General features: G+C 75.1%; 51 protein-coding genes and 1 tRNA gene (1 of these 52 running past the window's edge). 27 read left to right on the forward strand and 25 right to left on the reverse strand.

The window, feature by feature from the left end; genetic code table 11:
- Nucleotides 1-342, forward strand: partial view of a DUF3558 family protein gene (locus ABD160_RS14940; RefSeq protein ID WP_344022702.1) — the 3' portion only. It extends 219 nt beyond the left edge of the window; the window shows 342 of its 561 coding nt (coding positions 220-561); its start codon lies beyond the left edge, outside the window; the stop codon is at nucleotides 340-342.
- Between the two features lie 13 nt (nucleotides 343-355).
- Here ABD160_RS14940 and ABD160_RS14945 read toward each other — a convergent pair whose 3' ends face one another.
- Nucleotides 356-799, reverse strand: a complete 444-nt coding sequence (locus tag ABD160_RS14945; protein WP_344022704.1) for a GNAT family N-acetyltransferase — start codon at nucleotides 797-799, stop codon at nucleotides 356-358.
- A 117-nt stretch (nucleotides 800-916) separates the two neighbouring features.
- Nucleotides 917-2,524 (reverse strand): benzoate-CoA ligase family protein, encoded by a 1,608-nt coding sequence (locus tag ABD160_RS14950; RefSeq protein WP_344022706.1) that lies wholly within the window; start codon nucleotides 2,522-2,524, stop codon nucleotides 917-919.
- 114 nt (nucleotides 2,525-2,638) lie between these two features.
- On the opposite strand from ABD160_RS14950, the gene ABD160_RS14955 reads away from it, so the two are divergent.
- A complete protein-coding gene (locus ABD160_RS14955; protein ID WP_344022707.1) occupies nucleotides 2,639-4,579 on the forward strand; it encodes an AAA family ATPase in 1,941 nt (646 codons plus the stop codon).
- A gap of 26 nt (nucleotides 4,580-4,605) precedes the next feature.
- Entirely contained in the window at nucleotides 4,606-5,418 is an 813-nt protein-coding gene (locus ABD160_RS14960; RefSeq protein WP_344022709.1) for a PIG-L family deacetylase, read from the forward strand.
- On the opposite strand, the gene ABD160_RS14965 is transcribed toward ABD160_RS14960, so the two are convergent.
- Nucleotides 5,404-6,534, reverse strand: a complete 1,131-nt coding sequence (locus tag ABD160_RS14965) for an acyltransferase family protein (protein WP_344022712.1) — start codon at nucleotides 6,532-6,534, stop codon at nucleotides 5,404-5,406. The two genes, ABD160_RS14960 and ABD160_RS14965, sit on opposite strands and share 15 nt — an antisense overlap.
- 364 nt (nucleotides 6,535-6,898) lie before the next feature.
- On the opposite strand from ABD160_RS14965, the gene ctaD reads away from it, so the two are divergent.
- From ctaD to ABD160_RS14980, 3 genes are read left to right on the forward strand one after another with little or no spacing between them, the layout of a single operon-like run.
- Nucleotides 6,899-8,653, forward strand: coding sequence for an aa3-type cytochrome oxidase subunit I (ctaD, locus tag ABD160_RS14970; protein ID WP_344022714.1), 1,755 nt, complete (start codon nucleotides 6,899-6,901; stop codon nucleotides 8,651-8,653).
- 43 nt (nucleotides 8,654-8,696) lie between these two features.
- The gene (serB, locus tag ABD160_RS14975) at nucleotides 8,697-9,920 is read left to right on the forward strand and encodes a phosphoserine phosphatase SerB (protein ID WP_344022818.1); all 1,224 of its coding nucleotides are present in this window, start codon (nucleotides 8,697-8,699) and stop codon (nucleotides 9,918-9,920) included.
- 5 nt (nucleotides 9,921-9,925) lie between these two features.
- The gene (locus tag ABD160_RS14980) at nucleotides 9,926-10,639 is read left to right on the forward strand and encodes a peptidyl-tRNA hydrolase (RefSeq protein WP_425563621.1); all 714 of its coding nucleotides are present in this window, start codon (nucleotides 9,926-9,928) and stop codon (nucleotides 10,637-10,639) included.
- A gap of 22 nt (nucleotides 10,640-10,661) precedes the next feature.
- On the opposite strand, the gene ABD160_RS14985 is transcribed toward ABD160_RS14980, so the two are convergent.
- A complete protein-coding gene (locus tag ABD160_RS14985) occupies nucleotides 10,662-12,278 on the reverse strand; it encodes an FAD-dependent oxidoreductase (protein ID WP_344022716.1) in 1,617 nt (538 codons plus the stop codon).
- 89 nt (nucleotides 12,279-12,367) lie between these two features.
- On the opposite strand from ABD160_RS14985, the gene ABD160_RS14990 reads away from it, so the two are divergent.
- Complete coding sequence (locus ABD160_RS14990) at nucleotides 12,368-12,925, forward strand: TetR/AcrR family transcriptional regulator (RefSeq protein ID WP_344022718.1); 558 nt, start codon at nucleotides 12,368-12,370, stop codon at nucleotides 12,923-12,925.
- 27 nt (nucleotides 12,926-12,952) lie between these two features.
- Here ABD160_RS14990 and ABD160_RS14995 read toward each other — a convergent pair whose 3' ends face one another.
- The 3 genes from ABD160_RS14995 to ABD160_RS15005 form a co-directional block, all read right to left on the reverse strand.
- The gene (locus ABD160_RS14995; RefSeq protein ID WP_344022720.1) at nucleotides 12,953-13,858 is read right to left on the reverse strand and encodes an alpha/beta fold hydrolase; all 906 of its coding nucleotides are present in this window, start codon (nucleotides 13,856-13,858) and stop codon (nucleotides 12,953-12,955) included.
- 76 nt (nucleotides 13,859-13,934) lie between these two features.
- Complete coding sequence (locus ABD160_RS15000; RefSeq protein WP_344022722.1) at nucleotides 13,935-14,351, reverse strand: organic hydroperoxide resistance protein; 417 nt, start codon at nucleotides 14,349-14,351, stop codon at nucleotides 13,935-13,937.
- Nucleotides 14,352-14,439: 88 nt separating this feature from the next.
- The gene (locus ABD160_RS15005; RefSeq protein ID WP_486362824.1) at nucleotides 14,440-16,518 is read right to left on the reverse strand and encodes an ATP-dependent DNA helicase; all 2,079 of its coding nucleotides are present in this window, start codon (nucleotides 16,516-16,518) and stop codon (nucleotides 14,440-14,442) included.
- 144 nt (nucleotides 16,519-16,662) lie between these two features.
- On the opposite strand from ABD160_RS15005, the gene ABD160_RS15010 reads away from it, so the two are divergent.
- Nucleotides 16,663-17,553, forward strand: coding sequence for a thioesterase family protein (locus ABD160_RS15010; protein WP_344022724.1), 891 nt, complete (start codon nucleotides 16,663-16,665; stop codon nucleotides 17,551-17,553).
- A 109-nt stretch (nucleotides 17,554-17,662) separates the two neighbouring features.
- On the opposite strand, the gene ABD160_RS15015 is transcribed toward ABD160_RS15010, so the two are convergent.
- A complete protein-coding gene (locus tag ABD160_RS15015) occupies nucleotides 17,663-18,226 on the reverse strand; it encodes an isochorismatase family protein (RefSeq protein WP_344022726.1) in 564 nt (187 codons plus the stop codon).
- An 8-nt stretch (nucleotides 18,227-18,234) separates the two neighbouring features.
- The gene (locus tag ABD160_RS15020) at nucleotides 18,235-19,539 is read right to left on the reverse strand and encodes a nicotinate phosphoribosyltransferase (protein ID WP_344022728.1); all 1,305 of its coding nucleotides are present in this window, start codon (nucleotides 19,537-19,539) and stop codon (nucleotides 18,235-18,237) included.
- Nucleotides 19,540-19,576: 37 nt separating this feature from the next.
- Here ABD160_RS15020 and clpS point away from each other — a divergent pair, with 37 nt between their 5' ends.
- Entirely contained in the window at nucleotides 19,577-19,885 is a 309-nt protein-coding gene (gene clpS / locus ABD160_RS15025) for an ATP-dependent Clp protease adapter ClpS (protein WP_344022730.1), read from the forward strand.
- 22 nt (nucleotides 19,886-19,907) lie between these two features.
- Complete coding sequence (locus ABD160_RS15030) at nucleotides 19,908-20,459, forward strand: DUF2017 domain-containing protein (protein ID WP_344022732.1); 552 nt, start codon at nucleotides 19,908-19,910, stop codon at nucleotides 20,457-20,459.
- A gap of 16 nt (nucleotides 20,460-20,475) precedes the next feature.
- Here the strand turns inward: ABD160_RS15030 and ABD160_RS15035 are convergent, their stop codons facing one another.
- Nucleotides 20,476-22,140 carry a bifunctional metallophosphatase/5'-nucleotidase gene (locus ABD160_RS15035; protein ID WP_344022734.1) on the reverse strand — a complete coding sequence of 555 codons (1,665 nt, stop codon included), beginning with the start codon at nucleotides 22,138-22,140 and terminating at the stop codon, nucleotides 20,476-20,478.
- Between the two features lie 134 nt (nucleotides 22,141-22,274).
- Between ABD160_RS15035 and ABD160_RS15040 the strand changes: the two genes are divergently transcribed.
- The 10 genes from ABD160_RS15040 (at nucleotide 22,275) to ABD160_RS15085 (ending at nucleotide 28,866) form a co-directional block, all read left to right on the forward strand.
- Nucleotides 22,275-22,769 (forward strand): M67 family metallopeptidase, encoded by a 495-nt coding sequence (locus tag ABD160_RS15040; RefSeq protein WP_344022736.1) that lies wholly within the window; start codon nucleotides 22,275-22,277, stop codon nucleotides 22,767-22,769.
- 114 nt (nucleotides 22,770-22,883) lie between these two features.
- Nucleotides 22,884-23,159 carry a MoaD/ThiS family protein gene (locus tag ABD160_RS15045; RefSeq protein ID WP_344022738.1) on the forward strand — a complete coding sequence of 92 codons (276 nt, stop codon included), beginning with the start codon at nucleotides 22,884-22,886 and terminating at the stop codon, nucleotides 23,157-23,159.
- A 64-nt stretch (nucleotides 23,160-23,223) separates the two neighbouring features.
- Nucleotides 23,224-24,171 (forward strand): PLP-dependent cysteine synthase family protein, encoded by a 948-nt coding sequence (locus ABD160_RS15050; RefSeq protein ID WP_344022740.1) that lies wholly within the window; start codon nucleotides 23,224-23,226, stop codon nucleotides 24,169-24,171.
- Nucleotides 24,172-24,278: 107 nt separating this feature from the next.
- Nucleotides 24,279-24,893 carry a rhomboid family intramembrane serine protease gene (locus ABD160_RS15055; RefSeq protein ID WP_344022742.1) on the forward strand — a complete coding sequence of 205 codons (615 nt, stop codon included), beginning with the start codon at nucleotides 24,279-24,281 and terminating at the stop codon, nucleotides 24,891-24,893.
- Nucleotides 24,890-25,762 carry a glutamate racemase gene (gene murI, locus ABD160_RS15060; protein ID WP_344022744.1) on the forward strand — a complete coding sequence of 291 codons (873 nt, stop codon included), beginning with the start codon at nucleotides 24,890-24,892 and terminating at the stop codon, nucleotides 25,760-25,762. Before ABD160_RS15055 ends, murI begins: the two co-directional genes overlap by 4 nt.
- Nucleotides 25,759-26,124, forward strand: a complete 366-nt coding sequence (locus tag ABD160_RS15065) for a hypothetical protein (RefSeq protein WP_344022746.1) — start codon at nucleotides 25,759-25,761, stop codon at nucleotides 26,122-26,124. Before murI ends, ABD160_RS15065 begins: the two co-directional genes overlap by 4 nt.
- On the forward strand, nucleotides 26,117-26,527 hold the full coding sequence (locus tag ABD160_RS15070; protein WP_344022748.1) for a hypothetical protein: 411 nt from the start codon (nucleotides 26,117-26,119) through the stop codon (nucleotides 26,525-26,527). Before ABD160_RS15065 ends, ABD160_RS15070 begins: the two co-directional genes overlap by 8 nt.
- An 8-nt stretch (nucleotides 26,528-26,535) precedes the next feature.
- Nucleotides 26,536-27,321 carry an MBL fold metallo-hydrolase gene (locus ABD160_RS15075; protein WP_344022750.1) on the forward strand — a complete coding sequence of 262 codons (786 nt, stop codon included), beginning with the start codon at nucleotides 26,536-26,538 and terminating at the stop codon, nucleotides 27,319-27,321.
- Between the two features lie 22 nt (nucleotides 27,322-27,343).
- Nucleotides 27,344-28,147, forward strand: a complete 804-nt coding sequence (gene rph / locus ABD160_RS15080) for a ribonuclease PH (RefSeq protein ID WP_344022752.1) — start codon at nucleotides 27,344-27,346, stop codon at nucleotides 28,145-28,147.
- The gene (locus tag ABD160_RS15085; RefSeq protein ID WP_344022755.1) at nucleotides 28,144-28,866 is read left to right on the forward strand and encodes a non-canonical purine NTP pyrophosphatase; all 723 of its coding nucleotides are present in this window, start codon (nucleotides 28,144-28,146) and stop codon (nucleotides 28,864-28,866) included. The genes rph and ABD160_RS15085 overlap by 4 nt, the downstream gene beginning before the upstream one ends.
- A 41-nt stretch (nucleotides 28,867-28,907) precedes the next feature.
- Here ABD160_RS15085 and ABD160_RS15090 read toward each other — a convergent pair whose 3' ends face one another.
- Entirely contained in the window at nucleotides 28,908-29,312 is a 405-nt protein-coding gene (locus ABD160_RS15090) for a carboxymuconolactone decarboxylase family protein (RefSeq protein ID WP_344022758.1), read from the reverse strand.
- 91 nt (nucleotides 29,313-29,403) lie between these two features.
- On the opposite strand from ABD160_RS15090, the gene ABD160_RS15095 reads away from it, so the two are divergent.
- Nucleotides 29,404-30,069, forward strand: a complete 666-nt coding sequence (locus ABD160_RS15095) for a TVP38/TMEM64 family protein (protein WP_344022760.1) — start codon at nucleotides 29,404-29,406, stop codon at nucleotides 30,067-30,069.
- A gap of 1 nt (nucleotide 30,070) precedes the next feature.
- Here the strand turns inward: ABD160_RS15095 and ABD160_RS15100 are convergent.
- The 3 genes from ABD160_RS15100 to bcp all read right to left on the reverse strand — a co-directional run bounded on the left by ABD160_RS15100 (nucleotide 30,071) and on the right by bcp (nucleotide 31,312).
- A tRNA-Leu gene (locus ABD160_RS15100) sits at nucleotides 30,071-30,143 on the reverse strand.
- Nucleotides 30,134-30,796 (reverse strand): HNH endonuclease, encoded by a 663-nt coding sequence (locus tag ABD160_RS15105; RefSeq protein WP_344022763.1) that lies wholly within the window; start codon nucleotides 30,794-30,796, stop codon nucleotides 30,134-30,136. The genes ABD160_RS15100 and ABD160_RS15105 overlap by 10 nt, the downstream gene beginning before the upstream one ends.
- 48 nt (nucleotides 30,797-30,844) lie before the next feature.
- Nucleotides 30,845-31,312, reverse strand: a complete 468-nt coding sequence (gene bcp, locus ABD160_RS15110) for a thioredoxin-dependent thiol peroxidase (protein ID WP_344022765.1) — start codon at nucleotides 31,310-31,312, stop codon at nucleotides 30,845-30,847.
- Between the two features lie 242 nt (nucleotides 31,313-31,554).
- Here bcp and ABD160_RS15115 point away from each other — a divergent pair, with 242 nt between their 5' ends.
- Complete coding sequence (locus ABD160_RS15115) at nucleotides 31,555-31,776, forward strand: DUF3618 domain-containing protein (RefSeq protein ID WP_344022767.1); 222 nt, start codon at nucleotides 31,555-31,557, stop codon at nucleotides 31,774-31,776.
- A gap of 15 nt (nucleotides 31,777-31,791) precedes the next feature.
- Here ABD160_RS15115 and ABD160_RS15120 read toward each other — a convergent pair whose 3' ends face one another.
- The 4 genes from ABD160_RS15120 to ABD160_RS15135 all read right to left on the reverse strand — a co-directional run bounded on the left by ABD160_RS15120 (nucleotide 31,792) and on the right by ABD160_RS15135 (nucleotide 34,899).
- A complete protein-coding gene (locus ABD160_RS15120) occupies nucleotides 31,792-32,988 on the reverse strand; it encodes an NAD(P)/FAD-dependent oxidoreductase (RefSeq protein ID WP_344022769.1) in 1,197 nt (398 codons plus the stop codon).
- A 152-nt stretch (nucleotides 32,989-33,140) separates the two neighbouring features.
- Nucleotides 33,141-33,917, reverse strand: a complete 777-nt coding sequence (locus ABD160_RS15125) for a SigB/SigF/SigG family RNA polymerase sigma factor (RefSeq protein WP_344022771.1) — start codon at nucleotides 33,915-33,917, stop codon at nucleotides 33,141-33,143.
- Entirely contained in the window at nucleotides 33,914-34,345 is a 432-nt protein-coding gene (locus ABD160_RS15130; RefSeq protein ID WP_344022773.1) for an ATP-binding protein, read from the reverse strand. The genes ABD160_RS15125 and ABD160_RS15130 overlap by 4 nt, the downstream gene beginning before the upstream one ends.
- Nucleotides 34,346-34,479: 134 nt before the next feature.
- Nucleotides 34,480-34,899, reverse strand: a complete 420-nt coding sequence (locus ABD160_RS15135; protein ID WP_344022775.1) for an STAS domain-containing protein — start codon at nucleotides 34,897-34,899, stop codon at nucleotides 34,480-34,482.
- 165 nt (nucleotides 34,900-35,064) lie between these two features.
- Here ABD160_RS15135 and ABD160_RS15140 point away from each other — a divergent pair, with 165 nt between their 5' ends.
- Together ABD160_RS15140 and ABD160_RS15145 are read left to right on the forward strand one after the other, a co-directional pair.
- Nucleotides 35,065-37,341, forward strand: coding sequence for a SpoIIE family protein phosphatase (locus ABD160_RS15140; protein WP_344022778.1), 2,277 nt, complete (start codon nucleotides 35,065-35,067; stop codon nucleotides 37,339-37,341).
- Between the two features lie 276 nt (nucleotides 37,342-37,617).
- The gene (locus tag ABD160_RS15145) at nucleotides 37,618-38,169 is read left to right on the forward strand and encodes a hypothetical protein (RefSeq protein ID WP_344022781.1); all 552 of its coding nucleotides are present in this window, start codon (nucleotides 37,618-37,620) and stop codon (nucleotides 38,167-38,169) included.
- A 277-nt stretch (nucleotides 38,170-38,446) separates the two neighbouring features.
- Here ABD160_RS15145 and ABD160_RS15150 read toward each other — a convergent pair whose 3' ends face one another.
- The 3 genes from ABD160_RS15150 to ABD160_RS15160 form a co-directional block, all read right to left on the reverse strand.
- Nucleotides 38,447-38,770, reverse strand: a complete 324-nt coding sequence (locus ABD160_RS15150) for a WhiB family transcriptional regulator (RefSeq protein ID WP_344022784.1) — start codon at nucleotides 38,768-38,770, stop codon at nucleotides 38,447-38,449.
- 241 nt (nucleotides 38,771-39,011) lie between these two features.
- Nucleotides 39,012-39,488 (reverse strand): STAS domain-containing protein, encoded by a 477-nt coding sequence (locus tag ABD160_RS15155; RefSeq protein ID WP_344022787.1) that lies wholly within the window; start codon nucleotides 39,486-39,488, stop codon nucleotides 39,012-39,014.
- A 159-nt stretch (nucleotides 39,489-39,647) separates the two neighbouring features.
- Nucleotides 39,648-41,399 carry a hypothetical protein gene (locus tag ABD160_RS15160; RefSeq protein WP_344022790.1) on the reverse strand — a complete coding sequence of 584 codons (1,752 nt, stop codon included), beginning with the start codon at nucleotides 41,397-41,399 and terminating at the stop codon, nucleotides 39,648-39,650.
- Between the two features lie 189 nt (nucleotides 41,400-41,588).
- Between ABD160_RS15160 and cds1 the strand changes: the two genes are divergently transcribed.
- Nucleotides 41,589-42,692 (forward strand): L-cysteine desulfhydrase Cds1, encoded by a 1,104-nt coding sequence (gene cds1 / locus ABD160_RS15165; protein ID WP_486362825.1) that lies wholly within the window; start codon nucleotides 41,589-41,591, stop codon nucleotides 42,690-42,692.
- Between the two features lie 6 nt (nucleotides 42,693-42,698).
- Here the strand turns inward: cds1 and ABD160_RS15170 are convergent, their stop codons facing one another.
- Together ABD160_RS15170 and ABD160_RS15175 are read right to left on the reverse strand one after the other, a co-directional pair.
- On the reverse strand, nucleotides 42,699-43,907 hold the full coding sequence (locus ABD160_RS15170) for an amidase (RefSeq protein ID WP_344022792.1): 1,209 nt from the start codon (nucleotides 43,905-43,907) through the stop codon (nucleotides 42,699-42,701).
- A complete protein-coding gene (locus tag ABD160_RS15175; protein ID WP_344022794.1) occupies nucleotides 43,904-44,296 on the reverse strand; it encodes an STAS domain-containing protein in 393 nt (130 codons plus the stop codon). Before ABD160_RS15175 ends, ABD160_RS15170 begins: the two co-directional genes overlap by 4 nt.
- Nucleotides 44,297-44,533: 237 nt before the next feature.
- Between ABD160_RS15175 and ABD160_RS15180 the strand changes: the two genes are divergently transcribed.
- Nucleotides 44,534-44,998 (forward strand): acyl-CoA thioesterase, encoded by a 465-nt coding sequence (locus tag ABD160_RS15180; RefSeq protein WP_344022796.1) that lies wholly within the window; start codon nucleotides 44,534-44,536, stop codon nucleotides 44,996-44,998.
- 58 nt (nucleotides 44,999-45,056) lie between these two features.
- Here ABD160_RS15180 and ABD160_RS15185 read toward each other — a convergent pair whose 3' ends face one another.
- Nucleotides 45,057-46,337 carry a glycosyltransferase family 2 protein gene (locus tag ABD160_RS15185; protein WP_344022798.1) on the reverse strand — a complete coding sequence of 427 codons (1,281 nt, stop codon included), beginning with the start codon at nucleotides 46,335-46,337 and terminating at the stop codon, nucleotides 45,057-45,059.
- 468 nt (nucleotides 46,338-46,805) lie between these two features.
- On the opposite strand from ABD160_RS15185, the gene ABD160_RS15190 reads away from it, so the two are divergent.
- Nucleotides 46,806-48,098, forward strand: coding sequence for a competence/damage-inducible protein A (locus ABD160_RS15190; RefSeq protein ID WP_344022800.1), 1,293 nt, complete (start codon nucleotides 46,806-46,808; stop codon nucleotides 48,096-48,098).
- Nucleotides 48,099-48,170: 72 nt separating this feature from the next.
- Here ABD160_RS15190 and ABD160_RS15195 read toward each other — a convergent pair whose 3' ends face one another.
- Entirely contained in the window at nucleotides 48,171-48,254 is an 84-nt protein-coding gene (locus ABD160_RS15195) for a Fe-Mn family superoxide dismutase (protein ID WP_344022826.1), read from the reverse strand.
- Nucleotides 48,255-48,256: the final 2 nt, after the last annotated feature.

The following is a 48,256-nucleotide window of genomic DNA, read 5'->3' on the forward strand; positions in this document are numbered from 1 at the left end:
ATCGGCTGCAGGTGGGATCCGGCCACGTCCGGGCCGGGTTCGTCGTCCGGGGTGCCGGGACCGGGCGCCACGGCGCCCGTCGTCCTGGTCGGCGCGCCCGAGCCGGGCGACTACCGGAGGATGGTCGAGGTGCTCCGCGGTCAGGACGGGCCGGGCGGGCCGGGCGGGCGGGCGGCGGTGGACGTCGACGTCGCCGGACGTACCGGGGTGCAGCTCGAGCTCGGCGGGGTCGGCTGCTCGGTCGTGGCCGACCTGGATCCCGGCGTCGTCGTCGTGACGACCGGTGCGGGGTGCGACGCCGCCCGCGCGATCGCCGGAGTCGCTGCGGACAACGCCGGCTGACGCTGCCGGGTGGTCAGCGCGCGGCCGACGCCGCGGTGAGCGGCAGCTGCTTGCGGAGCTCGCCGACGTCGTTGCGGACGAAGCCGTGCGCGGCGAGCCACCCGGTGACCGGCTCGGGATCCGGGTGGCCGTCGGGCACCACGTTGTAGATGTAGTTCAGGCCCCGCCGGGCCGCCTCGTGCTCCAGCCGGGACAGCACGAACGAGCCGACCCCGCTGCGCTGCGCGTCCGGCCGGACCAGCACCAGGATCTCGGCGTCGCCCCAGGACTCGTCCAGCCGCCCGTAGGCGACGGTGTCCCCGGCCGCGTCCTGCACCCGCCACCACTCGTCACCGAGCGCGTCCCCCACGGCCGGGGTGCCCAGCCCGAACAGGGCCGGTGACAGTCCCGCCAGCACGGCCGCCTTGCGGTCGTCCCAGCTCGCCGGGGTCTCCGGGATCCACTCCCACACGTCCACTCCGGCCTCCTCGCCGTCGGCTGCACATCCGGTGCCGTCCCGAGTGAACCCGCTCGATCGGGTCCCGCCAAGGGTGCGTCGCGAATAGCGACACCCGGCCCGCCGATCCGGGTCTCCTCAGACCACCGGCTCCGGCTGCGCGGCCAGCCCGGACGCCTGCTCGCGCAGCCGGAACCGCTGGATCTTCCCGGTCGGGGTCTTCGGCAGCTCGTCGACGGCGACGACCATCCGCGGCCGCTTGAACGCCGCCAGGCCCTCCCGGCAGAACGCCACCAGCTCGTCCGCCGACGGGGCGGCCGCGGGATCGCGCGGCACCACGAAGGCGACCGGCTTGTCCAGGCCGTCGGAGTCCGGCACCCCGACGACGACCGCCTCGGCCAGTCCGGGATGCTCCAGCAGCCGGGCCTCCACCTCGCCGGGGGAGACCCAGATGCCGCCCACCTTGAGCACGTCGTCGGCCCGGCCCAGGCAGGTCCACGAGCCGTCGTCGCCGCGCACGTACTGGTCGCCGGTGCGCATCCAGCGGCCCTGGAACACCTGCCGGTTCACCTCGGTGCGGCACCAGTAGCCGGTGCACACCGAGTCACCCGCCACGTAGAGCATGCCCTGCTCACCGGGGCCGTCGATCACGCTGCCGTCCGGCCTGCGCAGCTCGATCTCGTAGCCGGGCACCGGGAACCCGGAGCTGCCCGGCACCACCTCGCCGGGCCGGTTGGAGATGAAGATGTGCAGCGCCTCGGTGGACCCGATGCCGTCGAGCACCTCGAAGCCGTACCGCTCGCCGACGCCGCGGAACATCCGCACCGGCAGCGCCTCGCCCGCCGAGACGCCCAGGCGCACCGTCGCGAACCGCTCCCGTGGCAGGTCGGCGGCGATCAGCGGGCCCCAGAAGCTGGGGACGGCGAAGAACAGCGTCGCCGAGTGCTCGGCGGCCAGCCGGGAGTACCGCTCCGGATCCGGCCGGGACGGCTCCAGCACCGCGCAGGCGCCGACCGACAGCGGGAAGAACATCGAGTTGCCGATGCCGTAGGCGAAGAACAGCTTCGCGACGGACAGGCAGACGTCGCCCGGCCGGATGCCGAGCACCTGCGCGCCGTAGGTCTCGCACACCGAGCGGATGTCGGCGTGCCGGTGCATGGCGCCCTTGGGCTTGCCGGTGGTGCCCGAGGTGTAGAGCCACAGCGCCTGCGACTCCGTCCAGGTCGGGTGGGGCTGCGCCATCGGCCCGCCGGCGGCGACCAGCTCGTCCCAGGTCAGGGACTCGGCCGCGGTGCCGGTCGGGAGGCGGTCCCGGCCGGTGAGCACCACCCGTTCCACGTCGGGTGCGCCGTCGACGGCCTCGGCGAGCGCACCGGCGAACGCGGCGCCACCGATCACCGTGGTCGCCCGCGAGTCCCGGACCAGGACGCCGAGCTCCCGGCCGGTCAGCATCGTCGACGACGGGACGGCGACCGCGCCGCACCACATGGTGGCCAGGATCGCGAGATAGAGCTCCACGTCGTCGGGCATCACCAGCAGCACCCGCTGCTCGGGCCGGACACCGGCCGCGCGCAGCGCGCCGGCCAGTCCGCGGACCCGGTCGGTGAGCTCGGCGTAGGTCAGTGATCCGCCCGGGAAACGGACGGCGGTGCGGTCGCCGTCCCCGGCCGCCACCCGGGCGGCGGTCAGGTGGGCGGCTGCGTTGAACGACGGGAAGGGCTGGTCAGCACGGACGACGTCGGCCATGGTGTGGTGGCTCCTGTGCCGGTTCGGGAGGCTGTGATGCTACACACGTGACGTGTGGCGTCAACGCTTCGTAGACCGTTCCGTTCGGGCGCCCGGATGTGATGAGCTGGCCCGGTGACGGCGTTGTCAGGGCAGGATCTGCCGGCGGGCGCGGCCCGCAACGGGACGCGGACCCCGGTGCCCGTGGTCGGGCTGGACCGCGAGCGCGAGGTGCTCACGGTCGCCCTGGACACCGGCCGGCACGTGGTGCTGGAGGGCCCGCCGGGCACCGGCAAGTCGACCCTGCTGCACGCGATCGCCCGCGGCTCCGGGCGGCGGATGGTGTTCGTCGAGGGCAACGCCGAGCTGACCCCGGCCCGGCTGGTCGGCACCTTCGACCCGGCCCAGGTGCTCACCGAGGGCTACACCCCGGCGGCGTTCGTCGACGGCCCGCTGCTCACCGCGCTGCGCGAGGACGGCCTGCTCTACCTCGAGGAGATGAACCGGGTCCCCGAGGAGACGCTGAACGTGCTGATCACGGTGCTCACCGAGGGTGAGATCAGCGTCCCGCGGTTCGGCACCGTCACCGCCGGTCCCGGCTTCCGGCTGATCGCGGCGATGAACCCGTTCGACGCCGTCGGCACCGCCCGGGTGAGCCAGGCGATCGCCGACCGGATGTGCCGGGTGGTGCTCGGCTACCAGCCCGAGGACGCCGAGCGGCTGATCACGTCCGCGGTCACCGGCCGGCCCGCGTCGGCCGTCGCGCTCGCGGTGACCCTGACCCGGCGCACCCGCGGGCACGCCGACGTCCGGATGGGCTCGTCGGTCCGCGGCGCCATCGATCTCGCGCACGTCCTCACCGGGCTGGCCGAGCTGCGCGGCGAGTCACCGCCCGCCCGGGACACCGCCCGGGACGCCCTGCACGCCGCGCTGTCCGGCCGGATCCGGATCGCCGACGGCGTCGAGCGCACCCCGGAGTCGGTGCTCGACGAGATCCTCGACGACGTCTGGCCGCCGGAATCCGACGCCCCGCCGGAACAGCCGGACCCGGCCGAGGAGACGGACGGTGATCAGGGAAAAGCCGACGGCCCGGCGCCCGCTGACGGCGCGCCGGGCACCCCGTCCGCCGGTCCGCAGCAGCCGGGCCGCAGCCCCCGCCCGCCACGCGGGCCGCGCACCCTGGGCCGCGACCAGCTGGCGTCGCGGCACGAGGGTTTCGCCGAGGTCTCGCCCGGCCTCGGCGAGCTCGACGAGGGCGCGTTCGACGACGCGCTGGCCCGCGACCCGGAGGCGGCAGCCGCGCTGCTCGCCGATCTCGCCGTCGCCACCGACGCGGAGCTGCGGGCCAGGGCCCGGCGGATCGCCGGACGGGTGTTCCTGCGGCTCGGCCGGGTCGGCCCGGCCCGCTCGCGCGGCACCCGGCGGCTCGGCCCGCGCCGCGGCGGGCACGGCGATCTCGATCTCGACCGCACCCTGGACGGCTGGCACCCGGGCGCGGGCCCGCCGCGCCCGGAGGACCTCGTCACCCGGGACTGGACCGCGCACCGACGGGCGATCTGCCTGGTCGTGGACGTGTCCGGCTCGATGCAGGGGGAGGCGGTCGCGCTCGCCGCGGTCGCCGCCGCCGGGGTGGTGCTGGCCTGCACGAACGGCGGCGCCGGCGGCTCCGCGCAGGACCCGGGGGTGCTCGCCTTCGGCTCCGGGGTGCAGACCCTGGCCACCCACGGCGTGCCGCGCCCGGCGCCGGACCTGGTCGCCGAGCTCGTCGCGCTGCGCGGGCACGGCACCACCGACCTGGCCGCCGCGCTGCGCGCCGCGTCCGGGCAGCTGGCCGGCGCGGTCGCCGAGGAACGGACCGTCGTGCTGCTCTCGGACTGCCTGCACACCGCGGGCGACGACCCGCTCGGTGCGCTCGCCGGGATCGACCGGCTGCACGTGCTGCTGCCCGCCCCCGGCGGCCCGGACGCCGACGCACGCCGCGCCGCCGGTGCACTCGCCGCCCGCGGCGGTGGCCTGTGCGTGCCGGTCGCCCGGCTCGGCGAGGTCGGCGCCGCGCTGACCCGCGTCCTGACCTGATCGCGGGCTGCGTAGGCTCGCGCCACGTGGGGACACTGGTCAGCTTCCATGCCCATCCCGACGACGAGTCGATCGGCACCGCGGGCACGCTCGCCAAGGCGGCCGCGCTCGGACACCGGGTGGTGCTCGTCTTCGCGACCCGCGGCGAGCTCGGCGAGCCGGTCCCGGGGGTGCTCGCCGACGGCGAGCAGCTCCCGGTGCGGCGCTCCGCCGAGTGCCACGAGTCGGCCCGGGTGCTCGGCGTGTCGCGCGTCGAGTTCCTCGGCTACGTCGATTCCGGGATGATGGGCGAACCCTCGAACGACGCGCCGTACTGCTTCTGGCAGGCGTCGGTGGAGCACGCCGCCCGGCGGCTCGCGCTGATCCTCGAGGAGGAGGAGGCCGACGTCCTCACCACCTACGACGACAACGGCGGCTACGGACACCCGGACCACATCCAGGTGCACCGGGTGGGCGCCCGCGCGGGCGAGCTGGCCGGGGTGCCGGTCGTCGCGCAGAACACCACGAACCGGGACTGGCTGCTGCGCGGCATGCGGGGCCTGCAGAAGGAGCGCGGCGCCGACTTCGAGCTCCCCGAGATCACCGACGACCCGTCGTTCGGCAAGCCGGAGTCGGAGATCACGCACCGGGTCGAGGCCGTCGAGTACGCCGAGACCAAGCGGGCCTCGATGCGCGCGCACGCCAGCCAGATGGGCCCGGACCACTTCATGCTGACGATGCCCGATCCGGTCTTCGCGATGGGGCTCGGCACCGAGTTCTACATCGTCGCGTCCCCGCCGAACCCGGCGTCCGCCCCGGAGATCTGGACCGAGGTGTTCGAGCCGCTACGCGGCGACTGAGCGGGCGGCGTCGCGGCGCGGGACGAACCGGTCCCAGGCGTCCATCAGGGCGCCGTGCGCCGGCCGCTCGACGAGCCGGGTGAGCAGCCAGCCCAGCACCAGCGCGGTGCCCAGCATCGCCGCCGACTGCAGCGTCGGCCCCACGCCGACGTCCTGCAGCCGCCGCATCAGCACGTAGCCGATCGTCTGGTGCACCAGGTAGACGCCGTAGGAGATGCCGGCCAGCCGGCGCAGCGCGAGCGCGACCGGCGCCGGTGTCCGCGATCCCGGGTTCGGCAACCGGGACACCAGCGCGAGCACCGCGATGCCCGCGCACACCCCGGCGACGGCGACCGGGTCCACCCGCAGCACGCCGTCCGGGCCGGGCGCGAATCCGTGCAGGAACTGGGCCACGCCGCACACGGTGAGCAGAGCAACGGCGTGCGCCGGACCCGTCCGGCGGGTGGACCACAGCCAGATCGCGATGCCCGCGACGAACAGGTGCAGCCGGTGGAACCCGAGCCCGTCGACGACGATCTCGTACCACCGCGGCGGGTCCGGCAGCCCGCCCGGCGCGGCCCGCAGCGGCCACAGCAGCAGCGGCACGAGCACCAGCGCCCACAGCAGCATCCGGAACCGGCGGCCGGCGCCCCAGCGGGTGGTGCTCAGCACGGCCGCCGCGGTGAAGGCCATCAGCTGCAGCGGCAGCGTCCAGTAGGCCGGGTCCAGCCAGGGGAAGCGGGCGTCGTCCCAGTGCCCGAGCATCAGCCAGTTGGTGACGATCTCGCGGGCCGGCGGCTCCGCCCAGCCGTCCGGGCCGAGGAAGCGCAGCGTCAGCCACGCCACCGGCACCACGACCAGGAACGCCGGCAGCAGCCGGGCCACCCGGGCCCACCAGTACCGGCCGGGGGAGTGCCTGCCGAGGGTGGCGCAGGCGAAGTAGGCGGAGACGACCAGCAGCAGGCTGGCGCCGACCTGGTGGTCGAAGGAGAACCGGCGGTCGATCAGCTCCGGATGCAGCACCGGTCCCAGGTGGGTGGCGTGGTAGGTGACGACGAGCAGCACCAGCCCGATCCGCAGCGCGTCCCAGCCGGGCTCGCGGCGGGTGCCGGTGCGCCCGGCGTTCGGAGACGTCACGACCACCCCGACACGGTAGGAAGCCGGCGCGCAGGCCCCTCGGCCGCCCCCGGTCCGCACCCCGTTGCAGCGGGTCACACCGGTCGCGGCGGGTGCGGACCGGGGCGCCGGGGTGCGATCCGGCGCACGGCCGGCGAGGTCGCGGGCACGAACGGGGTGAAATCGGACCCGGCGGTGCGCCCGGGGGGTGTTCGTTCTACCCTCCGTAGAGCACAATCGGCGCGCGCCGTGCGGCCCGTCCGGAGCTCCCCAGTGCCAGCCGCTGTGGATCTCCGGGCCCGGTCGGGCGTCGTCCGCCGGTCGGGAAGTAGAGTCCTCCCGTCCGCGAGGACGTGCTCAGGTCAGGCAAGTGCAGGAGGACCAGGTGACAGCCGTCGAGCCGAAGCCGATCTCGACGCGCCAGTATCCGGCGCGGCGAGAGGGCAAGGGGTCCACGTTCCTCAGGATGCTGAGGACGACCGACCCCAAGGACATCGCGATCCTCTACATGGTCACGTCGTTCGGCTTCTTCGCCGTCGGCGGCGTGATGGCGCTGCTGATCCGCGCCGAGCTCGCGCGTCCGGAGCTGCAGTTCCTCTCGACCGAGCAGTACAACCAGCTGTTCACCATGCACGGCACGATCATGCTGCTGCTGTTCGCGACGCCGATCGTGTTCGGCTTCGCGAACTACATCGTGCCGCTGCAGATCGGCGCGCCGGACGTGGCGTTCCCGCGGCTGAACTCGTTCTCCTACTGGCTGTTCCTGTTCGGCGGCCTGATCGTCGTCTCCGGCTTCCTGACCCCGGGCGGCGCCGCCGACTTCGGCTGGTTCGCCTACACCCCGTTGTCCGACGCGGTCCGCTCGCCGGGCCCCGGCGGTGACCTGTGGATCATGGGCCTGGTGGTGTCCGGCCTGGGCACGATCCTCGGTGGCGTCAACTTCATCACCACGATCGTCTGCATGCGCGCGCCCGGCATGACGATGTTCCGGATGCCGATCTTCACCTGGAACATCTTCATCACGGCGATCCTGATCCTGATCGCGTTCCCGATCCTGACCGCGGCGCTGCTGGGCCTGGCCGCCGACCGGCATCTCGGGGCGAACGTGTTCAACCCGGAGAACGGCGGCGTGGTGCTCTGGCAGCACCTGTTCTGGTTCTTCGGCCATCCCGAGGTCTACATCGTCGCGCTGCCCTTCTTCGGCATCGTCTCCGAGATCTTCCCGGTGTTCTCCCGCAAGCCGATCTTCGGCTACAAGGGCCTGGTCTTCGCGACCATCGCGATCGCGGCGCTGTCGGTCGCGGTGTGGGCGCACCACATGTACGCCACCGGCGCCGTGATGCTGGCGTTCTTCTCCTTCACGACCTTCCTGATCGCCATCCCGACCGGCGTGAAGTTCGTGAACTGGATCGGCACCCTGTGGAAGGGCAAGATCACCTACGAGACACCGATGCTGTTCTCGGTCGGCTTCCTGGTGACGTTCCTGTTCGGCGGCCTGACCGGCATCCTGCTCGCGATGCCGCCGGTGGACTTCCACGTCTCGGACAGCTACTTCGTGGTGGCGCACTTCCACTACGTGCTCTACGGCACGATCGTCTTCGCGACCTTCGGCGGCATCTACTTCTGGTTCCCGAAGATGACCGGCCGGTTCCTCGACGAGACGCTCGGCAAGATCCACTTCTGGCTGACGTTCCTCGGGTTCCACCTGACCTTCCTGGTCCAGCACTGGCTGGGCAACGAGGGCATGCCGCGCCGGTACGCGGACTACCTGCCCTCGGACGGGTTCACCACGTTGAACACGATCTCCTCGATCGGCGCGTTCATCCTGGGCGCCTCGACGCTGCCGTTCGTCTACAACGTGTTCAAGAGCTACCGGTTCGGCCGGATCTGCGACGTCGACGACCCGTGGGGCTTCGGCAACTCGCTGGAGTGGGCGACGTCCTCGCCGCCGCCGCGGCACAACTTCACCGAGCTGCCCCGGATCCGCTCCGAGCGTCCGGCGTTCGACCTGCACTACCCGCACCTGGTCGAGAAGGCGCGCGCCGAGGCGCACGTCGGCAACCGGGCGCACCCGACGGAGGTGCTGGCCAAGGAGGTCGGCAAGGAGTCCTGGCCGGACGACGACCCCAAGTCCAACTGAGGTGACGGGCGGAACCGCCGCCTCCGGTCCGCCCCGGCCCACCGTGCTCGTCACGGTGACCGGGCCGGACCGGCCGGGTGTCAGCTCGGTCCTGTTCGCGGCGCTCACCGCGGCCGGGGTCGAGCTGCTCGACCTGGAGCAGGTCGTGGTGAACGGCAGGCTCACCCTCGGTGCGCTGGTCGTGCCCGAGGGCGACCCGGAGGACCTGCTGGAGTCGGTCGGCGAGGCGATGGACTCGATCGCGATGTCGGTGCACATCGAGATCCAGCGTGACGGCGACGTGACCGCCCGCCCGCCGTCGACGCACGTGGTCACGGTGCTCGGCCGGCCGATCACGGCCCGGGCGTTCGGCGCGATCGCCGCCGAGCTCGCCGCGGTCGGCGCCAACATCGACGCGATCCGCCGGGTCGCCGACTACCCGGTGACCGGGCTGGAGCTGCTGGTCTCCCCGGTGCCCGACGGCGACCCCGACGCCTACCCGCCCGGGACGCTGCGCAAGCGGCTGGTCGGGGTGGCCCGGCAGGCCGGCGTCGACGTCGCGGTGTCCCGGGCCGGATTGGCCCGGCGCAGCAAGCGGCTGATCGTGTTCGACGTCGACTCCACCCTGATCCAGGGCGAGGTCATCGAGATGCTGGCGGCCCGGGCCGGCGCGGACGTCGAGGCGCAGGTCCGGCGGGTCACCGAGGAGGCGATGGCCGGGCAGCTGGACTTCACCGAGTCGCTGACCCGGCGGGTCGCCGTGCTGGAGGGGCTGCCCGCCTCGGTGGTCGACGAGGTCGCCGCCGAGATCGAGCTGACCCCCGGCGCCCGGACGACGATCCGCACGCTGAAGCGGCTCGGCTACCGCTGCGGCGTCGTGTCCGGCGGGTTCACCCAGGTCATCGCCGGTCTTGCGGACGAGCTGAAGCTGGACTTCGTCGCCGCGAACGAGCTGGAGATCGTCGACGGCAGGCTCACCGGCCGGGTGAGCGGCGAGATCGTCGACCGGCCCGGGAAGGCGGTGGCGCTGCGCCGGTTCGCCGAGGCGCACGAGATCCCGGTCGAGCAGACGATCGCGGTCGGCGACGGCGCCAACGACATCGACATGCTCTCCACCGCCGGCCTGGGGATCGCGTTCAACGCCAAGCAGGCGCTGCGCGACATCGCCGACACCTCGGTGTCGGTGCCCTACCTCGACGTCGTGCTGTTCGTGCTGGGCATCACCCGCAACGAGGTGGAGGCCGCGGACGCCGCCGAGGGCGTGCTCCGGCGGGTCCCGATCGCGTGAGCGGCGTGCTCGGCCTGCTGGCCGACCACTACGGCACCGGTGCCCGGCGCCGGGAGATCCCGCCGGAGGCGGACGGGATCGTCCGCGCGATGCCGGTGGTGCTGCGGATCGAGCGCGATCCGCTGCCCGGCCGGACGCCGCTGCTGGAGGCCGCCGCGACGGCCGCGCTCGCGGTCTGCCTGGACCCGCGGTCCCAGGAGGGCGGCGAGTGGCACGACGCGGTGCTGCCGTGGGTGGACGGGCGGATCCGCAAGATCGCCCGGCGGGCCCGCGGCGCGCACTGGCGCGCCGTGCAGGAGCTGCCCGGGGTGACGGTCGGCATCGACGGCGCCGAGGCGCGGGCGCTGCTGCCCGGACCGGTGGACGACGTGCCGAAGGTGGTGTCCCGGCTGCAGATCGGCGGCACCGAGCTGGAGCCCGACGAGCCCGGCCCGGCCCCGGACGGCGCCCCGCTGGTGCTGCTGAACCCGCACGTGGCGATGACCGTCGGGAAGGCCGCGGCCCAGGTCGGGCACGCCACCATGATCCTCGGCGCGGTCCGCGGCTGGCCGGTGGCCGAGCCGGCCGACGTGCCCCGCTGCGCCGTGCGCACCCCCGCCCCCGGCGAGTGGGACCGCCTGCTCGCCGACCTGGCCGGCGGCGCCCCGGAGCTGGTCGCCGTCCGCGACGCCGGCTTCACCGAGGTCGATCCGGGCACCGTCACCTGCCTCGCCCGGTGAGGGGAACACCGGAGTAGCCCGATCATGGCCGGGCAGCACGGGTGTACCGCTCGCCGTCGCCCGGCGGGACGGTGAGCAGAGCAACGGCGGGATCGGGGCCGGCCCAGCCGATGTAGCCGTCCGGGCGGACCAGGTGCGGGACGACGCCGGGGACGGTGAGGGTGCGGACGCCCGGTCCGGGTGCGCGCAGCCGGGTCGCGCGCTCCGGGGTGACGGCCGCCCCGGGGGGTGCGACGAGCACCGGATGCCCGCCGCGCAGCGCCTCGTGGAGCCGGGTGCCGTCCGTCCCGGTGACGTCGGCGGCGCGGGTGCCGACCAGCCGGTGCGCGCCGCGCGGGCGCCGGTAGGCGATCCCGGTCCCGGTGAGCTGCCCGCGGATCCGCCGCCCCGGGCCGGGGAGCGCGAGCAGCGCGGCCACGATCCGGTTGCGCAACGCCCTGGCGATCCGCGGCCGCAGCATCGCGGCCCGGATCAGCCCGCCGCTGGTCCGCAGCACCGTCCGGCCGACCGGGTGCCGCTCGTCGTGGTAGCTGTCGAGCAGCGCGTCCGGTGCGGTCCCGTCCAGCACGGCCGCCAGCTTCCAGCCGAGGTTCGCGGCGTCCTGCAGGCCGGTGTTCATGCCCTGGCCGCCCGCGGGGGAGTGCACGTGCGCGGCGTCCCCGGCGAGGAACACCCGGCCCACCCGGTACCGCTCGACCTGGCGCTCGTCGCTGTGGAACCGGGACATCCAGCGCGGATCGTGCATGCCCCGGTCGGTGCCGAACACCGCGCGGGAGATGCCGGCGACCTCGTCGAGGGTGACCGGCTCGTCGTCCGGGCGCTCGACGCGGCGGTCGCGGGCGATCACCCGGTACCAGCCGTCGCCGTAGGGGACGACGAAGCAGAACCCGTCGGCGTTGCCGTCGGCGGTGAGCACGTCCGGTGGCGGATCGTCCATCCGGACGTCGGCGAGCACCAGCGAGCGGGCCACCGCGCGACCCGGGAAGCCGAGGCCGAGGGCGGCGCGCACGGTGCTGTGGTGACCGTCGGCGCCGACCAGGTAGCGGGCGCGGGTCGCGCCGGTCGCGCCGGTCGCGCCGGTCGGGCCGGTCGGGCCGGTCGGGCTGGTCGGGCTGGTCGGGCTGGTCGGGCCGGTCGGGCTGGTCGGGCCGGTGGGGCCGGTCGGGCCCGTCGCGCCGGCGGTGCCCGGGACCGTGCCGGAGCGGGTCCAGCTGACGGTGACCCCGTCCCCGTGCTGGACCAGGTGCTCGACCCGGATCCCGTGGTGCAGCCGGGCGCCCGCGGCGAGCGCCCGCTCCCGCAGCAGCAGCTCCACCCGGTACTGCGGCACGACCAGCAGGAACGGGAACCGGCTGGGCAGCCCGGTGAGATCGACCGTGGCCCGCCCGAACAGCCGGAACTCGTCGAGCCGGGTGCCGAGGGCGACGAGCCGGTCGGCGAGCCCGCGGGCGTCGAGCTGTTCGAGGGTGCGGGCGTGCACGGCGAACGCCCTGGTGAGCCCGGACGGCTCGGTGCGGCGCTCCAGCACGGCGACCCGGACGCCGGCCTCGGCGAGGTCCCCGGCGAGCAGCAGACCGGTCGGCCCGGCCCCGACGACGACCACGTCGGTCTCCGGTGCGGGGATGTCGAGGGTGCTCATGGCGGGTTCCCTTCTGCCAACAAATGTTTGCCAACGACTGTAGGCGTTGTCGGTGCAGTTGCCAACGCCCGTTGGCATACGATGGCCGCATGGCCTTCACCGACCGCTCCCGGCCGGCCCGCGACGCGATCCTCGCCGCCGCCCGCCGTCGCTTCGCCGACGAGGGCTACGACCGCGCCACGGTCCGCGCGATCGCCGGTGACGCGGGGGTCGACCCGTCGATGGTGATCCGCTACTTCGGCAGCAAGCGCGAGCTGTTCACCGCGGCCGCCGAGTTCGACCTGCGGCTGCCCGACCTGACGTCGGTGCCCCGGGCCGAGGTCGGGCGGGTGCTCGCCGAGCACCTGCTGCTGCGCTGGGGGAGCGACGACGCGCTGGCGATCATGCTGCGCGGCGCGGTCACCGACGACGCGGCCGCCGAGCGCACCCGGGAGATCTTCGCCGGCCAGCTGCTGCCGGTGGTCGCCGCGCTGACCGGGGACCCGGCCGGGGCGCCGGAGCGGGCCGGGCTGGTCGCCACCCAGGCGCTCGGCGCGGTGCTGTGCCGCTACGTGCTGCGGTTGCCGCCGGTCGTCGCGCTGCCGGACGCCGAGCTGATCGGCTGGCTCGGGCCGACCCTGCAGCGCTACCTGGTCGGCGAGCGCTGAGCGCGGGCGGGCAACCGCCGGCCCGGCTCAGGCCGGCCGGCGCCCCGGCCCGGCCGCGTCGACCTCGTCGGCGAGGCCCAGGACGCGGCTGGTCACCAGCTCCGGGAACTCGCCGTTGAGCGCGTGCCCGGCGCCGTCCACGATCTCCACCCGGGCGTCGGGCAGCAGCGCACGGGCGCGGTGCGCGGAGCGGCGGGCGTCGTGGGTGCGGCTGCGCCCGCCGAGCAGTACGAGCACCGGGACCCGCAGTCCGCGCAGCGCGTCGTCGGACGGCAGCGCGGGCGGGGGAGTGACGTTCCGGAACCCGCCCGCCGCGGCCACCGTGAGCCGGCCGATCGGGCCGTCGAACAGCTCGTCGCCGGTGCCGACGATCCAGCGCAGCGCCCGCCGCCGCAGGCGCTCCGGCAGCCCGGGGACGGTGAGCAGGCCCGCCACGACCAGGCCGGGCCGGATCCGGCCGAGCACCTGGGTCGGTTCGATCAGCGACAGCGACCCGATCCGCCCCGGTGCGCGCAGCGCGACCTGCACCGCGAGCCAGGCGCCGACGGACTGGCCGACCAGGTGCGCCGGGCCGGTGCCGAGGGTCTCCAGCAGCTCGTCGAGCCAGGCCGCCTGGTCGTCGGCGGTGCGGATCGGCCGGGTCTGCCGGGACGGGCCGGCGTCGCCCAGCGGCTCGACGGCGTACACGGTCCGCCGCCGGGCCCAGCCGGCCAGGTTCGGCAGCCACAGCGCGGTGGTGCCACCCCGGCCGGGGAGCAGCACCAGCGGCGGGCCCGCCGCGGAGCCGAACCGGTACACCCGCACCGTGCCGAACGCGGTGCGCAGGTCCTCGGTGCCCTCCGGTGCCGGGAGCAGTGCCATGGCCGCGTCGTAGAGCTCGCGGAACCGGGTCTCGGCCTCCGGGCCGGTGAACCGGCCCACGTCGGTCGTCATGCGGGCAGCCTGCCCGGCCGGGCCCCCGCCGCGGACGTGCCGGAGGTCATGATCGGCCTCCGGGCCGCGCCGCCACTCAGACCGTCGCGGTGAGCGTGACCTCGACGTTCCCGCTGGTGGCCTTGGAGTACGGGCACACCTGGTGCGCGGCCTCGACGAGCGCGTCGGCGGCGGACTGCTCCAGCCCGGGCAGGTGCGCGGAGATGTCGGCGGCGACGTGGAAGCTGACGTCGTCGGGCTCGAGCCGGACGGTCGCGGTCACCGACAGGTCGTCCGGGACGGTCTCCTTGCGCGTGCGGGCGGCCAGCCGCAGCGCGCCGTGGAAGCAGGCCGCGTACGCGGCGGCGAACAGCTGCTCCGGGTTGGTCGCCCCGCCCGGGCCGCCCAGCTCGGGCGGCATCCGCAGGTCCTGGTCGATGAAGCCGTCGTCGGAGCGGACGTGCCCGTCCCGGCCGCCGCCGGTGGACGTGGCCTCGGTCGTGTAGGTCGGCATGCGGATCCCCTTGCCCGTCGGAACAACCCAGATCGGTTGTGCACAACTTATCTGAGCGGAGGGGTGCGCGCCGAGCGGGTGCGCGACGTCACTCCCCGCGCAGCCGGCGCAGCGCGCCCTGCACCTTCTCGCTGTCGGTGGTCTCCCAGAACGGCGGCAGCGAGGCCCGCAGGAACCCGCCGTAGCGGGCGGTGGAGATCCGCGGATCCAGGATCGCGACCACGCCGCGGTCGTCGGTGGAGCGAAGCAGCCGCCCGGCGCCCTGGGCGAGCAGCAGCGCCGCGTGCGTCGCCGAGACGGACAGGAAGCCGTTGCCACCGCGCGCGTCGGTGGCCTTCTGCCGGGCCGCGACCAGCGGATCGTCCGGCCGCGGGAACGGGATCCGGTCGATGATCACCAGCGACAGCGACGGGCCCGGCACGTCCACCCCCTGCCACAGCGACAGGGTGCCGAACAGCGAGGTCTCGTCGTCCTCGGCGAACCGCTTGACCAGCAGCATCGTCGAGTCGTCGCCCTGGCAGAGCAGCGGCGTGTCCAGCTTGGGCCGCAGCGCCTCGGTGGCCTGCTTCGCCGCCCGGGTCGAGGAGAACAGGCCGAGCGTGCGGCCGCCCGCGGCGCGGACCAGCGCCTCGATCTCGTCGAGCGTCTGCGGGGCGAGCCCGTCCCGGCCGGGGGCGGGGAGCCGGCGGGCCAGGTAGAGGATGCCGGAGCGGCCGTGCGCGAACGGGGAGCCGACGTCCAGGCCGGTCCAGCGCGGCGCCTCCGGGTCCTGCACCGGGCCGTGCCCCTCCTCGGTGGCCGGCGGGGTGTCGCCGCGCTCCTTCGGCTGCGCGGCCGGCAGGCCCCACTGCCGGGCGAGCGCGTCGAACGAGCCGCCCAGCGCCAGGGTCGCCGAGGTCAGCACGGTGGTCCGGGTGTTGAACAGGCGCTCGCGCAACAGCCCGCCGACCGACAGCGGCGCGACCCGCAGCACCTTGTACCGGCTGCCGTCGGGCCCCTGCTCACCGAGCCACACCACGTCGCGGCGCTTCGCCGGGTCGGCCTCCTTGAACGTGTCGACCAGCCGCACCGCGGTGTCGGACACCTCGTCGAGCAGGGCCAGTGCGAGCTTGCGGGCGGCGGCGCCCTCCGGATCGGCGTCGTCGCCGCGCCGGTTCCCGCCGAGCGACTGCCGGCAGCCCGCCGCGGCCGAGAGGATCGCGTTCAGCGCGCCCGAGACGGGCCCGGGCAGCGCCTCCCAGCGGGCCGGCGGCAGGTCCTCGAGCACCGCGCCGAGGCCCTCGCCCGCCTCGGCGAGCCGGTCGGCCTGCTCCTGGTCGACGAGCCTGCCGCAGCGCCGCGCGGCGGCGGCGACGGTGCCCGCGGTCAGCTCGGCGGTGGCCGCGCCGGTGACCCGGTCGACCAGCTCGTGCGCCTCGTCGACGATCACCACGTCGTGCTCGGGCAGCACCTGGGCCTCGCCCATCGCGTCGATCGCGAGCAGCGCGTGGTTGGTGACGACGATGTCGGCCCGCCCGGCCGCGGCCCGCGCTTTCTCGGCGAAGCAGTCCTCGCCGACCGGGCAGCGGCTCGCCCCGAGGCACTCGCGGGCGGTCACCGACACCTGCCGCCAGGCCGGCTCCGGCACGCCGGGGACCAGCTCGTCGCGGTCGCCGGTCTCGGTGTCCGACGCCCACTCGTGCAGCCGCTTCACGTTCCGGCCCAGCGCGGAGATCGCGAACGCGTCGAACAGCTGGGCCTCCGGGTCCTCGTCGTCCCCCATGTCGCCGTGCAGCTTGTTCAGGCACAGGTAGTTGCGCCGGCCCTTGAGGATCGCGAACGTCGGCTCCCGGCCCAGCACCTTCTTCAGGCTCTTCGCCACCCGCGGCAGGTCCCGGTCGACCAGCTGGCGCTGCAGCGCGATCGTCGCGGTCGACACGACGACGGTGGTGTCCCGGGCCATCGCGTGCCGGATCGCGGGGACCAGGTAGGCCAGCGACTTGCCGGTGCCGGTGCCGGCCTGCACGGCCAGGTGCTCGCCCGAGGACAGCGCGCGGCGCACCGCGTCGGCCATCCGGTCCTGCCCCTCGCGCCGCGCACCGCCGACCGAGGACACGGCCGCCTCCAGCAGCTCGTGCACACCGGGCAGATCGCGGGTCGCCACGGGAGCGGACACGGGAGCGGGCACGGACCGAGGCTACCGAGGCCCACCGACACCCCGGGCCCCGACGGGACACGACGCCCGGGCACGCGCCGTGACAACACCGTGCACCACGTGTGATATCGGACGCCGGTGGCCGGTGAGCGGCGACACAGCGTCACGATGGACGCTGTGACAGCTTCCTTGACCTCTCAGAGCAACGTCGAGCCCGGCGCGTTCCCGGTGCTGATCGAGCACGAGGCCCGCTACGCCGATCTGGACCCGAGCCGCCGGATCGGCCGGGACGCCCTGGTCCGCTGGTTCGAGGACGCCCGGGTCGCCGTCGAGCGCGAGACCTTCGGCGCCGATCTCGTCGCCCGCCTGCAGTCGCGGGTGCGGCTGCTGCTCGCCGCGGTCCGGGTCGAGGTGCTCGCCCCGCTGACCGTCGCCGGGTCGTACCGGATCGGGATCGGCGTCAGCAACGTCGGGACCACCTCGTTCTCCTACCGCTACGCGGTGTTCGCCGGGGACGACCTGGTCGCCACCGGCGAGTCCACCTCGGTGCACACCGACGGGGAGAAGCCGGCGCCGCTGACCGACGAGGTCCGCGCCTCGCTGGAGCCGCTGCGGATCGACGCGCCCGCCTCGGCCCGCCCCGAGCGCGGCGAGGCCCGCCTGGTCCGGGAGAACTACCCGTTCCGCTGGGACGCCCGGGTCCGGTTCACCGACCTGGACACCAACCGGCACGTCAACAACGTCGCGCTGGCCGCCTGGTACCTCGACGGCCTGGCCGAGCTGCACGCCGACGTGCTCGGCTACCCGGTCGGCGGGCCGCTGGACGGGCTGTCGCCGTCGACGCTGTCGGTGCAGTACCTCGACGAGGTCCACTACCCGGGCATCTACCAGCTGCGGGTCGGCGTCGAGGAGATCGGCGAGGACACCGTCCGCTACGTCTGCGGCCTGTTCGACGAGCGCCGCTGCATCGGGCTCGCCGAGGCGGAGGGTTTCCACCACGCCCCCGGCGAGGACGGCGACCCGGTCCGCCTGGCCGAGGCACTCGCCCCGTTCCGCTTCGCCGGCTGATCGACCCCGGGCCCCGCACCGCACAGGTCCGGCCGGCGCCGCACAGGTTCGAGCCTGTGCGGCGAGCCGGCGACCTGTGCGGCTGGGACGGTCAGGGGGGTCAGGGCGATCAGGGGGTGACGACGTGGACGCCGGCGTCGGTCAGGGTGGACAGGGCGGTGCGGGTCGTCTCCGGGGAGACCCCGGCGCAGTGCGCGAGCAGCACCCTGGTCGCCAGCCCGAGCCGGGCCGCGTCGAGCGCGGTCGCGCGGACGCAGTGGTCGGTGGCCAGCCCCACCACGTCCACCTCGGTGACGCCGCGCTCGTCCAGCCAGTCGGCCAGCGGTACCCCGGACTCGTTGTCGCTCGCGCCCTCGAAGCCGGAGTAGGCGCTGGTGTAGGCGCCCTTGTCGAAGACGCACTCGATCGGCGCGACGTCCAGCAGCGGATGGAACGAGGCACCCGGCGTCTGCGCCCGGCAGTGCGGCGGCCAGGAGTCCACGAAGTCCGGGGTGTCGCTGAAGTGCGGGCCCGGGTCGACGTGCACGTCCCGGGTCGCGACGACGTGGTCGTAGCCGCCGTCGCGGGCCAGCGGGCCGATCCCGGCGGCGACCGCGGCGCCGCCGTCGACGGCCAGCGCGCCGCCCTCGCAGAAGTCGTTCTGGACGTCGACGACGATCAGTGCGCGTGCCATGGATGCTCTCAGTGCTCCGTCACGAAGGTGGTGGGGATCGCGGGCTCGCCGCGGGACAGCTTCAGGCCCTCCCACGGTACGGCGACCAGCGCCGTCCGCAGCCGCTCGCGGGCGTCGTCGAGGCCGCCGGCCGCGGCGTCCGGGGTGAGCTCGCCGGAGCGGACCAGCGGCACCGGGAGCTCCCGGTCGTGCGGCCCGGCGGCGGGCGGGCGGCCGTGCGGGAACACGACCTCCTCGACCGCGGTCCCGGTCGGCTTGAACCGGCGCAGCGCCGACTTGCGGCCGCCCCGCGACTCCTTCGACGTCGACCGCTTGCTGACCGGCCGCCCGTCCACCTCGACCAGCTTGTAGACCATCCCCGCGGTCGGCGCCCCGGACCCGGTGACGACCGAGGTCCCCACCCCGTAGGAGTCCACCGGCTCGGCCCGCAGCGAGGCGATCGCGTACTCGTCCAGATCGCCGGACAGCACGATCCGGGTGCCGGTCGCGCCCAGCGCGTCGAGCTGCTCGCGGGCCTGGTGGGCCAGCTCGCCCAGGTCACCGGAGTCGATCCGGACCGCGCCCAGCCCGGTCCCGGCCACCTCGACCGCGTTCGCGATGCCCTTGCGGATGTCGTAGGTGTCGACCAGCAGCGTGGTCCCGGTGCCCAGCGCGGCGACCTGGCTGCGGAACGCGGACTGCTCGTCGTCGTGCAGCAGCACCCAGGCGTGCGCCGCGGTCCCGGCGGTCGGGATGCCGTAGCGCCGGCCGGCGGCCAGGTTCGACGTCGTCGCGAAACCGGCCAGGTAGGCCGCCCGCGCCGCGGCGACGGCCGCCTCCTCGTGGGTGCGCCGCGAGCCCATCTCGATCAGCGGCCGGCCGGCCGACGCGGTCACCATCCGGGCCGCGGCGGATGCGATCGCGCAGTCGTGGTTGTAGATCGACAGGGCGAGGGTCTCCAGGATCACCGCGTCGGCGAAGGTGCCGGTGACGGTCAGCACCGGGGAGCCGGGGAAGTACAGCTCGCCCTCCGGGTAGCCGTCGACGTCGCCGGTGAACCGGTAGTCGCGCAACCAGTCCAGCGTCACCGGGTCCACCACCTGGGCGAGCAGCTCCAGGTCGGCCGGGCCGAACCGGAACCGTTCCAGCGCCGCGAGCAGCCGGCCGGTGCCGGCGACGACGCCGTACCGGCGGCCGTCCGGGAGCCGGCGGGCGAACAGCTCGAACACGCAGGCGCGCTCCGCGGTGCCGTCGGCGAGCGCGGCGGCCACCATCGTGAGCTCGTAACGGTCGGTCAGGAGGGCGGTGCTGCCCTCCGGGACGGGGCCGGTCATGGCTGGAGCCTATGCCCGTTGTGTCACCATGGGGCGCATGACCGCGCCGTCCCCGTCGCCCACCGAGCAGGTCTCGCCGGACGTCGACCCGGCTGTCGACGACGCCGCCTCGCCCGACACGCCGTGGCAGGCGATCGTGTGGAACGACCCGGTCAACCTCATGTCGTACGTCACCTACGTGCTGCAGAAGGTGTTCAACTATCCCGAGCCCAAGGCGAACGCACTGATGCTCGACGTGCACCACAAGGGCCGGGCCGCGGTGTCCTCGGGCGACAAGGACACCGTCGAGGGACACGTCGCGCAGCTGCACGCGGCCGGCCTGTGGGCCACCATGCAGCGCACATGACCCCGGCTGTGAGGTACCGCACATGAACGGCTGGAAGCGCAGCGGCCGCGGCGAACGGGTCCGGTACACCTCCGGGTTCTCCGGCGAGGAGGCTGCCGTGCTGCGCGGCCTGTTCCAGGAGGTCCGCCAGATGCTCGCCGGCCGGGCCGCACTCGCGCCCACCGACGAGCTCGCCGAGCTGACCGGGATCCGCACCGGGCCGACCACCCGGCCGACCGACCGGGTGCTGGCCCGGCTGCTGCCCGACTTCACCACCGAGGACTCCGACCTGGCGGGCGGCATGCGGTCGCTGCACGAGCCGGCGCTGATCGAGGCGAAGGACGCGGCGGCGGGGACGGTGCTGGACACGCTGCCCGAGGCGGGCGGCCGGATCGAGCTCACCGCCGGGCAGGCCGACGCCTGGCTGGCCGCGCTGAACGACGTCCGGCTGGCCCTGGGCACCGCGCTCGACGTCAGCGAGGACATGCCCGAGCAGCTGCCCGAGGACGATCCCCGGGCCCAGCACCTCGGCGTCTACCACTGGCTGACCTACGTCCAGGACTCGCTGGTCCGGGTCCGGCTCAAGTCCCTGTAGCGGCCGCCCGGCACGTTCAGTCCCGGGTGACCCGGTCGGTCGGCGGCGCCGCCAGCCCCGGGTTCGCCTCCAGGTACCCGACGAACGCGTCCAGGTCGACCGGCCCGCCCACCAGGTCGGTGCCCGCGGTGAACGCGTCGAACCCGTCGCCGCCCGCGGACAGGAAGTTGTTCACCGCGACCCGGTAGCTCCCGGCGTCGGTCACCGGTGCGCCGTCCAGCTCGATGCCGGTGACCCGGTCGCCGGCGACCGAGTACCGCAGGTTCGACGACGTCTGCAGGACCGTGGGCCCGTCGTCCACCGTGAACTGCTGGTCCAGCACCGCGCGCAGCTGCGCGCCGGTCAGCGTCATCGTCTGCAGGATGTTGCCGAACGGCTGGACGGTGTACGCCTGCCCGTAGGTCACCCGGCCGTCCGGGCCGGGCACCAGGTCGGCGCGGACCCCGCCCGGGTTGGTCAGCGCGAGCTGCGCGCCGTCCCCGCGGGACGCGGCCAGCTGCGCGTCGGCGATCACCGTCCCCAGCGGGGACAGCCCGGACGGGTCCGCGGCCCGGGGGAGCGGCCCGGCGAGCGTCCCGACCGGGCGCTGCGCGAGCGGCTCCGATCCCTGCACCGCGGCGTCGACGATGCCCTGCGCGACCGGGTCCGGCGCGACGTCGCGGGTGACGATCTCGTTGCGCGCGGTGGTCGCCGCCCGGTCGACGTCCCCGTCGCCGGTCAGCGCGAGATCGACCACCGACACCAGCCTGCCGAACGACAGGCCCTGCACGAACGGCCGCGGCGCCCCGGCCGGGTCGGTGACGCTGCACACGTACTGCTCGTGCGAGTGCGCGGAGAACACGGCGTCCACGTCGGCCGAGACGCCGGCCGCGATCGCCGAGCCCGGCCCGCCCGGCTCCAGCGCGCAGCTGCCGGGGCCGCCGCCGGACCCGGTCCCGTCGCCCTGGTGCACCAGCAGCACCTGGGCGTGCACGCCCTGCGCGGTCAGCTCGGCCGACGCGGCGTCCACCGCGGCGATCTCGTCGCCCACCTCGATGTCCCGGATCCCGTCCGGCGAGACCAGGTCCGGGAGCTCGGTGAGGGTGGCGCCGATGACGCCGAGCCGGGTCCCGCCGACGTCGAGCACGACGTGCCCGGGCAGCGCCGGCCGGCCGGCGGTGGTCACGTTCGCCGCCAGCACCGGGAACGACGCGCCGTCGTAGGTGGGGCCGAACCGGCAGCCGTCGTCCGGATGGCAGCCGCCGGCGACCAGCCGCTGCAGCTCGGCCAGGCCCTCGTCGAACTCGTGGTTCCCGGCCGCCGAGGCGGCCACGCCCATCGCGTCCAGCAGCTCGATCGTCGGCTCGTCGCGGAACAGCGCCGAGGCCAGCGGCGACGCGCCGACGTTGTCTCCGGAGGACAGCAGCACGTTCGCCGGCTGCTCGGCCCGCAGCCGCGCCACGTGCGCCGCCAGGAAGGCGGCGCCGCCCGCCTCGATCTCGGCGCCGTCGCCGGTGGTGACCCGCGCCGACGAGCCGGACGGCGGCTCCAGGTTGCCGTGCAGGTCGTTGAACGCGATCACCCGCACGGTCGCCGGTCCGCCGGCCGCCGACCCGATGTCGGCGGCCAGTGCGGCCGTGAGGACCAGCGCGAACACCGCTGCCAGGACGATGCCGGTCCGGCGACCGGAGGAGACGGGCATGACCGGCAGTATCGCGGCGCAACCCCGCGCGCGCCGTGGGCGGCGTCACAACCGGGCGTGACGAGCCGGTGAACGTCGTCTCCCGGGGCCCGGGGACGTGCGGCTCGGTATGCGCGCAACGTATCGTGACCGGCGTGCTGGCCATCCGAGCGGACCTCGTCGACGAGATCGTCGCGCACGCCCGGCGGGACTTCCCGCTGGAGGCGTGCGGCCAGCTCGTCGGCCCCGACTCCGGTGAGCACCCCGAGCGGTACGTCCCGATGACCAACGCCGACGGGATCGAGAGCGACTTCGCGTTCGCCCCGGCCGAGGACATCCGGCTGGAGCGCGCGCTGGACGCCGCGGGCGAGCGCCGCATGCTGGTGGTGCACTCGCACACCCGGGTGCCGCGCCGGCCGCTGACCGACAGCGGGCTGCCCGAGGCGTACCCCTCGGTCAAGGACATCGCGCAGATGGAGTGGACGCCCGACCAGCACTGGCTGATCGTGGCCCTCGCCACCGCCGACGCCCGTCCCGAGATCCGGTCCTTCCACCTCGCCGGCGGTGCCGTCGTCGAGGACGAGCTGGCGGTCGTGGAGTCCTACATGTTCGCCCACACCGGATCCGACGACGTCCCCGACCGGAGCTGATCCACCCTCCCCCCGCACCCGCGCGGGCGAGGTCACGCGGGAATGGCGCCGGACACCGGTTGCGTTGCCGCGTACAGAGCACGACCGAGCAACCGACCAGGAGTGATCACCGAGATGGCCGTCTCCGTCTCCATCCCCACCATCCTTCGCACGCACACCGGCGGTGAGAAGACCGTCGAGGCGAAGGGTGACACCGTCTCCGCGGTCATCGACGACCTGGAGTCGCGGCACAGCGGCATCAAGGACCGTCTGATCACCGACGGCAAGCTGCACCGCTTCGTCAACATCTACGTCGACGACGAGGACGTCCGCTTCGCCGGTGGCCTGGAGGCCCCGGTCACCGAGTCGTCCACGCTCACCATCCTCCCGGCCGTCGCCGGCGGGCGCTGAACAGCAGTCCGGATCCCGGGTGCCGGGCGGTGGACCGCCCGGCACCGGTCCGTGAGGAGGACCTGTGCGTTACGACTCGCTGTTGCAGGCCGTCGGCGACACCCCGCTGGTCGGGCTGCCGTCGCTGTCACCGTCGGCCGAGGTGCGGCTCTGGGCCAAGCTGGAGGACCGCAACCCGACCGGCTCGATCAAGGACCGGCCCGCGCTGGCGATGATCGAGGACGCGGAGAAGCAGGGCCTGCTCACCCCCGGCTGCACCATCCTGGAGCCGACCTCGGGCAACACCGGCATCTCGCTGGCGATGGCCGCGAAGCTCAAGGGCTACGAGCTCATCTGCGTGATGCCGGAGAACACCTCCGAGGAGCGCCGCCAGCTGCTCGCGATGTACGGCGCGCAGATCATCTCCTCGCCGGCGGCAGGCGGCTCCAACCAGGCCGTCGCCGTCGCCAAGCAGCTGGCCGCCGAGCACCCGGACTGGGTGATGCTCTACCAGTACGGCAACCCGGCCAACACCGACGCGCACTACCGCGGCACCGGCCCGGAGATCCTGCGCGACCTGCCCTCGATCACTCACTTCGTGGCCGGGCTGGGCACCACCGGCACCCTGGTCGGGGCCGGCCGGTACCTGCGCGAGCACAAGCCGGACATCCAGATCGTCGCCGCCGAGCCGCGCTACGGCGAGCTCGTCTACGGGCTGCGGAACCTCTCCGAGGGCTTCGTCCCCGAGCTGTACGACGAGACCGTGCTGACCGGCCGGTTCTCGGTCGGCAGCTACGACGCGCTGCGCCGCACCCGCCAGCTCGTCGAGCAGGAGGGCATCTTCGCCGGGATCTCGTCCGGGGCGATCCTGCACGCCGCGCTGGGCGTCGCGAACAAGGCGCTGGATGCGGGCGAGCGGGCCGACATCGTGATCATCATCTGCGACGGCGGCTGGAAGTACCTGTCCACCGGCGCCTACTCGGGGGATCTCGGTTCCGCCGCCCAGGGCATCGACGGGCACCTCTGGGCCTGAGCCCGGTGCGTCCGACGGCAGGAACGCAGCAGGAGCGCCGCCGGAACGCCGGGCCGGAACCGGGCAGGACGGGCGAATCGGGCAGGTCCGCCGGTACCGTCGGGGACATGACCGCATACCCGTCCGGCCGGGCCCCCGCCCGGGTGCTCCCGCCCGAGCCGAAGCGGGCCGCGGGGCTCATGCTGCTGTTCACCGCGGCGCTCTACCTGTTCGAGGCGATCGACGTCGCCTCCGGCCAGACCGTGCAGCTGGCGGGCGCGATCTACCCGCGCGACACGGCGGGGCTCGCCGGGATCCTCACCGCCCCGCTGCTGCACGACGACTGGGCGCACCTGATCGCGAACACGCTGCCGTTCCTGATCTTCGGGTTCCTCGCGATGTCCGGCGGGATCGCCCAGTGGTTCTCGGTCACCGCGACGATCTGGGTGATCAGCGGGCTCGGTGTCTGGCTGGTCTCGCCGGCCCCGGTGATCGGCGCCTCCGGCATCGTGTTCGGCTGGTTCCTGTTCCTGCTGGCCCGCGGCTTCTACGCGCGCAACGGCCGGCAGGTGCTGCTCGCGGTGGTGCTGTTCCTGTTCTGGGGCTCGCTGCTGTGGGGCGTGCTGCCCTCCGATCCGTCGGTGTCCTGGCAGGGCCACCTGTTCGGGGCGATCGGCGGCGTCGTCGCGGCGTCCTGGGTGGCGAAGGCCGACCGGCGGGCCGCCCCTACCCTGAGGGCGTGAGCAGCGCTCGGAACGGCGGCCCGGATCTCGACGCACCGATCGGGATCTTCGACTCCGGGGTCGGCGGGCTCACCGTCGCCCGCTCGGTGATCGACCTGCTGCCCGCCGAGCAGCTCGTCTACGTCGGGGACACCGCGCACAGCCCGTACGGGCCGAAGTCGATCGCGCAGGTCCGCCGGCACGCGCTCGCGATCGGCGACGAGCTCGTCGAGTCCGGGGTGAAGGCGCTGGTCATCGCCTGCAACACGGCCTCGGCGGCCTGCCTGGCCGACTTCCGCGAGCGCTACCCGGTGCCGGTCGTCGAGGTGCTCCGGCCGGCCGTCCGGCGGGCCGTCGCGGCCACCCGCAACGGCCGGGTCGGGGTGATCGGGACGCTGGCGACGATCGCGTCCGGCGCCTACCCGGACGCCTTCGACGCGGCCCCCGACATCGAGGTCACCTCGGTGGCCTGCCCGCGGTTCGTCGACTTCGTCGAGCGCGGCACGACCAGCGGCCGGCAGGTGCTCGGGGTCGCCGAGGGTTACCTGGAGCCGCTGCAGCGCGCCGGGGTGGACACCGTGGTGCTCGGCTGCACGCACTACCCGCTGCTGTCCGGGGTGCTGGAGATCGTGCTCGGCCCGGACGTGACGCTGGTGTCCTCGGCCGACGAGACCGCCCGCACCCTGGTCCGCACCCTGCACGGCCGCGGTCTGCTGCGCGACGGCGCCGACGACGTCGCGCCGCCCGCGCCGCACCGGTTCCTCGCCACCGGCGACCCGGAGCCGTTCCGGCGGCTCGGCCGCCGCTTCCTCGGCCCGGAGATCGGCGCGGTGGTCGGCAGAGCCGGTGCACGGGCCGCCGGACCCTCCGGGGTAACGTCGCGGCCGTGATCGGTGCGCTGGTCCTGGTGATCACGGTGGCCCTCTCGGCCACCGCGTTGTTCGGCCTGGTCACGACGGTGACCAGCAGGCCACCGGGCCGGGTGCACCGGATCGCGGTCGGGGTCTGCGAGGCGCTGATCGTGGCCCAGGCCGCGATCGCGGCCTACCGGGTGCTGGTCGACGGCGTCACCCTCCCCGAGCAGACCACCTTCCTGATCTACCTGGTGGTCGCGGTCTGCGTCATGCCGATCGCGCTGCAGTTCGCCACCGCCGAGCCCAGCCGCTGGGGCGGCGCCGTGATCGCCGCCGGCGCGATCGGCACCCTGGTCGCGGTGCTGCGCCTGCAGGGCCTCTGGATCCCCGGTGCCTGACCGCGGCGAGGTGCGCGCCACCGCGACCGGTCCCGGCCGGGTGCTGATCGCCGTCTACGGGATCTTCGCCCTCGCCGCGACGGCCCGGGCCGGGGTGCAGATCGCCGAACGCTTCGACGAGGCCCCGCTGGCGTACTCGCTGTCCGCGGTGGCCGGCGTCGTCTACATCCTGGCGACCGTCGGGCTGGCCGGCACCGGGCCCGGGTTCCGCAGGCTGGCCTGGTTCGCGGTGGTCTTCGAGATGATCGGGGTGCTGCTCGTCGGCGCGTTCACGCTGCTCGTGCCGAGCGACTTCCCGCAGGAGACGGTCTGGTCGTACTTCGGCATCGGCTACGGCTTCGTGCCGCTGGTGCTGCCCTTCGTCGGGATCTGGTGGCTGCGCCGCACCGCGCGAACGGGTTAGGGTCGCGCATGCGGCTGATCGTGCTCGGGTGCTCCGGCAGCGGCCCCGGTCCCGGGTCCCCGGCGTCCGGCTACCTGGTGGAGGCGGGCGGCACCCGGCTCACCCTCGATCTCGGCAACGGCACCCTCGGCGCGCTGCAGCGCCATCTCGATCCGTGGTCGCTGGACGCGGTCGTCTTCAGCCACCTGCACGCCGACCACTGCTCGGACTTCGCCTCGCTCGTCGTGCACCGCCGCTACCACCCGCGGCCGCCGTTCGACGCCGGCGCGTCGCCGCTGCCCGTGCACGCCCCGGCCGGCGCGCACGACCGGTTCGCCCGCGCCTACGCGCCGACCGCCGACGAGCTCGCCGGGACCGACCTCACCGACGTCTTCACCTTCCACGATCTGGTCGCCGGCGGTGCCCGCACGATCGGCACCGGCGACGACGAGGTGCGGCTGACCGCCGTCCCGGTGGTGCACCCGTGCCCGGCCTTCGCGCTGCGCGTCGAGCACGGCGGGCGGGTCCTCACCTACTCCGGCGACACCGGCGCCTGCCCCGGTCTGGTCGACGCCGCCCGGGACGCCGACCTGCTGCTCTGCGAGGCGAGCTGGCCGCACGGCGCGGCCAACCCGCCCGGGGTGCACCTGTCCGGCCGGGAGGCGGGCGAGCACGCCGCGACGGCCGGTGCGCGCCGGCTCGTCGTCACCCACGTGCCCGCCTGGTACGACCGCGACGAGCTCGCCACCGAGGCGAAGGACGCGTTCGACGGCCCGGTCGAGGTCGCCACGCCGGACGCGGTCTTCGACGTCTGAACCCGCTTCCTACGATGGGCGGGTGACACGAGTAGAGGGCAGAGCGGACGGACGGGCGGACGACGAGCTGCGCCCCGTGACGATCACCCGGGGCTTCCAGAAGCACCCGGCCGGATCGGTGCTGGTGGAGTTCGGTGACACGAAGGTGCTGTGCGCGGCCAGCGTGACCGAGGGCGTGCCGCGGTGGCGGAAGGGATCCGGCCTCGGCTGGGTCACCGCCGAGTACGCGATGCTGCCCTCGTCGACCGACACCCGGTCGTCGCGGGAGTCGGTGAAGGGCCGCGTCGGCGGCCGCACGCACGAGATCTCCCGGCTGGTCGGCCGGTCCCTGCGTGCCTGCATCGACCTGCGCGCGCTCGGCGAGAACACGATCGCGATCGACTGCGACGTGCTGCAGGCCGACGGCGGCACCCGCACCGCCGCGATCACCGGCGCCTACGTGGCGCTCTGCGACGCCGTCACCTGGCTCGGCGAGCACGGCAAGCTGTCCGACCCGAAGCCGATCTCCTGCCAGGTCGCGGCCGTGTCGGTGGGCGTCGTCGACGGCCGGGTCCGGCTCGACCTGCCCTACTCCGAGGACTCGCGGGCCGAGGTCGACACGAACGTCGTCGCCACCGAGACCGGCACGCTGATCGAGGTCCAGGGCACCGGCGAGGGCGCCACCTTCGCCCGCAAGACCCTGGACGCGATGCTCGACTCGGCGCTCGCCGGGATCGAGCAGCTCGCCCGGCTGCAGGTCGAGGTGCTCGCCGAGCCGCACCCGAAGCTGGCGGCGGAGCGGGCGGCCTCCGCGGAGCAGGCCGCGGGCGGGGACGGCGCCGAGTGACCCGCGTCCTGCTCGCGACCCGCAACGCGAAGAAGCTCGTCGAGCTGCGCCGGATCGTCGCCGCGGCCGGGCTGGACGGCATCGAGATCCTCGGCCTCGCCGACGTCGACGAGTTCCCGGAGGCCCCCGAGACCGGCGCGACGTTCGCCGAGAACGCGCTCGCGAAGGCCCGCGACGCCGCCCTCGCCACCGGCCTGCCCGCGATCGCCGACGACTCCGGGATCACCGTCGACGCGCTCAACGGGATGCCGGGGATCTTCTCCGCCCGCTGGGCCGGGAAGCACGGCGACGACGAGGCCAACCTGCGGCTGCTGCTCGCCCAGACCGAGGACGTGCCGGACGAGCGGCGCGGGGCGGCGTTCGTCTGCGCCGCCGCACTGGTCACCCCGGGCGGTGCGGTCGCGCCGGTCACCCCGGGCGGTGCCGCCGCGCCGGTCACCCCGGACGGTGTGGTCGCGCCGGTCACCCCGGACGGTGCCGCCGCGCCGGTCACCCCGGACGGTGCCGGCGCCCCGGGCCGGATCGTCGTGCACGGCACCTGGCGGGGGACCCTGCTGCGGGCCCCGCGCGGGGAGAACGGGTTCGGCTACGACCCGATCTTCGCCCCGGAGGGGGACCGCCGCTCCTCGGCGGAGCTGTCCGCGCAGGAGAAGGACGCCGCGTCGCACCGGGGACTGGCCCTGCGCGCGCTGGTCCCGCACCTGCGGGCCGCGACCTGAGCCGCGGCTCCACCCCTTCTGCCGGGGGCGGGGCGGCCCGCTCACTCCGGGGGCGGCTCCGCCAGCACCCGCTGGGCGATCTTGAACGCCGAATTGGCGGCCGGGACGCCGCAGTAGATCGCGGTCTGCAGCAGGATCTCGACGATCTCGGCGTCGGTGAGCCCGTTGCGCCGGGCGGCGCGCAGGTGCATCTCCAGCTCCGCCCAGTGCCCGTGCGCGATCAGCGCGGTCAGCGTCACCGCGGAGCGCATCCGCCGCTCCAGGCCCGGCCGGGTCCAGATCTCGTTCCACGCGTAGCGGGTGATCAGCTGCTGGAACTCCGCGGTCGTCCCGTCGGTGTTCGCCAGCGCGGCCGCGACGTAGTCGGCGCCGAGCACCTCGCGGCGCACGGCGAGGCCGTCGGGGTCCAGCTCGGAGGGGTCGATCCCGTCGTTCGCAGTGCTCATGATCCCAGCTTCTCACGGTGCGATGACCGGTACGTCCCGTAACGCGAGGCGTGACGCCGGTCGCGCCGACCGTCTGAGTACCGTTCCTCCCGTGCGGTGGTGGCGTCCCCTTCTCGGTTGTCTCGGGCTGGTGCTCGTGGTCAGCCTCGTGGTGATGGTGGCGCGCGCCTACGGGCTGTCCGTGGTGCCGCAGTTCGGCGAGGTGCGCCGGGTCGTCGAGGCGGCCGGCCCCTGGGGGCCGGTGGTGTTCGTGCTGCTCCAGGTGCTGCTCAACGTGCCGCCGTTCCCGCGCACGGTCTTCACCGTGTCCGCGGGCGTGCTGTTCGGCGCGGTCGTCGGCACCGCGCTCGCCATCGTCGCGACGGCGCTGGCCGCGGTCGTCGCGTTCGCGCTGGTCCGGCTCACCGGCGGCGGGATCATCGGGCGCTGGGCCGAGCACCCGCGCGCGCTGTGGGTCCGGCAGCGGCTGGACCACCACGGCACCCTCGCCGTCACCTCGATGCGGCTCATCCCGATGGTGCCGTTCGCGGTGATGAACTACCTGAGCGGGCTGTCGGCGGTGCGGTTCTGGCCGTACCTGGTCGGGACCGTGATCGGGTCCACGCCCAGCACCGTGGCGATCGTCACGCTCGGCGACGCGGTCACCGGGCACGTGCGGCCGTCGCTGCTGCTGGTCTCCGCGCTGTGCGGGGTGGTGGGCCTGGCCGGGGTGGTCCTGGCGGCCCGCCGGCCGATCCCGGAGGAGCCCGCGGGCTGAGTGCCGGCGACGGGAGTCGAACCCGCACTGTCGGCCACCTAAAGACCGTGCCTCTGCCGTTGGGCTACGCCGGCTTCTTCTTCTTCTTCTTCTTCCGTGCACACCACGTGTCGGTGAGCGCGTGGCAGTTCGGGCACAGGATACGGAGGTTCTCCAGCCGGTTGTCGGTGTGGTCGCCGTTGATGTGATCGAGGTGCAGCGGTAGCGGACGACCGCGCCACTCTGCCACCCCGCAGTGCTCGCACCGGGCCGCCTTGAGACCGGCCGAGATCAGCCGGCGGCGCAGATGGCCCGTGCTGCGGTGCGGCGAGTTCCGGACGAGGATCTCCTCGAGCGGCCGTGCCGTCCGCGTCCGCACCGGGCGGCCCTTGGCCCAGCTCCGGCCACGGAAGTGGCTGGTGTCCAGCCCGAGCCGCCGGATGTGCCCGACGACCAGCCGGTGCGTGCCGCCGCTGGGCTGGTAGCCGAGCCCGCGCAGCACCGCCGCGACCGTCTCCGAGCTGAGAACCAGCTCGGCGAGCTGCTCGTCGGTCCACTGATGCCTGCGGCGGGCGGACGCGGCCCCCGGGATGTGCCCGGCATCGGCCCCGACCCGCACGATGTGCGCCCGCAGCCGGTCGTAGCGGCCCGGCCGGATGCCGAGCAGTCGGCACACCTCGCTCAGCCTGCTCGAGGCCGCCACCGCGGCGACGAGCTGCGCGTCGGTCCACCGGCGGGCGCGCGGCATCACGCACCGCCGCGTCCACCGTCGCCCGCGCGGCGGACCGCGGGCATGTCAGACCTTCCAGTCCTTGCGGAGCTTGGCGACGTGGCCGGTGGCCCGGACGTTGTACTTCGCGTCCTCGATCGTGCCGTCCTCGCCGACCAGGAACGTCGAGCGGATCACGCCGGTCACCGTCTTGCCGTACATGGTCTTCTCACCGAACGCGCCCCACGCGGTGAGCACCTCCCGGTCCGGGTCGGACAGCAGCGGGAAGGTGAGCCCCTCCGCGTCCCGGAACTTCGCGAGCTTCGCCGGCTTGTCGGGGGAGATGCCGATGACGTCGATCCCGGCGCCGTCGAGGTCGGCGAGGTTGTCCCGGAAGTCGCAGGCCTCCTTGGTGCAGCCGGGGGTGCTCGCGGCCGGGTAGAAGTAGACGATCACCTTCCGGCCCCGGTGGTCGGAGAGCGAGACGGGCTTGCCGTCGGCGTCGTCGAGGGTGAAGTCGGGGGCGGGGTCGCCCGCCTGCAGCCGGGTACTCATGACGCCAGCCTGCCACCCGGTGGTCGCGGCGCCACGGCGAGTGTGCAGGCTGTGGACAACTCGTTCGTCCAGTGCCGGTTGTGGACCGACGCGGCCCGTCGCGAGCGGGTGCCGGGCACGGTGGCTACGGTGTGGGCCACGCCGCCCGTGCCGAGCCCGACGATCCGGCTCCGGTGCGGTGGCGAGCAGCAGGAGAGTCCCGGGCGCGCACTGTGCGCACCGGCCGAGTCGGAGGAGACGTGGTGGCCCGCGACCCCGAGAACATCCAGCGCGAGATCGAGAAGACCAGGGACGCGCTGGCCGACAGCCTGGACGCGCTGGCGGACCGGGCGAACCCGAAGAACCTGATCGAGGGCGGCCGGGAGCGGATCGCCGAGAAGCTGGCCGACCCGAAGATCAAGTACACGCTGATCGCGGTGGGCACGCTGGTCGGGCTGGCGGTGATCCGGTCGATCCTGCGCTGAGCGGGCCCGCCCGGCTCAGGTGAGGGTGTCCCGGAACTCCAGGGTGGCCGCCCGGTCCGCACCCGCGGCGAGCGGCTTGCGGTAGCGGGCGATCCGCCGGGCCGCCCCGAACCCGACGACGGCGACCAGCTCGTCCCCGCGCAGGTAGCCGACCGTGGTGCCCTTGACGTCGCCGCCGTCGAGGCCGTCGCCGTGCAGCGGCAGCAGCGCGTCGGCGAGGTCCGGCCGCCCGATCAGCTGGATCTTCAGCCCGAACTGGTCGGACCAGAAGTAGGGCACGGTCGGCGGCGGGGGCTCGGCCCCGGTGATGTCCCGGGCGACCACCGCGGCCTGGTCGGCGGCCGACGTCCAGTGCTCGTGCCGGGCGCGACCACCGAACCGGGGATCGGTCCAGGCGGCGGCGTCGCCGACCGCCCAGACGCCCGGCAGCCCGTCGACCCGGCCGTGCTCGTCGCACGGGATGCCGCCGGTCAGGTCCAGCCCGGTCGGCTCCAGCCAGCCCAGGTCGAGCCGGCCACCGATCCCGACGACGATCTCGTCGGCGGTCAGCACGGAACCGTCGGACAGGGTCGCACCGGTGTCGGTCAGCGACGTCACCGTCACCCCGCAGCGCAGGTCGGCGCCCGCCTCGGAGACGAGCCGTGCGGCGAGCGCACCCACCTCGGTCCCGAGCACCCTGGCCATCGGCACCGGGCCGGTCTCCAGCACGGTCACCGCCAGCCCGCGGTCCAGCGCGGTGCTCGCCACCTCGGCGCCGATGAACCCGGCGCCGACGACCAGCAGCGACGACGCCCGGGTGAGCGCGTCGCGCAGCGCGTCGGACTCCTCGACGCTGCGCAGCACGTGCGCGGACGGCGGCTGGCCGTCGAGGGTGCGCGGTGCGACGCCGACGGCGAGCACGATGGCGTCGGCGTGCAGGGTGCTGCCGTCGTCGAGCTCGATCTCGCCGGGACGCAGCGCGACCGCGGCGCGCCCCAGGTGGGTCCGCACGCCCAGCTCGGCGAGTCCCTCGGCGGCGATCAGGTCGATCCGCGCCCGGTCCCACTCACCGGCCAGGTACTGCTTGGACAGCGGCGGCCGGTCGTAGGGCAGGTGCTCCTCGGCACCGACCAGGCTGATCCGGCCGTCGAACCCGGTCCGGCGCAGGCCCTCCACGGTGCGCAGCCCGGCCAGGCCCGCTCCGACGACCAGTACGTGCTCCGGTCCACTCACCGTGCCCCCTCACGATCGGTGCCGGCACCACTGCCGGCCGTTCCGGATGATCCTCGCCTCCCCGGGCACGGTTCGTGCGGGGGCATTCGTCACAGCAGGGTCGATCACAGCAGGGTCGATCACAGCAGGGTCGATCACAGCAGGGCCGGCGCTCACAGTGTCCGGTCGTCCGGATCGAGCCGGTTCCGCAGCCGGCTGAGGGTCTGCGACAGCAGCCGGGAGACGTGCATCTGGGAGATGCCGACCTCGTCCGCGATCTGGGTCTGGGTCCGGTTCCCGAAGAACCGCAGCATCACGATGGTGCGTTCGCGCGGCGCCAGCTCGGCGAGCAGCGGGCGCAGCGACTCCCGGTAGTCCACCCGGTCGAGCTCGGCGTCGGCGTCGCCGACCAGCTCGCCGACGGTGGCGCTGCCGTCCTCGGAGGACAGCATCTCGTCGAGCGAGGAGCTGCGGTACGCCTCGGCGGCCTCCAGGCCCTGCAGGACCTCGCTGACCGGCAGATCGAGGTGCTCGGCCAGCTCGGACGGCCGCGGGGCGCGGCCGAGCCGCTGGGACAGCTCGGAGACCGCCCCGTTGATCGAGACGTGCATGTCCTTGAGCCGCCGCGGCACCCGCATCGACCAGCTCTGGTCGCGGAAGTGCCTGCGCACCTCGCCGGAGATGGTGGGCACGGCGAACGAGAAGAACTCGCCGCCCTTGCCGGGATCGAACCGGTCGATCGCGTTGATCAGGCCGACGGTCGCGACCTGGACCAGGTCGTCGAGCGGCTCGCCGCGGTGGTTGAACCGGCGCGCGATGTGCTGGGCGACCGGCAGGTAGCCGGTGACCAGCCGGTCCCGCAGGCGCTCGCGGCGCGGGTCGTCGGCGTCCAGGCTCGCGTACTGCTCGAGGAGCGGGGTGAGGTGCGCGTACTCGGGGTCCGCCGTCACAGCCCGGGCCCGGCGAGTTTGTGCAACCGGATGGTGAGGGCCGGGCGGCCCCCGTCCTCCTCACCGGTCTCGATCGCGACCTGGTCGGCGAGTGTCTGCAGCACCCGCCAGCCGAAGCTGTCGGTGGGGAGCTCGGTGGCGCCGCCGGTGACGACCTGTGCGGAGACGTCGATCCGCTCGCCGTGCACGTCGAAGGTGCACCGCAGGGAGGAGCCGGGCGCGGCGAGCCCGACCAGGGTCGCGCACGCCTCGTCGACCGCCATGCGGAGATCGGAGATGGCGTCGAGATCGAAGTCGGCGCGGGCCGCGAGGTCGGATGCGACGGCGCGCACCGTCGGGATCAGCGCAGGCCGGGCGGCCGTCCGGATCTCGACCGTCGGCGCGGTGCCCTGGTCGGCGGGAACGCTCGGGGAGTCCTCCTGGGCCACGCTGGGACGTCCTTTCATCGGCTCGCTGTGCATCGGATCGGTGTGCATCGGGCTCGGTGTGCGTCGGCTCGGTGTCCGTGGACGGGGTGCATGATGGCGCGCCGCGGCGCCGCGTGCAGGGCGGGGGACGGCGGTCACGGCCCGGGGATGCCGGACCGGTCCGGGACGACGGTGAACAGCTGCGCGGAGCCGGTGACCTCGAGCGGGCGGAGCACCGCCCGGCTGGTCGCCACCACGAACAGCCTGCGGTCGTCGCGGGCGGCCTGCCGGGCGGTGTGGATGAGCGCGCCGAGGCCGCTGGAGGCGAGGAAGGTGACCCCTTCCAGATCGATCGCGATCTGCCGGTCGCCGCGGTCGAGGAGGTCGTCGAGCGCGGCACCGAGATGCGGTGCGGTGAGCGTGTCGATCTCACCGGCCACGCTCAGCACGGTGAGGCCGCTGCGGGGCGCGGAGAACGACAGCTCGAGGCCGCCGGGGACGCATCCGGGACTGCCTGCCGGCTCGCCGTCGTCCCTGGACGGCTGTGCCGAGATCGATCCGGGCAGGGGGATCACCTCCAGTCGGTCGCGGTGCGGCATCGACTCGTCGGGGCGCCCCCGCCGTGTTCTCGACGGGGCCTTGCGGACACGGTCACGACCGCCCCCGAGGGGGCGGCTCCGGCGACGATACCGGCCGGTCCCGGCAGGCCGTGCCGGGCGCCTGGCTCTAGGCTCGGCGGGGTGAACCGGTACCCCGACCCCGGCCCGGTCGCCGCCGGCCCGCCGCCCGAGCAGGCCGTCGACCGGGCTGTCGACCAGGCCGTCGCGCTGTCGACCGGGCTCCTCGGCGACCGGTCCGCGACGCCGCCGATGCCGCACGTGCGCGGGGACACCAGGGTCGCCGTGCTGATGATCGACATCAGTGCGCGGCGGGTCGTCTACGCCAACACCACCGCCCTGGAGCTGCCCGGGAACGAGCTGGCGCTGCCGGTCGGCGTCCGGGAGTGGGCCGATGCGGTGCGGCTGACCGACCCGGACGGGCGTCCGCATCCGGCCGGGGACTCCCCGCTGGACCGGATCGCGGCGGGTGAGCAGGTGCCGGGGGAGCCGGTCGCGCTGCACGGCCCGGGTGCCGTGCCCGACCGCGACGGTGCCCCGGTGGACGGCGGCGACGGTGCGACCGCCGCGACCAGCCTGGTCTGGATGACCGGGTTCGCACTGGCCGATCCGGCGACCGGGGCCACCGACACCTACGACGGCGCGCGCAGCCGGGCGCTGGTCGTGCTGCTCCCGCTGGCCGGGCCGGGGGACCTCGACCGGGACCGGATGGAGTTCCTGCGGGACCGCGCCGTGCTCGCCACCGAGATGTCGTTCACCATCTCCGATCCGCAGCGCGAGGACGATCCGCTCGCCTGGGTCAACCCGTCGTTCGAGCGGCTGACCGGGTACCCGCTGGACGAGGTCGTCGGCCGCAACTGCCGGTTCCTGCAGGGGCCGAACACCGACCGCGCCGCGGTGGCCCGGATCTCCCGCGCGCTGCGCGAGCGGCGCCCGATCACCGAGGTGCTGCTGAACTACCGCCGCGACGGCACGGCGTTCTGGAACCAGATCTCGGTGTCGCCGGTGCTGGACGGCGAGGGCAGGCTGGTCAACTTCGTCGGGGTGCAGAGCGACGTCACCGAGCGGGTGATCGTCGAGCAGGAACGCCGGGCCGCGCTCGCCGAGGCCGAGGAGGCCCGCGCCCAGCTCCGCCTGCTCGCCGAGGCCACCACGCAGATGACCTCGGCGTTCGACGTCGGCGACGTCTGTTCCCGGTTCGCCCGGATCGCGGTGCCCGAGGTGGCCGACCTGTGCACGGTGGACCTGCTCGACGCGCCGGACGGCGACAGCCGCCGCCGGCTCGGCGTGGCCGCCCGGGACGTCGCCGACGAGGGCCTGCTGGTGCGCTCCGGGCCGCTGGGCACGACCCTGCTCGAGGAGCCGGCCGCGGCCGCGGTCCGGGCCGGCCGGCCCTACCTGATCGGCGAGCTGCCCGAGCACGGCGGCGACGCCCACCCGGACGACCCGGTGGCGGCCGAGGAGTACGAGCGGCTGCGGCTGCGCAGCGCGATGGTCGTGCCGATGCTCGGCCGCGGACGGGTGCTGGGGCTGGTCACCTTCCACACCCAGTTCCCGTACGGCCGCCGCTACACCCACCGCGACCTGCACCTGGCCTCCGACCTGGCCGGCCGGGCCGGGCTGGCGCTGGACAACGCCCGGCTCTACGAGGTGGAGCGGGCCGCTGCCGCGACCCTGCAGCACAGCCTGCTGCCGGCGCTGCCGGAGGTGCCCGGCCTGCACGTCGCGGCGCGGTACGTGGTCGGCGCGGACGGCAACCAGGTCGGCGGTGACTGGTACGACGTGCTGCCGCTGCCGGACGGCTCGGTGGGCGCCGCCGTCGGCGACGTCGTCGGGCACGATCTGGCCGCCGCGGCGGCGATGGGTCAGCTGCGCGGTGTGCTGCGCTCCTACGCCTGGGGCGGTGACCGGCCGGGCTCGGTGCTGGACCGGTGCGACCAGCTCGTGCAGGGCCTGGACATCGCCGCGATGGCCACCGCGGTGTACGCCCGGCTGGGCCCGGCGGGCCCGGACGGCTCCCGGGAGCTCACCTACGCCAACGCCGGGCATCCGGCGCCGCTGCTGGTCGAGCCGGGCGGGGAGCTCGTCCGGCTGGACGCGCACCACTCACCGATGCTGGGCGCGGTGCCCGAGTTCGGTCACGCCTCCGGGCCGAACCGGGACGAGGCGACGCTCACCTGCGCGGCCGGCTCGCTGCTGGTCTTCTACACCGACGGCCTGACCGACGTCGTCGGCGAGGACGCCGACCACCGGGCCGAGCTGCTGGAGCGGACGGTCGCCGAGCTCGGCCGGGACGCCACGCCGGAGACCGTGGTGGAGCGGGTGCTGGAGACCTGCCGTCCCGACCGGCTGGACGACGACATCGCGCTGCTGGCGATCCGGCTCGACGGCTGCGGCTGACCCGGACGGCCGACCGGCGGTCACGGAGCGCTGAGCACCGCCCGCCGGACGTGTGAGACCGTTCGACCGTCCGGCCGCCGATCACTACCGGTGGCCGTCCGCGGTCACTTTGCGATCGTATGACGCAGTGCGGTGCGGGAGGGTCGCGATCGTCGGCCATCCGCTCGCGGCGCGCGCGCATCCACTCGTCCGGACGGGGGTGTGCCCGGTGCGCCGCAGCGCCCCGTCCGCGGTCTAGTGTCCGGCGAGGGAGCAGCGGGCGGATCCGGAAGGCGCGTGATCGTCGTGGGGCAGGACGTGGCCCGGCCGCGCAGGCTGGTGGCCGTGGCGCTCACCGAGGCCGAGTCCGCCCGGGCCGGCGGCACCCTGGCCGAGCTGTCGGGCAGCGCGGGGGAGACCGACCTGCTGGTGGTGCGGACCGACCCGGCCGGCGGGCAGCGGCTGGTCGAGCCGGCCGACGCCGAGGACTATCCGGGCGACGGCGAGTCGGCCGAGCCGGAGCCGATCACGATGCCGGTCACCCGGGTGCCGTCCGGGAAGGTGCGGCTGCACCGGCTCGGGCTGCGCTGGACCCTGCAGGACGGCGACGAGGAGGATCTCGTCGCCGCGCTGTCCGAGCTGGTCGGCTTCGATCCCGACGAGGACACGTTCTGCGTGGCGCCGGCCGCCACCGGTGCGGTGGCCGATCCGGAGATCGAGGTGGTCCGGCGGGCCGTCCGCCGGGTGGCGCGGGTGTACGGGCTGCCGGTGCTGCCCTACCGGCCGCTGGGCTGGGCCGGGCCGGTGCACGACGACGCCCGCGCGGCCCCCGCGGTGCCCGGGGACTGACCGCCGGGCGGTCGCGGTGCCCGGGGACTGACCGCCGGGCGGTCGCTGTGCCCGGGGACTGACCGCCGGGCGGTCGCTGTGCGGCTGCCGTGCGCGAGGGCTCGGAACGGTGCGCAGGCTCCCGGCCGCGGGACGTGTGCGGTCCGCGAGAGCAGGCCGGTGCGCGCCGGACGGACTCCGGCCGTGGGACGTCTGCGGTGCCCGGGGGAAGGACGGTGCGCGCCGCGCGGGACCCGGCCGGGTGGCGTGTCGCGGTGCCCGGGCTCGCGGTACCCGCTCAGCCCGCGGCGGCGACCAGGCCCGGCGCGTCCGCGGTACGGGCGCTGTCCCGGCGCTCGAGGACCGCGCGCCGCTCGGACTCGCCCAGGCCGCCCCAGACGCCGAACGGCTCCCGGCTCGCCAGCGCGAACCGGCGGCACTCCTGGATCACCGGGCAGCTGCGGCAGACCTGCTTGGCCTGCTCGGTGCGCCGGGACCGCGACGGGTTGCGCTCCCCGTCGGGATGGAAGAAGACCGCGCTGTCCATCCCGCGGCACGCTCCGAGGCGCTGCCACTGCCACTCGTCGTCCATCGGACCGGGAAGCCGGGAAATGTCGCTCACGTGCTCACCTCGTCGTTCGGCACCCGGGGGGCGGCTGCTGTTGCCACCCGGTTCCCTACGGCGCCCCGCGGCAAACGTGCCCGACCCGGGGGTCGGCTTCACGAGAGGGTGTTGCCGACCTTCCGGTCGCGGTGGTGCCATCCGGTTCGGGACCATCGGCCCTGCTCACGGCCCGGTCACCGGACACGGGCACGGCCGCCGGTTGCCTGACGACGACAAAATATGACCTACGTCACACTCCTCAGGAGTTCAGTGCCGCGGGCACGTCGTCGTGGATGTCGAACAGGTGATGCAGCCCGGCGATCCCGATCGGCCGCAGCACCCGTCGTTCGGTGCACGCGATCCGCAGCTCGACCCCGGTCCGGTGGGCCTGCTCGCGCAGCTCGATCAGCGCGGCGAGCCCACTGGTGCCGAGGAACCGCACGCCGTCGAGGGCCAGCACGACCAGCTCGACCGACGGGATCCGGTCGGCGACCGCCGCCCGCAGCTCCGGGGCGGTCAGCATGTCCAGCTCCCCGCTCACGGTGACCACGACGACCCCCTCGGCGGGGGTCGCGGTGCCGATCTCCAGGCCGTCCGCGGGATCGACGTCCGCGGAATCGACGTCCGCGGGATCGACGTCCTCGGGACCGTCGGCCGGCGGCGTCGCGTCGGTCCGGGTCGTCCCACCGGGTGCGCCGTCGGTGTCACCGGGGCCTGGGCGGCGGGGGTCGGTCATTGGCACGACGGTAGGCACCCGGGTGCGGGCGCGCCACTCGGGGGGACTGCGCCGTTCGGGGCTGCCGCGGGCAACGATCGGCCCAGCCGCACCGGGCGCCGCCGGGGTCGCCGTTGGGGTCGCCGTCGGTGCGTGCGGCGGCCCCGGCGCCCCGGCCGTTCAGTCCTCCGGATCCGGTAGCCGGACCTCCGGTCGGACGCCTCCCGGCTCGTCCGCGGGCAGCGCCCCGGCGGGCACCCGCTCGCCGGACGCGTCGGCGTGGTCCGCCCCGCTGGACACCCGGTGACCGGACGCGTCGGCCTGGCCCGCCCCGCCGAGCACCCGGTGACCGGACGCGTCGGCCTGGCCCGCCCCGGCGGGCACCCGGTGAGCGGACGCATCTGCCTGGCCCGCCCCGGCGGGCACCCGGTGACCGGACGCGTCGGCCGCGCCGGTGCCGGCGGATCCGCCCGCGGGGGCGCGGTCCCCGGCCCCCTCGGCCGGGTCGCCGGCGCCGCCGTCGGGCCCCTCCGGCTGCTCCGGTCCGCTCCCCGGTGCCCGCTGCGCGGGCAGCGAGACCACGGGCAGCTCCCCGGTGTCCGGCCCGGTGTCCCCGGCCGGTCCGGTCGCCGACGCCGGATCGCGCAGGGCGTGCGCGGGCGCCGGGCGGGGCCGCGGGGACGCGGTGCCCGGCACGACCGGGACCGGGCCGGTGTCCGCGGGCTGCGCACCCGCTGGCCGCGGCGCGGCGTCCCGCGGGCGGTCCAGCGGCGGCGGCCCGTCGAGCTTGCCGATCTCCGCCCCGAGCAGGGCGTGCACCCGGGCCAGCTCGGCGCGCACGCTGCTGCGCAGCCCGTTGACGTGGGCGTGCATCGACGCCGCCGTGTCGGCGACGAGCTCGCTGTCCCGGCGCGCGGTCGCCCCCGCGGCGCGGGCCCGCTCGACCTCGGCCCGGGCGTCGCCGGTGATCCGCACCGCCTCGGCACGGGCCTCGGCGGCGATCCGCGCGGCCTCGGTGCGAGCCTGCTCGCGCAGCGCCTCGGTCTCGGCGCGGGCGTGCTCGCGGAGCGCCTCGGCCTCGGTCCCGGCCTCCCGGCGGCGCTGGTCCGCCTCGTGCTGGGCCATCCGGAGCACCTTGTCGGCGCGCATCCCGAACGTCTCCGGCGGCGCGGCGCGGACCCGCTCCAGCTCCGCCGCGAGCGCCTCGGCCCGCTGCTCGGCCTCGGCGCGGGCGATCTCGGCCTCGGCCAGCGCGCGCTCGGTGGCGGCCAGCCGGACCCACAGCTCGTCCGGCGCGGGAACGGGGCCGGCGCTGTCGGCGCCGTCGCCACCGCGGGTCAGCACTGCGTCGTCACCGCGCGGCAGCCCGCCGGTCCCGGAGCCGGTGGTGGACCGGGTCCGCTCGTCGTCGCGCACGTCGTCGGCCTCGGTGTCCGGGCCGCCACCCACACCGCGCCCGGCCGCCGGGGTCCCGGCCGCACCGGCGCTGCCGCCCGGACCGGTGCTGCCGGCGGTGCTGTCCGTGCCGTCCGGACCGGCGCTGCCATCGAGGCGGTCGAGGCCGACCGGGCCGGCGGTGCCCTCGAGGCCGTCCGGACCGTCCGGGTCGGCGGTGCCGTTGCGGCCGTCCCGCCCGGCCGTGCCGCTCACGCCGTCCCGGCCGCCGCTCAGGCCGTCCCGCCCGGCCGTGCCGCTCACGCTGTCCCGGCTGCCGCTCAGGCCGTCCCGGCCGGCTGTGCCGCTCAGGCCGTCCCGGCTGCCGCTCACGCCGTCCCGCCCGGCCGTGCCGCTCACGCCGGCCGTGCCGCCGTCCATACCGTCCACGCTGCCGCCGGTCCCTTCCGATGCGGCCCCGGAGTGCCTGCGCCCGAGGAACTCGCTCCACCGGTCCGCCGTGCCGCCCGGGCGCCGCTCGCCGCGCATCCTGCTCACGCTGTCCTCACGGTGCGTCAGTCTCGGTGTCCGGACCGTTGCCGCGCAGCCCCCGTTCGGCGGACGGAGCCGGTCCGGCGGCCGACGGCGGGTGACGCTGTCCGGCAGGCCGACCGGCGATTCCGGACGCCGTCCGCCGGTCCGGACGACGATCCCGGCGGCCGGCCGGGGTCGCCTAGGCTCGGCCCGGTGCAGCCCGTCGACCGATCCTGTGCCCGTACCCGCGCCTGGGTGGACGAGGCGATGCGCCGGGTCCAGGCCGACGCGAACCGGTCCGCCGACACCCACCTGCACGTGCTGGACCTGCCCGCCGACTGGGGCGTGCACGTCTACCTGAAGGACGAGTCGGTGCACCCCACCGGCAGCCTCAAGCACCGGCTGGCGCGGTCGCTGTTCCTCTACGGGCTCGCGTCCGGCTGGATCACCGAGGGGACCACGGTGGTCGAGGCCAGCTCCGGGTCCACCGCGGTGTCCGAGGCGTACTTCGCGCGGCTGCTCGGGCTGCCGTTCGTGGCGGTGATGCCGCGCTCCACCAGCCCGGAGAAGGTCGCGCTGATCGAGCGCGAGGGCGGCCGCTGCCACTTCGTGGAGCACGGCGTGCAGGTCTACGCCGAGGCGGAGCGACTGGCGGCCGAGTCCGGCGGGCACTACCTGGACCAGTTCACCTACGCCGAGCGGGCCACCGACTGGCGCGGCAACAACAACATCGCCGAGGCGATGCTCGGCCAGCTCGCCGAGGAACCGCATCCGGTGCCGGAGTGGATCGTCGTCGGTGCCGGCACCGGCGGGACGTCGGCGACGATCGGCCGCTACCTGCGGTACCGGCGGCTGCCGACCCGGCTGGCCGTCGTCGATCCGGAGAACTCGGCGTTCCTGAACGGCTGGGCGCTCGGCGCCCCGGATCACGCGACCGGCCTGCCGTCCCGGATCGAGGGGATCGGGCGGCCGCGGATGGAACCCAGCTTCGTGCCGTCGGTGATCGACCGGATGTTCCCGGTGCCGGACGCCGCCAGCATCGCCGCCGCCCGGCACCTGCGCGAGCTCACCGGCCGCTGGGTGGGCGGCTCCACCGGCACCAACCTGTGGGGCGTCTACCAGCTGGTGGCCGAGATGGTGCGGGCCGGGCGGCGGGGCAGCGTCGTCACACTGATCTGCGACGGCGGCGAGCGGTACCGGCACAGCTACTTCGACGACGACTGGGTCGCCGCCCAGGGGCTGGATCTCGCCCCGTACACCGCGGCCATGGAGTCGTTCCTGGCCACCGGCCGCTGGGAGCCGCCCGCGGCCGGGTAGCGGCGTTCAGCCCGGCCCGAGCAGCGCCGCGGTCGCCAGCAGCCGCCGCTCCGATCCCGGCCGCCCGACCAGCTGCACGCAGGCCCGGCCCGCGCCGGGGCGCACCGGGGTGACCAGCGAGGGCAGCCCGGCGAGGTTCCACGTGGCCAGCCCGGTCGATCCGGCGCCGGCCGGTCCGGCGGTCGCGGGCAGCAGGGCGGCCTCGGCGCCGGACGCGTCCAGCCAGCCGATCATGCGCTGCCGCCAGGACGCGGGGGTGGCCGGTCGCAGCCCGCCGAGCCGGCGCACCCGGCGGCCCCGGCGCAGCGCGCTGCGGGCCGCCCGCGGCAGCTGCGCCGGATCGAGCTGCAGGTCCTCGACCCGGCGGGCCAGCCCGGCCTGCCTGCGCCGGGCGCCGTGCACCGGCAGCACGGCCCGGTACGGCGGGTCGGCGGCGACCAGGCCGATCCCGGCGGCGTCGAGCAGCCGGATCGCCCCGTGCACCCCGGCCGCGGCCGCCGGATCGGCGAACCGGGTCCGCCCGGTGCGCAGCGAGCAGGCGAGCGAGCCGACCGGCGGGTCCGGGTCGGGAGCCGGGCCGTGGCCGTCGCGGATGGTGGTGAGCGCGTCCAGCACGGTGCGCAGATCGGCCGGGCCTGCGGCGACCAGCGTGGTCTCGGCCAGCCCGGACCAGCGGCGTTCCTCACCGGGCGGCAGCGGGAGCACCCGCCGGCCGGGCTTGAGCGCGGCCAGGCCGTGGGCGGCCGCGGCGGCCCGCAGTGCGCCGTCGCCGTCGATCCCGATCCCGAGCGGCACGGTGCCGTCGGCGACCGCGGCCGCCGTCGCCCGGCCGCCGGGGGAGCCGTCCGGGCCGATCGCGAACGCCGCGGTGCGCGCCCGGCCGGCGATCAGCGCGCCCGCGGCACGCAGCAGGCGGACCGGCTCGTCGCCGCGCCCGGCGATCGAGATGCCCTCCTCCACCGCGACCGCGACACCGGCGAGCGGCAGCGCGAACCGGTCGGCGCGGCGGTCCACGGCGGTGGCCGCCGCCCGCAGCGGCTCGGCGTCGACGGTGAGCAGCGGGGGACCGGGATCGGCCCGGCCGAGCGCGCCGAGCAGTGCGTCGGCGATCCCGGCCGCGGTCCGGCGGCCGGCCCGGACGTCGTCGGCCGTCCGGCCGAGCACGCCGGATGGCGCCGGGTCGGTGCGCAGGCTCATGGTGCGGGCCCGGGTCACGCCGTCCGGAGCGCCTCCGGGACCCCGTCGGCGACGTCGAACAGGGACAGCAGGCTGGTCGCCTCCAGCGCGCGGGTCACGGCGTGCGAACCGCACACCAGCCGCAGCCTGCTGTCGGCGCCCTCGGCCTTCTCCTTGGCCTCGACGAGCGCGGCCAGCCCGGCCGATCCCAGGAACGTCACCTGGGACAGGTCCACGACGAGCAGGCTCGTGGCCGCGATCTGGTCGGTCAGCCGCTCGGTGAGTACGGGTGCGGTCATCGTGTCGATCTCGCCGTGCACGTGGACGACGACGGCGCCGCCCGCGTGCTCGACCACCTCGAAGCGGACGACCTCGCCGACGTCGGGGCCGTGCTCGTCCCCCACCCCGGTGGGCGTCTCACTGCTCATGTGCCTCGTGCTCCCTCGACAGTCGTCGCCGTCGGCGGGCCACCCGCGCTCCGCGGGGCCTCACCGTGAGTGACAACCGGCCGCCGTTGCTTGACGTGCCGTTGGTGCTGTTCAGGTCCCACCCTAGTCAGGACGGCCCTTCACCCTACGGCCGCGGTCGGGGGTCGCACAAACGTTCCGCGCGCCCGGGTGAGTGACGTTCCACCGGCTGCCGGACGGGATGCCAGGGTGGCGTCCATGAGCGCAGAGCAGGCCGCCCGGTTCGCCGTCCGGATCGGGGTACGGAGCTACGAGATGGACGTGAACGGGCACGTCAACCATGCCGTCTACCACCAGTACGCCGAGCACGCCCGGATGGAGCACTTCCGCGCGAGCGGGTTGTCCGAGCACGCACTGGCGGGCCACGGGCTGACCGTCGTCCTGTTGTCGACGACTGTTCACTTCCGCGCCGAGCTGCGCGCCGGGGAGACCGTCGACATCGACTCGGAGATCGCGTTCACCCGGCGGAAGCCGTTCACGATGAGTCACCGGATCCGGCGGGTCGTCGACGGCGCCGGGACCCCGGTGGACCAGCTCGCCGCCGAGGCGGAGTGCACGATGGGCGTGCTGGACCTCGGCACCCGGCGGCTGGTGGCCGATCCGTACGCCCGGTTGAGCGCGGTCGCCACGGACCCGGCGCTGCTGGGCCCCGCGCCGGACTGAGCCCGCGCCGGACTGAGCCCGGGCGGACCGCGCCGGACCGGGCCGGACCGGGCCGGGCTCAGGCCGGGATGACGGGCGGCTGCTCGGCGGCCGACTGCCCCGCGACGACGACCGACGGTGCCCGCCCGATCAGCGGCGGCACCGCACCGCCGGCCCGGCGCACCGCGCGCCGGGAGCGCAGGTAGGCGCGGGGGCCGGTGAGCAGGCCGCGGGTGCGGGTCTGGTCGGCGTCGGTCGGGATGGCGTCGCCCGCGCCGGCCTCGCGGGCCGAGATGTGCCGCAGCCGGGCCAGCGCGGCGGGCAGCCGGCGCAGCGCGACGGCGCGGCCCTGCGGGGACAGTGCGACCTTGGCCAGGAAGCTGCCCAGCCCGACGGCGTAGCCCTCCAGCTGGGCGCGCAGCGCGTCCTGGTCGGGGCGGTGGTGGTGCCACAGGTAGGCGCCGGGCGCGTAGCCCAGGACGTGCCCGGCCAGGATCATCCGGACCAGGAACTCGCAGTCCTCGCCGCCGTGGGTGGGGGTGCCGGGGCCCATCGCCTCGTCGAAGCCGCCGACCGAGCGGGCGGCCGCGGCGCGCACCGCGAGGTTCGCGCCGATGCCGAACAGGCCGGGCGCGAACGGGAAGATCGGCGAGTCGGCGGGCGGGTCGTCGAGGGAGAACCGGCGGGCGGTGAAGCCCTTGTTCCAGGCGAGTGCGACGTCGGCGGCGCGTTCCTCGGCGCTGCCCAGCCGGGCGGCCAGGACCGGGCCGGACACGCAGGCCAGCTCCGGGTCGGCGGCGAACGCGCCGGCCAGCCGGGACGCCCACGCCGGGTCGACCTCGGTGTCGTCGTCGGTGAAGGCGACGATGTCGGTGCGGGCCTCGGCCAGGCCGCGGTTGCGCCCGACCGATGCCCCGCGGCGGGGCTCGCGGACGTAGCGGACCCGCGGCGAGCCGGTCGCCCGGACGGCGTCCCGGGTGAGCTCGTCGTCCGGGTCGTTGTCGACCACGATCACCGACAGCGCCGGGTGGTCGGAGGCGAGCACCGCGGCCAGGCAGCGGGCCAGGGAGGCCGGGCGGTTGCGGGTCGCGATCACCACGGTGACCGGGTCCGCCGCGACCGGCGCCGGGGCGATCCGCTCCGGCGGGCCGAGGGTGATCAGGGCGGCCTCCAGGTCGGCGACCGTGGCGCGGCCGGCGCGCAGCGGCACCGTCACCTGGCCCTGCGGGGTGCCGCCGACGGTGACCAGCAGCCGGGCGGCGTGGAACCCGGGCCCGACCCGCAGGTCGCGCAGCGGCAGCAGCCGGTCGAGCTCGCCCACCCAGGTCGCGGCGTCCGCGGTCGCACAGTTCCCTGACATGCGACACAGTGTCGTCCACCGGCGCTGAGACCACACTGAGAGTGGCCGCCGCTGCACCGATCGGAACGCAGCGTCAGCACCGCCGGCCGGTTCACCGGTTCCGGTGCACACCGCGGTGTCCGTGCTGGTCCGGACCGCGGGCCGGTGATCACCCTCCGGTCAGAGGGGTTGCCCCGGGCCGTTCGGCGCGCCGACGAACGGCCCGGATCACGCGGGGACACGCCGTGCGCCCCGGCGGCTCGGCGTGTCCGGCGCCGGATCGCCGACCCGATCGGGTGATGCCGTCCGTGGATCACGCCGAGGTCGCCGTCGAGCTGCGGTGACGGTGGTCGCGCCGGCCCCGATCGAGTGAACCGGTGTTGTCCGTTTCGGTCGACTTCGGACGCTCCTGACCGGTTCGGCCGGCGATCCGGCGGCTGCGGCCGTTCGCCGGGCGTGCCCGGCGGCCCCCACGGGTAGGTTCGGATCATGGCCGAGTCCCGTCCCACCGCGTCCGTGCTGGTCACCGGCAGCGAACTGCTGACCGGCCTCGTCGCCGACGCGAACGGCCCCTTCGTCTCCCGCGCGCTGGGCGATCTCGGGTTCGAGGTGCGCCGGGTGCTGCTGGTCGGGGACCGGCCCGAGGACCTGCGGTCCGGCCTGGAGTTCGTCGCCGGGGACGATCTCGTCGTCACCACCGGCGGGCTCGGCCCGACCGCCGACGACCTGACCGCCGAGATCGTCGCCGAGTTCTGCGACGCCCCGATGGCGGTCGACACCGCGCTGCAGGAGCGGATCCACGCCAAGGTCGCCGGCTGGGTCGCCCGGACCGGCTGGGCCGGGCCCGCGCTCGACGACTCGATCGCCAAGCAGGCCCGGGTGCCGCGCGGCGCCGCCGTGCTGGAACCGGTCGGCACCGCACCCGGCCTGGCGGTCGCCCGCACCGGCGGGCCACTGGTCGTCGTCCTGCCGGGTCCGCCGCGCGAGCTCACCGGGATGTGGCCCGCCGCACTGGCCTCCCCGCCGGTCGCCGAGCTGCTCGCCCGCACCCCACGGGCGGAGCCGGTGCTGCTGCGCTTCGCCGGGCTGCCCGAGTCCGAGATCGCGGCGACCCTGCGCGAGATCGAGCGCGAGCTGGACACCTCCCGGGTGGAGGTCACGACCTGCCTGCGGCGTTCCGAGCTGGAGGTCGACCTGCACCCGCTGCCCGGCGCCGAGGACACCGCCCGCGAGCTGGCCGGCCGGATCGTGGACGCCCACCGGCACCGGCTGATCAGCGACGACGGGCGCAGCACCGACGAGCTGCTCGCCGGTGCGCTGCTGGACCGCGGCTGGACGGTGGCGACCGGCGAGTCGTGCACCGGCGGGCTGCTGGCCGGGCGGCTGATCGACCGCGCCGGCTCGTCGGCCTACGTCGCGGGCGGCGTGGTCGCCTACTCGAACGAGGCGAAGACCGCGCAGCTCGGCGTCGATCCGGAGCTGATCGCCGCGCACGGCGCGGTGTCACCGGAGGTCGCCCGGGCGCTGGCCGACGGCGCCCGGGAGCGGTTCGGCGCCGACGTCGGGATCGGGATCACCGGCGTCGCCGGGCCCGGCGGCGGGACCGAGGCCAAGCCGGTCGGCTACGTCTGCTTCTGCGTCACCACCGCCGACGGTCAGGTCCTCGCCCGCGACCCGCAGCTGCCCGGCGGGCGGGCCGACGTCCGGGAGCGGTCGGTGGACCTGGCCATGCACCTGCTGCTCCGGGTCACCGGGGTGACCGGGCCGGGCGCGCACCGCTAGACCGGTGGACGCACGCGTGCCCCGCCCGGAGCGGATCCGGACGGGGCACGTGGCAGCGCGGCGAGGCGGGTGTCAGCCCTTCGCGGCGGCGAGGCGCTCGGCGGCGTCCGCCCAGTTGACGACGTTCCACCAGGCCTTGACGTAGTCCGGCTTCACGT

The sequence above is a fragment of the Pseudonocardia kongjuensis genome (genome assembly GCF_039526905.1).
Classification (GTDB): Bacteria; Actinomycetota; Actinomycetes; order Mycobacteriales; family Pseudonocardiaceae; genus Pseudonocardia; species Pseudonocardia kongjuensis.

Excerpts from the sequence above, each read along its gene's own strand:
- ABD160_RS14985 (WP_344022716.1), bottom strand. The coding sequence starts at position 12,278 with ATGAGCACCCTCGACATCCCCGCACCGGAGACCGACGTGGTCGTCGTC.
- bcp (WP_344022765.1), bottom strand. The coding sequence starts at position 31,312 with ATGAGTACCCGGCTGCAGGCGGGCGACCCCGCCCCCGACTTCACCCTC.
- ABD160_RS15090 (WP_344022758.1), bottom strand. The coding sequence starts at position 29,312 with ATGAGCACTGCGAACGACGGGATCGACCCCTCCGAGCTGGACCCCGAC.
- ABD160_RS15015 (WP_344022726.1), bottom strand. The coding sequence starts at position 18,226 with ATGGCACGCGCACTGATCGTCGTCGACGTCCAGAACGACTTCTGCGAG.
- ABD160_RS14990 (WP_344022718.1), top strand. The coding sequence starts at position 12,368 with ATGGCCTTCACCGACCGCTCCCGGCCGGCCCGCGACGCGATCCTCGCC.
- ABD160_RS15030 (WP_344022732.1), top strand. The coding sequence starts at position 19,908 with ATGAACGGCTGGAAGCGCAGCGGCCGCGGCGAACGGGTCCGGTACACC.
- ABD160_RS15055 (WP_344022742.1), top strand. The coding sequence starts at position 24,279 with ATGACCGCATACCCGTCCGGCCGGGCCCCCGCCCGGGTGCTCCCGCCC.
- ABD160_RS15105 (WP_344022763.1), bottom strand. The coding sequence starts at position 30,796 with ATGCCGCGCGCCCGCCGGTGGACCGACGCGCAGCTCGTCGCCGCGGTG.
- ABD160_RS14995 (WP_344022720.1), bottom strand. The coding sequence starts at position 13,858 with ATGACGACCGACGTGGGCCGGTTCACCGGCCCGGAGGCCGAGACCCGG.
- ABD160_RS15185 (WP_344022798.1), bottom strand. The coding sequence starts at position 46,337 with ATGTCAGGGAACTGTGCGACCGCGGACGCCGCGACCTGGGTGGGCGAG.
- ABD160_RS15175 (WP_344022794.1), bottom strand. The coding sequence starts at position 44,296 with ATGAGCAGTGAGACGCCCACCGGGGTGGGGGACGAGCACGGCCCCGAC.
- ABD160_RS15020 (WP_344022728.1), bottom strand. The coding sequence starts at position 19,539 with ATGACCGGCCCCGTCCCGGAGGGCAGCACCGCCCTCCTGACCGACCGT.
- ABD160_RS15075 (WP_344022750.1), top strand. The coding sequence starts at position 26,536 with ATGCGGCTGATCGTGCTCGGGTGCTCCGGCAGCGGCCCCGGTCCCGGG.
- ABD160_RS15190 (WP_344022800.1), top strand. The coding sequence starts at position 46,806 with ATGGCCGAGTCCCGTCCCACCGCGTCCGTGCTGGTCACCGGCAGCGAA.
- ABD160_RS15155 (WP_344022787.1), bottom strand. The coding sequence starts at position 39,488 with ATGACCGACCCCCGCCGCCCAGGCCCCGGTGACACCGACGGCGCACCC.
- ABD160_RS15000 (WP_344022722.1), bottom strand. The coding sequence starts at position 14,351 with ATGCCGACCTACACGACCGAGGCCACGTCCACCGGCGGCGGCCGGGAC.
- ABD160_RS15045 (WP_344022738.1), top strand. The coding sequence starts at position 22,884 with ATGGCCGTCTCCGTCTCCATCCCCACCATCCTTCGCACGCACACCGGC.
- ABD160_RS15035 (WP_344022734.1), bottom strand. The coding sequence starts at position 22,140 with ATGCCCGTCTCCTCCGGTCGCCGGACCGGCATCGTCCTGGCAGCGGTG.
- clpS (WP_344022730.1), top strand. The coding sequence starts at position 19,577 with ATGACCGCGCCGTCCCCGTCGCCCACCGAGCAGGTCTCGCCGGACGTC.
- ABD160_RS14950 (WP_344022706.1), bottom strand. The coding sequence starts at position 2,524 with ATGGCCGACGTCGTCCGTGCTGACCAGCCCTTCCCGTCGTTCAACGCA.
- ABD160_RS15180 (WP_344022796.1), top strand. The coding sequence starts at position 44,534 with ATGAGCGCAGAGCAGGCCGCCCGGTTCGCCGTCCGGATCGGGGTACGG.